42 protein-coding genes and 7 pseudogenes are annotated in these 49,405 nt (G+C 59.0%); 39 read left to right on the plus strand and 10 right to left on the minus strand.

Translation table 11 applies throughout. The annotated features are described in order from the left end of the window. Positions 1–80 precede the first annotated feature (80 nt). Positions 81–1,439 (minus strand): glutamine synthetase family protein, encoded by a 1,359-nt coding sequence (locus tag HT737_RS01510; RefSeq protein WP_041063837.1) that lies wholly within the window; start codon positions 1,437–1,439, stop codon positions 81–83. 161 nt (positions 1,440–1,600) lie between these two features. On the opposite strand from HT737_RS01510, the gene HT737_RS01515 reads away from it, so the two are divergent. From HT737_RS01515 to HT737_RS01525, 3 genes are all read left to right on the plus strand, one after another. Beyond that, positions 1,601–2,497: a helix-turn-helix domain-containing protein gene (locus HT737_RS01515; RefSeq protein ID WP_041063839.1), complete on the plus strand. Its 897-nt coding sequence runs from the start codon at positions 1,601–1,603 to the stop codon at positions 2,495–2,497. A 143-nt stretch (positions 2,498–2,640) separates the two neighbouring features. Further along, on the plus strand, positions 2,641–3,156 hold the full coding sequence (locus HT737_RS01520; RefSeq protein WP_182401114.1) for a cupin domain-containing protein: 516 nt from the start codon (positions 2,641–2,643) through the stop codon (positions 3,154–3,156). A gap of 292 nt (positions 3,157–3,448) precedes the next feature. Continuing rightward, entirely contained in the window at positions 3,449–4,108 is a 660-nt protein-coding gene (locus HT737_RS01525) for a carbonic anhydrase (RefSeq protein ID WP_041063919.1), read from the plus strand. 72 nt (positions 4,109–4,180) lie between these two features. On the opposite strand, the gene HT737_RS01530 is transcribed toward HT737_RS01525, so the two are convergent. Together HT737_RS01530 and HT737_RS01535 are read right to left on the minus strand one after the other, a co-directional pair. Further along, positions 4,181–4,894 carry an SDR family NAD(P)-dependent oxidoreductase gene (locus tag HT737_RS01530; protein ID WP_121185426.1) on the minus strand — a complete coding sequence of 238 codons (714 nt, stop codon included), beginning with the start codon at positions 4,892–4,894 and terminating at the stop codon, positions 4,181–4,183. 45 nt (positions 4,895–4,939) lie between these two features. Further along, a complete protein-coding gene (locus HT737_RS01535; protein ID WP_095669182.1) occupies positions 4,940–5,152 on the minus strand; it encodes a 4-oxalocrotonate tautomerase family protein in 213 nt (70 codons plus the stop codon). 201 nt (positions 5,153–5,353) lie between these two features. Between HT737_RS01535 and HT737_RS01540 the strand changes: the two genes are divergently transcribed. From HT737_RS01540 to HT737_RS01585, 11 genes and pseudogenes are all read left to right on the plus strand, one after another. Then, complete coding sequence (locus HT737_RS01540; protein WP_182401117.1) at positions 5,354–6,277, plus strand: LysR family transcriptional regulator; 924 nt, start codon at positions 5,354–5,356, stop codon at positions 6,275–6,277. Positions 6,278–6,362: 85 nt separating this feature from the next. Then, positions 6,363–7,472: an ArsO family NAD(P)H-dependent flavin-containing monooxygenase gene (locus tag HT737_RS01545; RefSeq protein ID WP_182401119.1), complete on the plus strand. Its 1,110-nt coding sequence runs from the start codon at positions 6,363–6,365 to the stop codon at positions 7,470–7,472. A 40-nt stretch (positions 7,473–7,512) separates the two neighbouring features. Next, complete coding sequence (locus HT737_RS01550) at positions 7,513–7,947, plus strand: YeeE/YedE family protein (protein WP_182401121.1); 435 nt, start codon at positions 7,513–7,515, stop codon at positions 7,945–7,947. 2 nt (positions 7,948–7,949) lie between these two features. Then, positions 7,950–8,369 (plus strand): DUF6691 family protein, encoded by a 420-nt coding sequence (locus HT737_RS01555; RefSeq protein ID WP_121185434.1) that lies wholly within the window; start codon positions 7,950–7,952, stop codon positions 8,367–8,369. A 115-nt stretch (positions 8,370–8,484) separates the two neighbouring features. Further along, entirely contained in the window at positions 8,485–9,675 is a 1,191-nt protein-coding gene (locus HT737_RS01560) for a sodium:proton antiporter (RefSeq protein WP_182401123.1), read from the plus strand. Between the two features lie 251 nt (positions 9,676–9,926). Then, entirely contained in the window at positions 9,927–10,796 is an 870-nt protein-coding gene (locus HT737_RS01565) for an efflux RND transporter periplasmic adaptor subunit (RefSeq protein ID WP_374011123.1), read from the plus strand. Then, complete coding sequence (locus HT737_RS31595; RefSeq protein ID WP_306287131.1) at positions 10,789–10,986, plus strand: hypothetical protein; 198 nt, start codon at positions 10,789–10,791, stop codon at positions 10,984–10,986. Before HT737_RS01565 ends, HT737_RS31595 begins: the two co-directional genes overlap by 8 nt. Beyond that, positions 10,983–14,194, plus strand: a pseudogene (locus tag HT737_RS01570) (efflux RND transporter permease subunit). The gene HT737_RS31595 and the pseudogene HT737_RS01570 overlap by 4 nt, the downstream one beginning before the upstream one ends. A gap of 142 nt (positions 14,195–14,336) precedes the next feature. Next, complete coding sequence (locus HT737_RS01575; RefSeq protein WP_306287132.1) at positions 14,337–15,623, plus strand: efflux transporter outer membrane subunit; 1,287 nt, start codon at positions 14,337–14,339, stop codon at positions 15,621–15,623. Positions 15,624–15,690: 67 nt separating this feature from the next. After that, a complete protein-coding gene (gene potE, locus HT737_RS01580) occupies positions 15,691–17,031 on the plus strand; it encodes a putrescine-ornithine antiporter (RefSeq protein WP_182401125.1) in 1,341 nt (446 codons plus the stop codon). A gap of 48 nt (positions 17,032–17,079) precedes the next feature. Beyond that, positions 17,080–17,985, plus strand: coding sequence for an amino acid ABC transporter substrate-binding protein (locus HT737_RS01585; protein WP_182401127.1), 906 nt, complete (start codon positions 17,080–17,082; stop codon positions 17,983–17,985). A gap of 44 nt (positions 17,986–18,029) precedes the next feature. On the opposite strand, the gene HT737_RS01590 is transcribed toward HT737_RS01585, so the two are convergent. Continuing rightward, positions 18,030–18,623 carry a TetR/AcrR family transcriptional regulator gene (locus HT737_RS01590; RefSeq protein WP_095669313.1) on the minus strand — a complete coding sequence of 198 codons (594 nt, stop codon included), beginning with the start codon at positions 18,621–18,623 and terminating at the stop codon, positions 18,030–18,032. A 196-nt stretch (positions 18,624–18,819) separates the two neighbouring features. Here HT737_RS01590 and HT737_RS01595 point away from each other — a divergent pair, with 196 nt between their 5' ends. The 9 genes and pseudogenes from HT737_RS01595 (at position 18,820) to HT737_RS01635 (ending at position 27,609) form a co-directional block, all read left to right on the plus strand. After that, positions 18,820–19,497 (plus strand): type 1 glutamine amidotransferase domain-containing protein, encoded by a 678-nt coding sequence (locus HT737_RS01595; protein WP_182401130.1) that lies wholly within the window; start codon positions 18,820–18,822, stop codon positions 19,495–19,497. 96 nt (positions 19,498–19,593) lie between these two features. Next, positions 19,594–20,719: pseudogene (locus HT737_RS01600) on the plus strand (alkene reductase). Positions 20,720–20,957: 238 nt separating this feature from the next. Continuing rightward, complete coding sequence (gene folE, locus HT737_RS01605; RefSeq protein WP_047294417.1) at positions 20,958–21,518, plus strand: GTP cyclohydrolase I FolE; 561 nt, start codon at positions 20,958–20,960, stop codon at positions 21,516–21,518. Between the two features lie 106 nt (positions 21,519–21,624). Beyond that, positions 21,625–22,168 (plus strand): annotated as a pseudogene (locus HT737_RS01610) (DUF3833 domain-containing protein). Next, a pseudogene (locus HT737_RS01615) lies at positions 22,165–22,876 on the plus strand (SDR family NAD(P)-dependent oxidoreductase). The pseudogenes HT737_RS01610 and HT737_RS01615 overlap by 4 nt, the downstream one beginning before the upstream one ends. Before the next feature lie 14 nt (positions 22,877–22,890). After that, complete coding sequence (locus HT737_RS01620) at positions 22,891–23,196, plus strand: DUF6482 family protein (RefSeq protein ID WP_047294422.1); 306 nt, start codon at positions 22,891–22,893, stop codon at positions 23,194–23,196. Positions 23,197–23,221: 25 nt separating this feature from the next. Beyond that, the gene (locus HT737_RS01625) at positions 23,222–24,760 is read left to right on the plus strand and encodes a cryptochrome/photolyase family protein (protein WP_182401132.1); all 1,539 of its coding nucleotides are present in this window, start codon (positions 23,222–23,224) and stop codon (positions 24,758–24,760) included. 159 nt (positions 24,761–24,919) lie between these two features. Next, a pseudogene (locus HT737_RS01630) lies at positions 24,920–27,109 on the plus strand (ATP-binding protein). Between the two features lie 56 nt (positions 27,110–27,165). After that, on the plus strand, positions 27,166–27,609 hold the full coding sequence (locus HT737_RS01635) for a TspO/MBR family protein (protein ID WP_182401159.1): 444 nt from the start codon (positions 27,166–27,168) through the stop codon (positions 27,607–27,609). A 51-nt stretch (positions 27,610–27,660) separates the two neighbouring features. Here the strand turns inward: HT737_RS01635 and HT737_RS01640 are convergent. Then, positions 27,661–28,429 (minus strand): annotated as a pseudogene (locus HT737_RS01640) (sulfite exporter TauE/SafE family protein). A gap of 182 nt (positions 28,430–28,611) precedes the next feature. On the opposite strand from HT737_RS01640, the gene HT737_RS01645 reads away from it, so the two are divergent. The 4 genes from HT737_RS01645 (at position 28,612) to HT737_RS01660 (ending at position 34,717) form a co-directional block, all read left to right on the plus strand. Beyond that, positions 28,612–29,481 (plus strand): LysR family transcriptional regulator, encoded by an 870-nt coding sequence (locus tag HT737_RS01645; RefSeq protein WP_182401134.1) that lies wholly within the window; start codon positions 28,612–28,614, stop codon positions 29,479–29,481. A gap of 368 nt (positions 29,482–29,849) precedes the next feature. Further along, a complete protein-coding gene (locus tag HT737_RS01650) occupies positions 29,850–32,255 on the plus strand; it encodes a glucose/quinate/shikimate family membrane-bound PQQ-dependent dehydrogenase (protein WP_182401136.1) in 2,406 nt (801 codons plus the stop codon). A 105-nt stretch (positions 32,256–32,360) separates the two neighbouring features. Further along, positions 32,361–33,650: a carbohydrate porin gene (locus HT737_RS01655; protein WP_182401138.1), complete on the plus strand. Its 1,290-nt coding sequence runs from the start codon at positions 32,361–32,363 to the stop codon at positions 33,648–33,650. A 164-nt stretch (positions 33,651–33,814) separates the two neighbouring features. Continuing rightward, entirely contained in the window at positions 33,815–34,717 is a 903-nt protein-coding gene (locus HT737_RS01660; protein ID WP_182401140.1) for a bestrophin family ion channel, read from the plus strand. A gap of 43 nt (positions 34,718–34,760) precedes the next feature. Here HT737_RS01660 and HT737_RS01665 read toward each other — a convergent pair whose 3' ends face one another. Further along, a complete protein-coding gene (locus HT737_RS01665) occupies positions 34,761–35,012 on the minus strand; it encodes a hypothetical protein (protein WP_182401142.1) in 252 nt (83 codons plus the stop codon). Positions 35,013–35,296: 284 nt separating this feature from the next. Between HT737_RS01665 and HT737_RS01670 the strand changes: the two genes are divergently transcribed. After that, positions 35,297–35,566: a hypothetical protein gene (locus HT737_RS01670; RefSeq protein ID WP_108182725.1), complete on the plus strand. Its 270-nt coding sequence runs from the start codon at positions 35,297–35,299 to the stop codon at positions 35,564–35,566. Positions 35,567–36,015: 449 nt separating this feature from the next. Here HT737_RS01670 and HT737_RS01675 read toward each other — a convergent pair whose 3' ends face one another. Then, positions 36,016–36,429 carry a nuclear transport factor 2 family protein gene (locus tag HT737_RS01675; protein WP_182401144.1) on the minus strand — a complete coding sequence of 138 codons (414 nt, stop codon included), beginning with the start codon at positions 36,427–36,429 and terminating at the stop codon, positions 36,016–36,018. A 138-nt stretch (positions 36,430–36,567) separates the two neighbouring features. Then, positions 36,568–37,485, minus strand: a complete 918-nt coding sequence (locus HT737_RS01680) for a LysR family transcriptional regulator (RefSeq protein WP_086791248.1) — start codon at positions 37,483–37,485, stop codon at positions 36,568–36,570. 109 nt (positions 37,486–37,594) lie between these two features. Between HT737_RS01680 and HT737_RS01685 the strand changes: the two genes are divergently transcribed. Continuing rightward, on the plus strand, positions 37,595–38,347 hold the full coding sequence (locus tag HT737_RS01685) for an SDR family NAD(P)-dependent oxidoreductase (RefSeq protein WP_182401146.1): 753 nt from the start codon (positions 37,595–37,597) through the stop codon (positions 38,345–38,347). Between the two features lie 130 nt (positions 38,348–38,477). On the opposite strand, the gene HT737_RS01690 is transcribed toward HT737_RS01685, so the two are convergent. Beyond that, positions 38,478–39,038, minus strand: a complete 561-nt coding sequence (locus tag HT737_RS01690) for a lipopolysaccharide kinase InaA family protein (RefSeq protein WP_374011124.1) — start codon at positions 39,036–39,038, stop codon at positions 38,478–38,480. Positions 39,039–39,477: 439 nt separating this feature from the next. On the opposite strand from HT737_RS01690, the gene HT737_RS01695 reads away from it, so the two are divergent. From HT737_RS01695 to HT737_RS01735, 9 genes and pseudogenes are all read left to right on the plus strand, one after another. Continuing rightward, on the plus strand, positions 39,478–40,467 hold the full coding sequence (locus HT737_RS01695; RefSeq protein ID WP_182401148.1) for an aldo/keto reductase: 990 nt from the start codon (positions 39,478–39,480) through the stop codon (positions 40,465–40,467). Next, positions 40,464–41,055, plus strand: a pseudogene (locus HT737_RS01700) (flavodoxin). The gene HT737_RS01695 and the pseudogene HT737_RS01700 overlap by 4 nt, the downstream one beginning before the upstream one ends. Positions 41,056–41,079: 24 nt before the next feature. Continuing rightward, on the plus strand, positions 41,080–42,072 hold the full coding sequence (locus tag HT737_RS01705) for an aldo/keto reductase (RefSeq protein WP_041063991.1): 993 nt from the start codon (positions 41,080–41,082) through the stop codon (positions 42,070–42,072). A gap of 60 nt (positions 42,073–42,132) precedes the next feature. After that, positions 42,133–42,600, plus strand: a complete 468-nt coding sequence (locus HT737_RS01710; RefSeq protein ID WP_047294465.1) for a cupin domain-containing protein — start codon at positions 42,133–42,135, stop codon at positions 42,598–42,600. 226 nt (positions 42,601–42,826) lie between these two features. Continuing rightward, complete coding sequence (locus tag HT737_RS01715) at positions 42,827–43,603, plus strand: carboxymuconolactone decarboxylase family protein (RefSeq protein ID WP_182401151.1); 777 nt, start codon at positions 42,827–42,829, stop codon at positions 43,601–43,603. A gap of 121 nt (positions 43,604–43,724) precedes the next feature. Beyond that, the gene (locus tag HT737_RS01720; RefSeq protein WP_174376813.1) at positions 43,725–44,669 is read left to right on the plus strand and encodes an alpha/beta fold hydrolase; all 945 of its coding nucleotides are present in this window, start codon (positions 43,725–43,727) and stop codon (positions 44,667–44,669) included. Positions 44,670–44,719: 50 nt separating this feature from the next. Continuing rightward, positions 44,720–45,772 carry an alpha/beta hydrolase gene (locus tag HT737_RS01725; RefSeq protein ID WP_182401153.1) on the plus strand — a complete coding sequence of 351 codons (1,053 nt, stop codon included), beginning with the start codon at positions 44,720–44,722 and terminating at the stop codon, positions 45,770–45,772. A 64-nt stretch (positions 45,773–45,836) separates the two neighbouring features. Beyond that, positions 45,837–46,748: a LysR family transcriptional regulator gene (locus tag HT737_RS01730; protein ID WP_182401154.1), complete on the plus strand. Its 912-nt coding sequence runs from the start codon at positions 45,837–45,839 to the stop codon at positions 46,746–46,748. 180 nt (positions 46,749–46,928) lie between these two features. Then, complete coding sequence (locus HT737_RS01735; RefSeq protein WP_041064001.1) at positions 46,929–47,978, plus strand: 3-oxoacyl-[acyl-carrier-protein] synthase III C-terminal domain-containing protein; 1,050 nt, start codon at positions 46,929–46,931, stop codon at positions 47,976–47,978. A 94-nt stretch (positions 47,979–48,072) separates the two neighbouring features. Here the strand turns inward: HT737_RS01735 and HT737_RS01740 are convergent, their stop codons facing one another. Continuing rightward, complete coding sequence (locus HT737_RS01740; RefSeq protein WP_182401156.1) at positions 48,073–48,537, minus strand: DUF3429 domain-containing protein; 465 nt, start codon at positions 48,535–48,537, stop codon at positions 48,073–48,075. A gap of 205 nt (positions 48,538–48,742) precedes the next feature. On the opposite strand from HT737_RS01740, the gene HT737_RS01745 reads away from it, so the two are divergent. Then, on the plus strand, positions 48,743–49,405 hold a 663-nt coding region (locus HT737_RS01745), incomplete at its 3' end, for a GNAT family N-acetyltransferase (RefSeq protein WP_182401158.1).

Consider the following 49,405-nt stretch of genomic DNA (forward strand, 5'->3'; position numbering starts at 1 on the left):
GTGGGTCAGGCAACATTGATGGTGACTGTGCTGACGCCTTCGCGAGCAGGCTCGCTCCCACAAGGGATATAGGACGTGGATCAGACGCTCAGCAGCAGGAACTCGCGCTCCCAGGAGCTGATCACGCGCTTGAAGTTTTCATGCTCGGCGCGTTTGACCGCGACGTAGCCGCGCACAAACTTGTTGCCAAGGTATCGGGCAACGGTGTCGCACTCTTCCATTTGCGTCAGCGCGTCTTCGATGGTGATCGGCAGGCGCAGGTTGCGGCGTTCGTAGGCGCGGCCTTCGACGGCGGCACTCGGCTCGATGCCTTCGACCATGCCGATGTAGCCACACAACAGGCTCGCGGCAATCGCCAGATACGGGTTGGCGTCGGCGCCCGGCAGGCGGTTTTCCACGCGCATGGCTTCCGGCCCGGAGGTCGGTACACGCAAACCGACGGTGCGGTTTTCTTCGCCCCACTCGACGTTGACCGGTGCCGAGGTGTCCGGCAGGAAGCGGCGGAACGAGTTGACGTTGGGCGCAAACATCGGCAGTACTTTAGGAATGTACTTTTGCAGGCCGCCGATGTGATGGCGGAACAAGTCGCTCATCTTGCCGTCGGCATCAGCGAAAATCGGCTTGCCCGTGGCGATTTCCACCACGCTCTGGTGCAGGTGCATGGCACTGCCAGGTTCGTCGCCAATCGGTTTGGCCATGAACGTCGCGGTGACGTTGTGCTTGAGCGCCGCTTCGCGCAGGGTCCGTTTGAACACGGTAATCTGATCGGCCAGATCCAGGGCGTCGCCGTGACGGAAGTTGATTTCCATCTGCGCCGGGCCGTCTTCATGGATCAGCGTGTCCAGATCCAGACCTTGCAGCTCGCACCAGTCGTAGACGTCTTCGAACAATGGATCGAACTCGTTGGCGGCGTCGATGGAGAATGACTGCCGACCGCTTTCGGCACGGCCCGAACGCCCCAGTGGTGCCTTGAGCGGCAGGTCCGGATCTTCGCAGCGCTGGGTCAGGTAGAACTCCATTTCCGGTGCAACGATTGGCTTCCAGCCCTTGTCGGTGTACAGCTGCAGGACTTTTTTCAGCACGTTGCGCGGCGACAGTTCGATCGGGTTGCCGAACTTGTCGAAGGTGTCGTGAATGACGATGGCGGTCGGCTCGATGGCCCATGGAATCACATACACGGCGTCGCTCACCGGTTTGCAGACCATGTCGATGTCGGCCGGGTCGAGCAGGTCGTAGTAGATGTCGTCGTCGACAAAATCCCCGGTTACCGTTTGCAGCAGCACACTTTCCGGCAGGCGCATGCCTCGCTCATGCAGGAACTTGTTGGTCGGTGCGATCTTGCCGCGGGCAATGCCGGTCAGGTCGCTGACCACACATTCAACTTCGGTAATCTTGTGATCTTTCAGCCATGTGAACAGCTGATCGAAAGGGGCATTCATAAAGACCTCGTTATTGGTTTTATAGACGCCGGGGAGGGCGGGTTTCATCTTCCGCCCCTTCCCCTGTGGCGCGTTGACGACTATCTTGGGCGTGCCTTGCCGTTCCATCTATCCACTTTAAGCAGCACCAAAGCGCACCAAAAGAGTGCGCAAGGTCTCCCATGACAACGTGTAATCCGCTTCAGGTTCAGGCGTTCAATACCGCTGATGTCACCGAACAAATCCGCGCCACACCGGGTTGGGTCCAGCATTACCAGCAGATGTCGCCCGGGCATTTCGCCGGGCAGATTCGCTATCTGGATCTGGAAGGTGTGCAGGTCTACGAAGAACAGATGAACACCCGCGTCGAGCAGGCATTCAGCGCGCCATCGGGTGCCTTGGCGTTCTGTTTTGATCGCAGCGATAACGCGCTGTATTTGCTTAACGAAGACAGCCGCAACATCTGGATCACCCCGGAGAACTACCAGGAAATCGCCGTGGTGTTCGGCCCGCAATTCGTCCGTGAACACGGTCTGGATGTGGCGAAACTCGAGGGATTGTTCATGGCGCCGCTTAACTGCGGGCAGAACGCCTTGTTCAGTCGCTGGTTAAGCTCAACGCTCACGAAGTTGTCGCAAGCTGTTGATCCGTTTGATAAAAACTCATTGACGCAGCAGCTGCTCGAAGACTGTCTGTTCATTCTCGACAACGCTCACACCCGCCTTGATCGAGGCGGTTTGCAGCGTCGTACTGAAGAGCGGACGATCATGAAGCGAGTAGGGGAATGGGCGGCAGATTCGCCGGAAGAGACTGTTAATCTGCTTGAGCTTTCGAAGGTGGCAGGGGTGCCGTTGCGTCAATTACAGCAGGCGTTCAAGGCCTACACCGGTATGACCCCGAGCCACTGGCTGCGCCTGCGCCGGCTTAACAGTGCACACCGCGAATTACTCAATCGCCGGCCCACGGAAACCACCGTGGCCGAAGTGGCGATGAACTGGTCGTTTTGGCATCTGGGGCGGTTTTCCAACAGTTATCGGGCGCTGTTCAAAGAGCTGCCGAGCGAGACGCTGAAGCGTTAGCGATTGTCCCTCACGTGGGTTTGCGTTAGATCGTTGAAGTGGAGGGAATTGTCTTCGATATTCGTCGAAATACAGTTAACTCCACTAAATAGCCGTTTAGTAGAGCTATCAGCCTATCTGCCTTTCAATCAATGGAGCAGGCCATGAATCGAGGGAAAACAAAGAGCGTGGACGTGATTGCTGCACTGGATCTGCAGCCTCATGTTGAAGGCGGCTATTTTCGCAGGACTTTTCAAGCAGATCATCGCGCCATGCTGCAAACCACCCGTGGCCCACGTTACCTGATGACTTCGATCTATTACTTGCTGACGGAAGATTCGCCGGTGGGCCAGTTTCATTTCAACCAATCGGACATCCTGCATTTCTACCATCTGGGCGATCCCATCGAGTACAGCATGATCGCAGGTGACGGTTCGCTTCAAACATTGGTGATGGGTAGCGATATTCTGGCGGGACAGCTTTTGCAAATGCACGTGCCTGGTGGCATCTGGAAAGCATCGCGACTGCTTGAGGGTGAACACGGATTTGGTTTGATCAGTGAAACCGTGTCGCCGGGATTTGATTTCGCGGACATGGAGATGGGTGACAGACGCAGACTGACTGCGCAATTTCCACAGCACCGGATACTGATAGAAAAGCTGACGCGGTCTGCTGATTGAGGCTCACAAATTTCAGGCCAGACCGAGGGTTTGGAAAATGCGGTTTCTGGTGACCCTCTGGATTGAATGTAGCGTGCAACCGGGCTGATTCGGAAACATCTTGTTACGTGTAATGTATATTATGTTAAACGATGTATTACGTTACGTCCCTCCTGCACCAATGCCCACAGGCTGCAGACATCAAGTCAAATACAGCTAACACGCGCAACGTTTGCGATAATACCGGCCACCGCGGCGCGACAGCATATCGAGTGCTGGCGCCCCCATCTGTTAATCGGGTTTGGAGAACTTCATGCGTGACATCATTGACGGCTTTCTGCGCTTTCAGCGCGAGGTTTATCCGCAGCGTGTCGAGCTGTTCAAGCAGCTCGCGACGGCACAAAATCCCAAGGCGCTGTTTGTCACCTGCTCGGACAGTCGTGTTGTGCCGGAACTCCTTACGCAGCGTGAACCGGGCGAACTGTTCGTGATTCGTAATGCCGGCAATATTGTGCCGTCTTATGGCCCTGAGCCCGGCGGCGTTTCGGCCACCGTCGAATATGCGGTCGCTGTGCTCGGCGTCCAGGACATCGTGATCTGCGGCCATTCGGACTGCGGCGCGATGGGCGCGATTTCGCGCTGCACTTGTCTGGATCATCTGCCAGCGGTTGCTAACTGGCTCCGTCACGCGGACGCCGCGAAAGCGATTAACGCGGCGCATGAGTTCGACACGCCCGGCGCCAAGCTCGATGGCCTTGTGCGTGAAAACGTGATCGCGCAACTGGCGAACCTGCGTACGCATCCCTCAGTGGCCCTCGCGCTCGAGCAAGGACGGCTGAATCTGCACGGCTGGGTTTATGACATCGAAGCCGGATGCATCGATGCACTTGATGGCGCGACACGGCAATTCGTCCCACTTGCGGATTCGCCGACCACCGTCGCGATCGCTGCGCGCAACGCCCCCCAAATGTGATGGGAGAAGCCGCCGATGGCGGCTTCTTGCTTCAGATTGCCGGTCGCCTGGTTGGCCAGACCGCCGTTTCCATCAGTGACCGGCGCTTTGGCCGCCATCGACGTGCAGGATTTCGCCTGTGACGAATGGGGCGCTGTCCAGATACAACACCGCTGCAACAATGTCTTGCACGTCGCCCATGTGGCCGACCGGATGCAGGCGACCCAGTGCAGCGTGGCTTTCCTCGCCATGCATCGGGGTCTTGATGATTCCCGGCGAGACCGCGTTAACGCGGATGCCGCGCTTGGCGTACTCGATCGCCAAGGATTTGGTCGCGGCGTTCATTCCACCTTTGGTCAGCGATGCAAGCACCGATGGCACGCCCTCGATGGCGTGATCGACCAGCGACGTGGTGATGCTGACCACATGACCGCCCTCGCCTTGCTTCTCCATCTGGGCAATCGCCTGCTGCGACATATAGAAGAAGCTGCCCATGTTGGTGGCCACGGTATTTACATACTCTTCGCGGGTATAGGCCGTGAACGGCTTGGCGAGGAAAATCCCGGCATTGTTCACCAACGTGTCGATGCGGCCAAAACGCGCTACACCTTCGCGGATGATTTTCTCTGACGTCGCCGGATCGGCGATATCTCCGGCGACGGTCAGGATGTCCGGATCCGATGACGGCTGGATGGAGCGCGAAGTCGCCACCACTTGATAACCGAGTTTACGAAAACCCTCGACGATGCCCGCGCCCAGCCCCTGGGATGCGCCAGTGACCACAACGACTTTTTTTGAATGGCTCATGATAATGCTCGATAGTTGAAAAAAGCGGTTTCAAGTGCCTCAGCATTACCTGGGCTCCACCAGCGACTGGCGGTACTCGGTCGTGGTTATTCCTGCGTAGCCCCAGTTATCGGTATCGACTTCCTCGATCACGATGTGCGTCAGGTGCGGGTCCTTGTTGAGCACCGTCTGCATGGTTTGTGTGATCTCGGCGATCACCTGTGCTTTTTGTTCGCTGGTAACGCCGTCGCGGGTGATCCGAACGTTGATGAAAGGCACGGGAAAGTCTCCAGTTCGCGTCTCATCGGCATGATGAGACGGCAAGTGGAATGAACTCTATAAGCTGGCCTTGAATGAATAAATGCGGGCCCGGTTACTTCATTTATGACGCCGTGTAATGAATAAAAGCCGCGGTCCTCGCCACTGTGTCATCGACATCGGTATGCTTTGGGCACTTCGCGAATACTCGGTGTGATGAATATGAAGCGTCATTTTGATGACCTGCAGCTAGGAAGCATCGAGCTATTTTGCCTGGCCTCGGAAACGGGCAGTTTTACGGCAGCCGCGCAGGTAGCCGGTGTGACGCCTGCAGCAGTAAGCCGCTCGATTTTGCGTCTTGAAGAGCGTCTGGGGTCACGTCTTTTCGTCAGAACCACACGCAGCATCCGGATGACTGAACCGGGCCGGGTGTTCTATGAACAATGCCGACAGGCCCTGACGCAACTGGTGGAAGCACAGCAAGAAGTCATGGGCGCTCAATCGACGCCGTCAGGACGGCTGCGCATCAGTCTTCCGACCACGTATGGGCATCACCGGATCCTGCCGCTTCTGCCGAAGTTTCGGGCGCTTTATCCAGACGTCAGCGTGGATGTTCATTTGGGTAACCGAAATATCGACTTTGTGGCGGAGGGCTACGATCTGGCGATTCGGGTCCGGGCTCAACCGGACTCGACCCTGATCGCCCGCTTGCTGGAGGACGCACAACTGGTCGTGGTCGCGACACCTGAATACCTGACCAGGGCCGGCACGCCAACGACACTGGATGACCTTGTCGCTCACGAGTGCATTCAATTTGAACTGCCCAGCAGCGGCCGTCGCATTTCATGGCTGTTCGAGGTCGACGGCAAACATCGCGAGATCTTCACGGAGGGCCGCTATTGCTGCTCGGACGATGTGCTGGGCGGCGTCACCCTGGCCAAACACAGCGCTGGGCTGTTCCAGACTTACCGATTCATTGTCGAGAACGAATTGGCCGATGGGCGCCTCGTCGAGGTACTCCAGCCCTACAATGGGCGCTCCCGGCCCTACACCCTGCTCTACCCTCATGGCCGCTACGTTCCTCAGCGGGTCCGGGCATTTGTCGATTTTCTGCTGCAGCATCGAACCGATTGGGCGGCGATCTAGATACCGCCATTTGAGGATCATCAACAAACGCCCGATTCGGATGCGCTAATCTGGCCTGACGTGCGCTGCCTCAAGGACTCTCCCAATGCCTGCCAACTGTACCGAAGTGGATGTCGCGATTATTGGCGGCGGTCAGTCCGCACTCGCCGTGGCTTACTTCCTGCGTCGCACCGGGCGCTCGTTTGTGATCATTGATGCCGAAGCCGCACCGGGTGGTGCGTGGCGGTATGGCTGGGACTCCCTGCGATTGTTTTCACCTTCGACCTGGAGCTCCATCGCCGGCTGGATGATGCCGCCGGTCACCGACGGCTATCCCAGTCGTGACAACGTGATCGATTACCTGCGCCAGTATGAGCAACGCTATCAGTTTCCTGTCGAACGGCCTTATTGGGTCGATGCTGTTGAGCGCCAGGGCGATCGACTTCAGGTCAAAGCCCAGGGCCGTTGCTGGCTGGCCCGCGCAGTGGTCAGTGCGACCGGCACCTGGCGTCATCCTTACCTGCCACATTACCCCGGCAGTGAAACCTTTACCGGCCAGCATTTGCATTCGGCCCATTACGTCAATGCGAAGCCTTTTGCGGGGAAAAAAGTCCTGGTGGTGGGCGGTGGCAACTCCGGTGCACAGATCCTCGCTGAAGTCTCAAAAGTGGCCGACGCCACCTGGGTTACTCCGCAGCCGCCAGAATTTCTCGCCGATGACGTCGATGGCCGCGTGCTGTTCGAGCGCGCCACCGAGCGCTGGAAAGCCCAGCTCGCCGGGACCGTCATTGAACAACCGGTCGGAGGCCTGGGCGATATCGTGATGGTCCCGCCAGTCGTCGAAGCTCGAGAGCGCGGCGTGCTGCATGCGGTTCGGCCGTTCCTGCGTTTCACCGAAACCGGGGTGACGTGGGCCGATGGCTCGCAAACGCCGGTCGACGTAGTGATCTGGTGCACCGGCTTCCGCCCTGCCCTCGGTTATCTGGCATCACTGGGGGTGTGTACCGCCGATGGACGTGTGGTCGTTGAAGGTACGCGTTCGATCAAGGAGCCGCGCTTATGGCTGGTGGGGTATGGCGACTGGACAGGTGCCGCTTCCGCGACTCTGATCGGCGTCACCCGAACGGCGCGAAGTACGGTTGAGGAGATCGAGCGGTTTTTAATGACGCAAAATACACCGGCTAGCGAATCAGCAGCTCCACGGCACGCGCGGTGATGTATGGCTTTCATCAGCACTTCTTTGCAGGAGCTACCAAATGAGCATTGATTGGCTGAACTTTACGCCTTGGACTGCCCTGGGCGGAGGGGCCTTGATAGGCCTGGCGGTCGGGGTATTCGTGCTTGCCAATGGTCGCATCGCCGGCATCAGTGGCTTGATTGGCAGCGTGATGCAATTTGGCAGTGAAGGCTGGAGCGAGAAGGCACTGTTTCTTCTTGGCTTGATGCTTGCGCCATTGTTGTGGGGCGCGTTTGCCCTACTGCCGCAGATCGAGATCAAGGCAGAATGGCCGGCGCTGATCATTGCGGGATTGTTCGTCGGCGTGGGCACCCGTTACGGCTCCGGCTGCACAAGTGGTCATGGGGTTTGCGGGATCTCTCGACTGTCCGCCCGATCCGTCACGGCAACGATGTGTTTTATGCTCGCCGGTTTTGCAACGGTGTACGTCATTCGTCATGTCGTGGGGGCCTGAAAATGATCAAGCTCAGCGCTTTTTTCGCAGGACTGATCTTCGGCCTGGGGCTGCTCCTGGCAGGCATGGCGAACCCCGCCAAGGTACTGGCTTTCCTGGATGTGGCCGGGGCCTGGGATCCGTCACTTGCTCTGGTGATGGGAGGCGCCATCGCCGTGGCGGTTATCCCGTTGAACTGGGCGCGGAACAACAAGCAATCCTTGCTGGGAGCCCCCATGCAGTTACCGATGAAACGGGAGCTGGATGCCCGCCTGATTGGCGGCAGCCTGCTGTTCGGCATCGGTTGGGGGATGGCGGGAATCTGCCCTGGGCCAGCCGTCGCTATTGTGCTTACCGGGCACGGGCAGATCATCGTATTCGTGTTGGCCATGCTGGCCGGCATGTACCTGTTCTCTCTATTGGAGCGTCGACGCAGGAGCTGATCAGGTACTTGCTGGGGGAATCCTCACATCCATTGATTTTTATCAGAAGACGCTACGAGCAATGAATTAAACCTGCCTTATCCCTTCTCTCTGAACCCGGACAGGCAGGTGATCGATGTATCAGAACCTGGCACTGCTTGCCGCTTTCCTGCTGGTCTATAGCCTGTTTGCCGGACGTTTCGAGTCGCGCCTGCTCAATGGGCCTCTGATGTTCATGCTCGCCGGGCTGATTCTTGGCCCGGCATTCCTGGGCCTGCTGCTGCCCCGGATCGACAAGGACGGCCTCCGGATCCTGGCCGAACTGACCTTGGCAATTGTGCTCTTCAGCGATGCCGCCAACGCTGATCTCAAGGTGCTGAAAGCCCACGAAGGATTACCGCTACGCTTGTTGTTGATCGGGCTGCCGCTGACCATGCTCGGTGGCTGGCTGGTCGGCATCTGGCTGTTTCCGCAGATTCCCCCGATCGAACTGGCCATCTTGGCGACTCTTCTGGCGCCCACTGATGCGGCACTGGGCAAGGCTGTCGTGAGCAATCCGAAGGTGGCGGCATCCGTGCGTGAAGGATTGAACGTGGAGAGCGGGCTCAATGACGGCATCTGCGTGCCGGTGCTGTTGATGTTCCTGGCCCTGTTGATCGAAGAACAGACGCGGTCGCCCGTCTCGCTGGCGGTGGAGCTGGTGGCCGAGGAGCTTGGCATTGGCGCGCTCGTCGGCGTCGCCCTGACGTTGATCGCCTGGTTGTTGCAGCGCTACGCCGGGAAACGCCATTGGCAAACCCCCATGTGGTCACAGCTGACGCTACCCGGACTGGCGCTGGTTTGCTTTGCCACCGCGCAAGCATCAGGCGGTAGCGGGTTTATCGCGGCGTTCGTTGGCGGCCTGCTCGCCAGTTATCTGTTTGCTCAACAAAAGCATGATCTGCTCAAGGCCAGTGAAGAGTTCGCCAGCCTGCTTTCCGTCATTACCTGGGTGGTGTTTGGCGCGCAGGTAATCCCTTGGGCCTGGAGCAGTTTCACGCTGAATATCTGGTTGTATGCAGTGCTCAGCCTGACCGTGGTTCGCGTACTGCCTGTGCTCATCAGTCTGGCAGGGACCGACTTCGATTTCGAAACCCGGCTGTTCATCGGCTGGTTCGGTCCGCGCGGCCTGGCAAGTATTGTCTTCGCCGTGATGATTCTGGACTACCCTCTGCAAGTCGGTGGTACGTTGGTGGCTGTAGCAGCCTGTACCGTTTTACTGAGTGTGCTGCTCCATGGTTTGAGTGCCAACCCATGGGTCTCGCGGCTGGCAAATCGTGTTCTTTGATAATTGTCAGAAATGCCACTGAATGCCGGTGCTAGCGTTGTGATCAACAAATGGCTAAGCGTCTGTCCGAGAACCCTTCACGGAGCAGAATATGGGCAGGAACATGAGTGTTGGCAGGCAACTGGGCTTGCCCGTCGCCATTATCGTCGGCAGCCTGAGCCTGCTCGCCGGCTGCGACAAAGAACCCCCCGACCCTCGCCCGCCAAGCGCCTGATGTCACGATCATGACAGTCACCGCACGCACGACACCGGTGACCTTCGAATTCGTTGCGCAAACCCAAAGCTCCCGCGAAGTGGAGATCCGCGCCCGGGTTGCCGGGTTCCTGGAAAAGCGGCTGTACACCGAAGGGGACCTGGTAAAAACCGGGCAGACGCTGTTTCAGATGGACCGCAAGCCCTTTGAAGCTTCATTGCTCTCGGCCCAGGGGCAACTGGCTCAACAGCAGGCACGCTGGGAGGTGGCCAAAGCCACCCTCGCCCGTGTCCGGCCGCTGGCGGCGCAGAATGCTGTCAGCAAAATGGACCTGGACAATGCCGTCGGCGATGAGCGTCAGACCAGAGCCGCCGTGCTGGCCGCCGAAGGGTCGGTGCGAACCGAACAGCTGAACCTCAGCTACACCACCATCGCCTCCCCGCTTACCGGTCTTTCAAGCTTTGCCAAAAAGCAGGAAGGCAGTTACGTCACACCCGGTGAGTCCGGACTGCTGACCACCGTCTCGCAGATGGACCCGATTTACGTCAACTTCAGTCTTTCGGAAAACGAGACGCTCAAGTTCCGCGAAGAGATTGCTTCCGGGCACCTCATATTCCCGCTGCGCAGTGAATTTGTCGTGGAAGTGGTATTGGCCGACGGCTCGGTGTTGCCCGAACAGGGGCGACTGAATTTTGCCGCGCCCTCCTACAGCCAGGACACCGGCACCTTTCTCGTCCGCGCCGTGGTCGCCAATCCCAATGGCCAGTTGCGCCCCCGGCCAGTTCGTACGGGCGCGGGCCATCGGCGCTACCAGGCCGAACGCCATCGTCGTGCCGCAAAAGGCCGTTCTGGAGGGGGCCAAGAGCCACTTTGTCTGGGTGATCAATGCTGCGGGCAAGCCCGAACAACGGGTGGTCGAAGTGGGTGATTGGCACGGCGATGACTGGTTCATTACCCAAGGGTTGCAGGCCGGTGAACGGATCGTGGTCGACGGTGCGATCAGAGTCACGCCCGGAGGGCCGCTGAACATCATTGCCCCTCCTGCCCCGCCAGCTAACCAGACGCCGACAAAACCGATGGCTGCCAGCACGCAGCAAGACACCGGGCGCAGCCCATGAGTATTTCCCACTACTGCATTGATCGCCCCATTTTCGCTTCGGTGATCTCAATCATCATCACCCTGGCCGGCGCGGTGGCCATGGCCAAATTGCCGGTGGCCCAGTACCCGGATATTACCCCGCCGCAAATTACCGTTTCGGCAACCTACCCCGGCGCCGATGCCCAGGTGGTGGCCAATAACGTGGCAGCGCCGATCGAGCAACAGGTCAACGGCGCCGACAACATGATCTACATGAACTCGTCGAGCTCGGCGACGGGGAACATGACCCTCAACGTGTTCTTCGAGATTGGCACCGACCCGTCCCTTGCCCAGGTCGATGTGCAAAACCGCGTCAATCTGGCCTTGCCGCAACTGCCCTCCGCCGTCCAGAGCCAAGGCATTCAGGTACAGAAAAAATCTTCCGCGTTCATGATGGTGCTTGCCGTGTATTCGGCCGGCGAGCGCTATGACAGCACCTATGTCGCCAACTACGCGAACCTCTACATTCTGGATGCAATCAAGCGCATTCCGGGGGCCAACCAGGCGAGTATTTTCGGCACGCCGGACTACGCCATGCGGATCTGGCTCAAACCCGATCGCATGGCGCAACTGGGCATTACCGCCGCTGACGTACAGACAGCGGTCGCCAACCAGAACCAGCAATTCGCCGTCGGCCGTGTCGGGCAATCGCCGACCGGCCAGGCCGTGGAGCAATCGTTCGCGGTGACCACCAAGGGCCGCCTGACGGAGCCTGCGGAATTCGAGAACATCATCTTGCGCGCCAGCAACGACGGCGCGGCCATCGTCCGCCTGAAGGATGTAGGGCGCGCCGAACTCGGGCAGAAGGACTATTCGCTGCGCAGCACTTATCAAGGACGTCCCGCGACGCTGATCGCGGTGTATCAGCAGCCGGGGGCAAACGCCCTCGATGTCTCGGCAGCGGTGACGTCGACCCTGGCACAAATGAAAACGACATTTCCCGAAGGGATCGAATACAAGATCGTGATGGACACGACCGCGTTCACCCGCGCGTCGATTTCCGAGGTGATTCACACCTTTTTCGAAGCGTTGGTGCTGGTGGTCGTGGTGGTGTTCATTTTTCTGCAGAGTCTGCGCGCCACGCTGATCCCGGTACTCGCCGTACCGGTGTCGATTGTCGGCACCTTTATCGGCATGTCCGCCCTGGGGTTTTCGGTGAACATGCTGACGCTGTTCGGCATGGTGCTGGCGATCGGCATCGTGGTCGACGACGCGATCGTGGTGATTGAAAAACGTCGAACGCAATATGCACGTACACAAGATGAACCCCAAGGACGCCGCCAAACGCGCCATGGATGAAGTGGCCGGCCCGGTGGTCGCGATCGTGCTGGTGTTGTGTGCTGTGTTCGTCCCGGTGGCTTTCATGGGGGGCATCACCGGGCAGCTCTACAAACAGTTTGCGATCACCATCGCCATCTCCGTGGTGATCTCCGGCCTGGTGGCGTTGACGCTTTCACCAGCCCTGGCCGCCCTGCTGCTCAAACCTCACCAAGGCGAAAAAAAACGCTTTTTTCCGCTGGTTCGAACGTAGCTTCGAACGCATGACCGAGGGCTATTCGCGTGCCGTGGCGTTCATGATCAAACGCTTTGTGCTGGCGTTGCTGCTGTTCGCCGGCATGATCGTTTTGATTGCGCTGATGGCGCAGCGCATTCCCAGTGCCTTTCTGCCCCCGGAGGATCAGGGGTATCTGCTGGGCGCGCTGATCATGCCCGATGCCGCCAGCCTGGATCGCACCGCTGAAGTGGGCAAGGTCGCCAGTGATTTCTTCATGCATGACGAGGCCGTCGAGGGTGTCGCTATCGTTAACGGCTACAGCCTGCTCGATGGCCAGAACAAGAACAATGCTGGTGCCTTTTTCGTCGGGTTCAAGGATTTCGAAGAGCGCTACAAAGACTCGCAAACCATCAAGGAGCAGAGTGCTCCAGCGCTCATCCAGAAAGCGGCCCGGGCCTTTTCCACGGTACAGGGCGGGATCATTTTGCCGGTCAACCCGCCATCCATACCGGGTCTGGGCACCACGGGTGGCATGGAGGTGTGGGTTCAAAGCAAGGGCGACGCCAGCGTCGGGCAGCTGGCCGAGACGGTCGGCATGCTTGTCGCAAAGGCCAGGCAGCGTCCGGAACTCGGCGCCATTACCTCGACCTTCAATGTGTTTTCCCGGCAATTGCTGGTCGATGTCGACCGCGAAAAGGCCGAGACACTGGGAGTGCCGGTGGAAGACGTGTACAGCACCATGCAAACCATGTTCGGCTCTCTGTATGTGTCTCAATTCAACAAGTTCAGCCGTCTGTGGCAGGTGATTCTGCAGGCTGAACCGAGCTACCGACTCAAGGCTGAAGACTTGCAGCAGATTTATGTGCGCAGCAAGAACCTGGGGATGGTGCCGCTCAAAGCCCTGCTGACCACCCGCTACGTCACCGGCCCCGACCTGCTGACGCGCTTCAACAACTTCCCGGCAGTCAAGCTCACCGCCAACGCCGCGCCCGGTTACAGCTCCGGTCAGGCACTCAAGGCGCTGGAAGAGATCAGCGCTGAAATCATGACCAATGACTATGCCTTGGCCCTGAGTGGCGAGGCCTTCGAGGAGAAAAAAAGCGGGGGCGCTTCCTCTCAGGTGTTCATCTTCGGCCTGGTCATGGTGTTCCTGATCCTGGCCGCGCAGTACGAAAAATGGTCCCTGCCCGTCGGCGTATTGCTGGCAGTGCCCTTTGCGTTGTTCGGTGCCCTGCTCGCGGTACTGATACGCGGGTTGAGCAACGATGTTTACTTCCAGATCGGCTTGACCATGCTGGTCGCTCTGGCCGCGAAGAATGCCATCCTGATTTTCGAATTTGCGGTACTGAACCGGGAAAGCGGCATGTCTGCCTACGATGCGGCAATGACCGCCGCCAGGGAGCGGCTGCGGCCTATCGTGATGACGTCCCTGGCGTTCATTCTGGGGTGTGTCCCATTGGCCATTGCCGTCGGTGCATCGGAAAACAGCCGACACTCGATCGGCACAGGTGTCATCGGCGGGATGTTGGCGGCAACAGTCATCGCCATTTTCTTCATCCCGCTGTTCTACTACCTGGTTGAACGCTTGACCGAGAAAAAAGGCGCGCCGCAACAGACCACCCCGCCGCCTTCACTCACATCGCCCGGAGAGATCCCCGGTGGCGCTCCCCTGCACAGACATGAGGGGGAATGAATGCGCACATGCCATTTGTCGTGGTTGATTTGTCTGGGGCTCAGCGGCTGCATGCTCGGCCCGGATTACCAGCGCCCGGCCACCGACACCCCGGCGGCCCTATCGCTACGCAGAGCAAGAGGCCAACGACCTGTCCAACGCGTTGTGGTGGGAACAGTTCAACGATCCGGTGCTCAATGACTTGATCCGCAGCGCGCTGGCGCAAAACCAAGACATCAAGATCGCCGCCGCCCGGGTCGAGGAGTTTCAGGGCCGTTACGGTGTGGCGCGTTCGCAGCTGTTTCCGCAAATCGGCGCCGCTGCGCAAGGCAGTCGTTCCCGCGCGCCACGCGACAATGGCCCGGTACCGCTGGACTCCGGCGTCGACCCGATTTACCAGAATTATCAGGCCACCCTGAGTGTGAGCTGGGAGCTTGACGTCTGGGGGCGCTTGCGGCGACTCAATGAGTCGGCACGGGCTGACTTGCTGGCCTCGGAAGAAGGTCGGCGGACGGTGATACTCAGCCTGGTCTCGTCGGTGGCATCGAGTTACATCGCGCTGCGCGATCTTGACCGCCAACTGGAAATCGCCCGCACCACGGCCAAGGCCCGTGGCGACTCCTACGAAATCTTCAAACTGCGTTTCGGTGCCGGCACCATTTCTGAAATGGAATTGGCGCAAAACCTTTCGGAATTCCAGCGCACCCAGGCGTCCGTTGCGCAATTCGAGTCACTGGTGGCGCAACAGGAAAATGATCTGGCTGTGCTGCTTGGGCGCAATCCGGGCCCGATCATCAGAGGCCGTGAGCTGACACAACTGTCGCTGCCATCGGTACCCGCCGGGTTGCCCTCGGACTTGCTTGAGCGCCGCCCCGATCTGCGGCAAGCCGAGTTGAATCTGGTTTCCGCCAACGCCCGAATCGGTGCGGCCAAGGCGCTGTATTTCCCGACGATATCGCTGACCGGATTGTTGGGCTCGGTCAGTAACCAACTGTCCAACCTGTTCACCGGGCCGGCTGCCACCTGGTCTTACGGAGTCGCCGCCAGCATGCCGCTCTTCACCGCTGGCGGGATCGCCGGCCAGGTGCAACAGGCCGAGGCCGTTCAAAAACAAACCTTGCTGGCTTACCAACAGTCGATCCAGTCAGCCTTCAGGGATGTTGAAAACGCCCTGGTTGCCGCGAGCAAATCCCGCGAGCAAATGACTTCTCAAGGCAATCAGGTCGAAGCCTTGCGCACCTACACCCGGTTTGCCCGGCTGCGCTACGACAACGGCTATACCAGCTACATAGAAGTGCTGGATGCCGAGCGCAGTCTGTTCGACGCCGAGCTGACCTACACCCGGACCCGGGGTTCGGTGTTCACCGCCATGATCGATGTTTACAAGGCCACAGGCGGAGGCTGGATAAGCAAGGCAGACACGTTGACCTCAACCGTCGGCGAACATTGACCATGACCACGCTGCAGTGCGTTCAAGGGCTGGGCGCGGATGCACTTCGCCGATCGAGGGGTTTTCGATGACCGACACCAACAAGAAAATGAGCCTGACGGGACTCACCACTTTGGTGACCGTCAACATGATGGGCTCGGGCATCATCATGTTGCCGACCAGCATGGCGCAACTCGGGGCGGTCTCGTTGTTGTCATGGATCGTCACCGCTGTCGGTTCCATGGCCATTGCATATTGTTTTTCCCAGTGCGGCATCTTCTGTCTACGCTCGGGCGGGTTATCCGCCTATACCGAAGAGGCGCACGCAAAGTCGGGATTTTTCCTCTGCTCGTATCTGTATTTCCTGTCACTGGCCATCGCCAACGTGGCGGTGGCGATCTCCGCAGTGGGATACATGACGTCGTTCATGCCTTGGCTGGGAAGCGGCGCCATTCCTTTGTTCATCGGAACGGTCGGCTTGCTCTGGATAACCACCGTGGCAAATTTTGGCGGCCCCGGCGTTACCGGCAAGATCGGTGCGATTACGGTCTGGGGCGTGATCATCCCGGTCGCCGGCTTGAGCCTTATCGGATGGTTCTGGTTCAAACCCGATCTGCTGATCGCCGCCTGGAACCCTTACCACCTGCCCATTTCCGAAGCGATCAGCAAAGCAATTCCGCTGACACTCTGGGCCTTTCTCGGCATGGAATCGGCCGCGCAGGCCTCTGACGCGGTGGAAAATCCCACGCGTACGGTGCCGCTGGCCTGCCTGTTCGGCACCCTGGGAGCGGCGGTTGTCTACGTGCTCTCGACGACCGTCATTCAGGGGATCATTCCGAATGCCGAGCTGGCTAACTCGTCCGCGCCGTTCGCGCTGGTTTATGCGCACATGTTCAACCCGACGGTCGGCCACATCATCATGGCGTTGGCAGTGATGGCATGCGTGGGCTCGCTGTTGGGCTGGCAGTTCACCCTGGCACAAACCGCCAAGATGACGGCTGACCAGGGCATGTTTCCCAAACTGTTCTGCAAGGTCAGCGCCCGCAATGCCCCCATCGTCGGGATGCTGGTCTGCGGCGTGCTGCAGACCTTGATGGCGCTGTCGACCATTTCGCCAAACGCCAGTGCGCAGTTCGGCAAACTGGTCAGCCTCGCCGCCGTGACCAACCTGATTCCCTATGTAACGGCGGCCACCGGGCTGCTGGTCATGATGTACAAAGCCAAGGTCAGTGCCAGCGTGTACACCCGCAATACCTTGCTGTTGGTGGTGGCCGTGGCGTACTCCCTCTACGCGTTGTATGCCTGCGGCAAAGATGCGGTGTTCGGCGGCATTCTGGTTCTGGTGTTCGGCTACCTGCTCTACGGCTTCCTCGCCAAACGTTTTGTCGACGTGCCTGTGCCGGTTCCCCCCCGGGCCGACAATCCTTGACCGCCGTCTTCGTGACGGCTCAGACATCTGAATTCGAGGAACCCGCACATGAACGTAAAACTGATCAAATCCCACCCGCTGCTACTCGTCTGCCTACTGACGCTATTGCCGGTCATGGCCCACGGCAGCACGCTTGAGCGCATCCGCACGAGCCACACGTTCACCCTCGGTTACTTGCCGGACTTCGCGCCGTTCAGCGAGCAGGTCGCCGATAAAGCCAGCGGATATGCCATCGACCTCTGTTTGAAAATAGCCGAAAAGGTCAAGAGCGAACTGGCGTTGCCCGCGCTGAAGATCGCCTACCAGCCTGTGTCCCTCAACGACGAAATCAATGCCGTCAATTCGGGGAAGATCGACATTCTCTGTACGCCGACCCCTCCGACACTGGCGCGGCGCTCGCAGGTCAGCTACTCGGTGCCGGTCTACACCGCCGGTCTCTCGGCCGTGGTGCGCGAGGACGCCTCCCAGCCTTTGCTTAATGTGCTCAATGGCAAGGTGGCCCATACCGGGCCAACGTGGCGTGCCACTGCGAACCTTGGGCTGTCCAATCAAACGTTTGCTGCCATCGGCGGTAGTGTGACCGAGGCGTGGATACATCAGCAGATGCGTTTGCTCGGCGTGGTGGCCACGCTGGTCACGGTGGAGAATGCCGATGCAGGCCTCAAACAGGTTGCCGATGGCAAAGCCAGTGCGTTCTTTGCTGAGCGCATGGTGCTCAAGCATCTGCTGAGCAAGAATGACCCCGCAGGTCACCTGGTGCTGCTGGAGCGGATTTTCGAGTACGCGCCAACGGCCATGGCGCTGGATCGAAACGACGAAGATTTCCGTCTGCTGGTCGACACTGCGCTGAGTGAGATGTACCGCGCCGGCGACATCGAGCAGGCGTACGACAACTACCTGGATGGCGCCGGCGACGCGGCGAAGAAGCTGTTCAAGATCTACGCACTACCTTGAGGGCCCGACCAAAAGAACCGGGCGCGTTCAACAGGCCTGGCGCTTCAGTTTGAGGGCCGCTGCAAAAGCCGCTTCGTCATCACCATCGAGGTCTGCAATGACTGCCCGGTGCGCTGCAGCTTGTTCAGCAGACTGGCGCCCAACCAGAGCTGGTAAAGGGTTTCTGCCAACTGGCGAGCATCAGCATCCGGCACACTTTTATCCAGCTGCCCTTCTTCCAGGCACGTCGTGATCCGCGCAACGATGCGCTCGGCGCCGTCACGCAAGGTGAGGCGCATCGACTCGGACAGGTCGGCGACTTCCGCGCTCAACTTGACCACCAGGCATTCATCGCCGTGACCTTCCAGGGTGCAGCGGTTCTGCCAGCCCTGCCAGTAATCCATCAGCCGCTCATAGGCACTGAGCCCCGGCAGTGTCAGGCGTCGCTCCATATCTGCGAGGTAGCCGACGAAGTAATCCTCCAGCAACGCCTGGCCGTAGAGTTCCTTGGATTTGAAGTAGTGATAGAACGAGCCCTTGGGCACACCGGCGGTCTGCAGGATCTCGCTCAGGCCAACGCTGGTGAAGCCCTTTTCGGCCATCATGCGGTGGCCGGTGTCGAGCAGGTGTTGGCGGGTATCGTCGTAGGTCGGTTTCATGGGACGCAAAATACCAAACATTAGACCAGTCGTATATTTCTGATGAGCCGGAGTTTGCCACAGTGATCGCGCGGAAACACCGCCGTAAAAATTTACTAGACGACCGGTCTAATATGAATCTATGCTGTGTCCGTCATTTCTTCCAAGGTGTCGCAGACGAACCCGTCGAGGACACCCGACCACCACAGGGCGCTCTATGAAAATCTTGATGGTTCTGACTTCCCACGATCAGCTTGGCAACACCGGCAAGAAAACCGGCTTCTGGCTCGAAGAGTTCGCGGCCCCCTACTACGCCTTCAAGGATGCCGGTGCACAGATCACTCTGGTATCGCCGGCTGGCGGCCAGCCGCCGCTTGATCCGAAAAGCGATGAGCCCGATGCGCAAACCGCTGAAACCGAGCGCTTTCGCAAGGACCCTGCTGCCCAACAGGCACTGGCCAACACCGGGCGTCTGGCGGATGTCAGCGCTGAGGATTTCGATGCTGTGTTTTATCCCGGCGGCCATGGCCCGCTGTGGGATCTGGCCGAGGACAAACACTCGATCGCACTGATCGAAGCCTTCGACCGCAGCAACAAACCCCACGGTTTCGTCTGCCATGCGCCGGGCGTGCTGCGCCACGTCACGGCTGCCGATGGCGAACCGTTGATTCAAGGCCGGGACGTCACCGGTTTCACCAACGCTGAAGAAGCCGCTGTGGGCCTCACGGATGTTGTGCCGTTCCTGATTGAGGACGAATTCCAGCGTCTTGGCGGGCGCTACGCCAAAGCGGCTGACTGGCAGGTTCACGTAGTGACCGATGGCCAACTGGTGACCGGTCAAAACCCTGCCAGCTCGGCAGCCGTTGCTGAAAAGCTGTTGAAGCTGTTGGCCTGAGCCACCGAGCCTCCCAGACACCGTGCGCTTCACGCACGGTGTTTTTTTTGCCGCATTAATAGTCGACTGGTCTAATAAGGTCAAAACAGGAATTCCATGAAAAACAGCCCTTTCTTCACGCCTTTCACCCTGGGCCAGCACACCCTGAAAAACCGCATCGTCCTGCCGCCCCTCACCCGCCAGCGCAGCACGCAACCGGGCAATGTCGCCAACGCATTGATGGCCGAGTATTACCAGCAGCGCGCCGGCGCCGGTCTGCTGGTCACCGAAGGCACGCAGATCGAGCCTCGCGGTCAGGGCTACGCCTGGACCCCCCGGCATTCATACGCCGGAACAAATTGCCGGATGGCGCATAGTCACCGAAGCGGTTCATGCCCGGAACGGCGTGATATTCGCCCAGCTGTGGCACGTCGGACGTGTGTCCCACACCGCCTTGCAACCCGACGGCGCGGCCCCGGTATCCGCTTCTGCCATCGCGACTGAACGGGTCAGCGTGTTCATTGAAACCACGCCGGGCGCTGGAGAGCTGGTCAAGCCATCCGCACCGCGAGCGCTGAGCACCGATGAAGTGCAGGCACTGGTTCAGCTCTATATACAGGCGGCGCGCAATGCGATGGATGCCGGTTTTGACGGGATCGAACTGCACTGCGCCAACGGCTATCTGGTGAACCAGTTCATTTCTGCGCACAGCAATGTGCGCACCGATCAATACGGCGGCTCGCTGCACAATCGCCTGCGTTTTCTGCGCGAAGTGGTGTCGGGTGTCGCCGAGTGCATCGGCAAGGAAAAAGTCGGCGTGCGGTTCGCGCCGCTGTTCACCACCACCGATGAAGCGCGCACTTATCTGGGCATGGTCGAGGAAGACCCGCACACCACTTACATCGAAGCGATCAAGGTGCTTGAGGACGTGGGGATTGCCTACCTGTCCATCGCCGAGGCGGACTGGGACGACGCGCCCGAGATGCCGCAAACATTCCGCCGCGCAGTGCGCGACACCTTCAGCGGCGCCATCATTTACGCCGGACGCTACAACGCTGAATCCGGCGCGCAATTGCTCGAATCGGGACTGGCGGACCTGGTGGCGTTCGGTCGGCCGTTCATGGCCAACCCGGACCTGCCGGCGCGCATCGCCAATGACTGGCCGCTCAATCCGCTGAACCCCGCCACGGTCTACGGCGGCAATGCCGAAGGCTATGTGGATTACCCGACCTACAGCGAATAATTCCGCGAATTCGCCTAGCGCTCCCACTGCCCGGGAGCGCTTTCCCCTCTGCGCCAAACGCGCAACCTCGCACGCTGCGATGTGAGGTGTTCGCATCTGCATAAAAAAGATTGCCGATTCATTGTCAGGCGGATTTTTTCAGCCTATCTTGAGTAAAACCTATACAAAGAACTTAATTTCGTACAACTCTTGCGCTACGGATTGGCCCTCACGCACAGCACTGCTGCGAGTCCCCTGAATGAACCCACTACTAGCCAGTCATTACCGTGAAATTCTCGTCGGCGTCGGGGAAAACCCCGAGCGTGAAGGTCTGCTCGACACGCCCAAACGTGCGGCCAAAGCGATGCAGTATCTGTGCAACGGCTACACCATGAGCCTGGAAGACGTCACCAACGGCGCCCTGTTCGAATCGCAAAGCGATGAGATGGTCATCGTCAGTGACATCGAGCTCTATTCCTTGTGTGAGCACCACATGCTGCCTTTCATCGGCAAGGCGCACGTGGCGTACATCCCCACCGGCAGGGTGCTCGGGCTGTCGAAAGTGGCGCGCGTGGTGGACATGTTCGCCCGGCGCCTGCAGATCCAGGAAAACCTCACCCGGCAAATTGCCGAGGCCATCCAGCAGATCACCGATGCCGCCGGCGTGGCCGTGGTCATCGAGGCCAGGCACATGTGCATGATGATGCGCGGCGTTGAAAAGCAGAATTCGATCATGACTTCCTCGGTGATGCTCGGCGCGTTTCGTGACAGCACCACCACGCGTCAAGAGTTCCTGCAACTGATCGGGCGGCGAAGTTGATGTTCGACCCTCGATGGGTGCGATAAACCTGTACAGCGAAAGTAGGCTGTACAAGCATGATCTTTCCAATTTCACCCTCCTGCCTGTGCATTCAGGGAGAACGTCAATGACCCGAATTGTGCTCTTGCTGGCTCTGATACTCGGCGTTGCGAGCTGCGGCAGCGTCGATGTCAGTCGCTACGCCGATCAGCAACCGGCGTTGGATCTGCAGCGTTTTTTTCAGCCAACCGGTGAAAGCCTGGGGGATGTTTCAGAAGCGTTCCGGGGAAGTGGTCAAGCGCTTCGAGGTCAACATCGTCAGCCATCGTGAAGGTGACAACCTGATTCTTGATGAGCACTTCCTGTACAGCGACGGTACGCGCCAGCGCCGCGTCTGGACCCTGACGCCCGAAGGCCAGGGACGCTGGAGCGGGCGCGCGGGTGATGTAGTGGGCGTCGCCACAGGTCAGGTGGCCGGCAATGCGCTGCACTGGCGGTATCGCCTGAACCTGCCGGTTGATGGCTCGACCTATGAAATGAGCATGGACGACTGGATGTACCAGATGGACGACGACACGCTGATCAATCGCACCCGCATGTCCAAGCTCGGGGTTGAAGTCGGCCAGGTGACCTTGTTTTTCCGCCGTCAGGGTGCCGGAGTCAGCCAATGAACAGCGCTTTCAGCATGGCCTCCCTGGGCGATGATTATCGTGCCCTGGTGATCGGCGCCAGTGGCGCCATCGGCCGCGCGTTTTGCCAGCAGCTCAGTCAGGACCCGCGCTGTGCCGGCGTTCGTGAACTGGGGCGCCATACCGTTCCAGCGCTGGATCTGGAGCAGCCGCAATCGATCGCCAGCGCCGCCGCCGAACTGGCCGCGCAAGCGCCCCTATCAGTTGATCGTGCACGCTGCCGGCCTGCTGCATCGTGAGCGGATCAAACCGGAAAAGAGCTACAGCGCGATCGAGGCAGATGCGCTGCAAGCCGTGTTTCAAGTGAACGCGCTGGGGCCGGCGATGGTGTTGCGGCATTTTCTGCCGTTGCTTGATCCCCAAGGGGCGATGGCGCTGCTCTCGGCCAAGGTCGGAAGCATCGGCGACAACCGATTGGGCGGCTGGTATGCCTATCGCGCCTCCAAGGCGGCGCTGAACATGCTGATCAAGACCGCAGCGATCGAACTGGCCCGCACCCGCCCGCAAAGCCGCTTGCTGAGTCTGCACCCGGGCACGGTCGTGTCGGGGTTGTCGCAACCTTTTCGCGGGGCATCCAGCGCCCGCCCTGCGGACGTTGCCGCTGAACAGCTACTGAACCTGATTGACCAGTTGACGCCGGCCGACAGCGGCCAGTTCTTTGCCTACGATGGACAACGCCTGCCCTGGTAGGCAAGGAGTGAAGCATGAATCTGCAAACCCTGACCGAACGCGCGGCCAACAGCGAAATTCGTGAGCTGGAGTTGCTGTCGCTTGAAGGTGGTTTTTATCTGGCCCGGGTTCGCCTGGATCACGGTCAGTTCACCTTGCTCGACGACGCGGCCAAACCGATGCACCTGCGTTCAATCACCCATCTGCGTGACTTGCTGCAGACCGTGCCGGCATTCCCGTGTGTGCTGGTGCAGCAATGCGTGCACGACGAAATGTGTGGCCGTGATACCGGGCCGGTCGAAGAGCTGCGCATTCCGTTTTCGCTGGCCACGCCGTTATGAAACGAATCCTGCCGGACTGCACTGAATGAACCCGAATCGTCGGTTGTGCCTGGTGCTGGGCGACCAGTTGTCGTTCGATCTGGCCTCCTTGCAGACGCTCGACAGCGAGCGCGACACCGTGCTGCTGGTCGAGGTCATGGAAGAAGCCAGCCATGTACCGCACCATCCGCAAAAGATTGCCCTGATCTTCAGCGCCATGCGCCACTTCGCCCAGTCGTTGCGAGATCAGGGCATCCGTGTCGAATACGTGACGCTGGATGATCCGCACAACAGCGGTTCGGTGCCGGGAGAATTACGCCGTTGGCAACAGCGCTTGCAGGTCGAGCAAGTGCACGTCACCGAGTGCGGTGACTGGCGCCTGGAACAATCGATCAAGGATTGTGGCCTGTCCGTTTGTTGGCACGCCGATTCGCGTTTTTTGTGCAGTCGCGCCGAGTTCGCCGCCTGGGCTGCGGGGAAAAAGCAGTTGCGCATGGAGTTCTTTTATCGCGAGATGCGTCGCAAGAGTCGCTTGCTGCTCAATGGCGATGGCACGCCGGTGGGCGGCGCGTGGAATTTCGATGCCGAGAATCGCAAGTCCCTGCCCAAAGGCGTGAAAGCCCCCTACCCGATCCGTTTCAGTAACGACGCCATCACCCGCGAAGTGCTGGATCTGGTGAAGGCGCGCTTCAGCCAGCACTACGGCGCACTCGATGATTTCAATTACCCGGTCACCCATGCCGACGCGCAGGCGCTGTGGGACTATTTTCTGGATTATGGCCTGGCGGGTTTCGGTGACTATCAGGACGCCATGGCCAGTGACGAGCCCTTCCTGTTTCATGCACGCATCAGCGCCGCGCTCAATATCGGCCTGCTGGATTTGCGGCGATTGTGCAGCGACGTCGAGTCGGCCTATTGGGCCGGCAGGATTGCCCTGAATGCTGCCGAAGGCTTCATTCGGCAACTGATCGGCTGGCGGGAATACGTGCGCGGCGTGTACTGGCTGAAAATGCCGGACTACGCTCTGGGCAATGCCTTCGGCAACAGCCGTGCACTGCCGGAGTTCTACTGGACCGGTGCCACGCAGATGAACTGCATGCGCCAGGCCATCGGCCAGAGTCTGCAGCATGCCTACGCGCACCACATTCAGCGGCTGATGGTCACCGGCAATTTCGCCCTGCTCGCCGGCATTGCGCCGAGCCAGATCTGTGAGTGGTACCTGGCGATCTATATGGACGCCTTCGACTGGGTCGAACTGCCCAACACGCTGGGCATGGTCATGCATGCCGACGGCGGTTACCTCGGCTCCAAACCCTATTGCGCCAGTGGCCAATACATCAATCGCATGTCTGACTACTGCCGCGGCTGCGCCTACAAGGTCAGCGAAAGTACGGCGGACAATGCCTGCCCGTTCAATGCGTTGTACTGGCATTTTCTGATGCGCCATGGTGAGCAGCTGCGCGGCAATCAGCGCATGGCGATGATGTACAAGAACCTCGACCGCATGTCGTCAGCCAAGCAGGAGGCGCTGTGGCAACGCGGGCAGAACCTGTTGGCGCGTCTGGATAACGGCGAATCGATCTGAAATCAGCGCTCGCTTGCGCCGGTGGTGAAACTTAAGCACAACGCGCCCGGTCAACGGATGATCGGCGCTCGAGTCCTCTGCGAGCGCAATGTCCACTGCTCGTGTTGTGCTTACGCGCTCTATGCAGCCAGCCCCTGAACATTCAACAAAGCAGGTCACATGGATACCCTTGAACACCTTAGTCGCGAAGCACTCGAGTCAGAAGTCAGGCGATTGCGCGCGGCGCTTCAAAGCACTCAGGTCGACACACAGGACGTAGACCTCGAGCGCGACATGGCGGCGCAACTGCAAGCCAGTCGGGACGCCCTCGCCCGCAGCGAAGCTCGCTTCATCACCATTCTGGAAACCATCGAATCGGCGTTTGCCATCGTCAAGGTCAAATTCGACGCTGACGACAAGCCGGTCGATTACTACTTCGTCGAAGCCAATCCGGCGTTCGAACACCAGTGCGGCGTCAACCTGCGCGGCAAATGGGTGACCGAGTTCGCGCCCAATCTGGAAAGCTTCTGGTTTGAAACCTACGGCCATGTAGCCAAGACCGGGGAACCGGCGAACTTCGAAAATTATGCCAACACCTTCGAGCGCTGGTTCGACGTACGCGCCGTGCGTGTCGGCGATCCGGCCGACCGGCAGATCGCCATTCTGTTCAACGACGTCACCCAGCGGCGCGACGCCGAGGAGCGTTTGCGAGCCAGCGAGGCCATCGCGCGGGAGAACGTCGAGCGTGTGCAACTGGCGCTCGCCGCCGGGGCCATTATCGGCACCTGGCACTGGGACCTGCTCACCGACCGCTTTTGCCGTGGACGAGGCGTTTGCCCGAGTGTTTGACCTCGACCCTGCACTGGGCCGCGAAGGCTCAGCCTCGAACAAGTGATGGTGACCGTGCATCCCGAAGACCGCGATGGACTGACCAGCGCGATCAACGAAGCCATCGGCCGCGGTGGCGCCTACTCCCATCAGTACCGCGTGCGTCGCACGGACGGCAAGTACCAGTGGATCGAGGCCAACGGCCGGGTTGAGTGTGCAGACGATGGAACGCCGCTGCGCTTTCCCGGCGTGCTGATCGATGTCGAGGAACGGCGCAATGTCGAAGCGGAGCGCGACCGCGCCATCGCCGCGTTGCGCGCGCTCAACGATACGCTGGAGCAGCGCGTATCATCGCGCACTTCAGAGCTGATGCAAGCCGAAGAGAAACTGCGTCAGTCGCAGAAAATGGAGGCCGTCGGCCAGTTGACCGGAGGCTTGGCGCATGACTTCAATAATCTGTTGGCCGGCATTTCCGGTGCACTGGAGTTGATGGGCGCACGCATCAGCCAGGGACGACTGAACGAAGTCGACAAGTACATGATGACCGCCCAGGGCGCGGTCAAGCGTGCAGCCGCCCTGACCCACCGGCTGCTGGCGTTCTCCCGACGCCAGACCCTCGATCCGCGTCCCACCGACGTCAACACGCTGATGACCGGCATGACCGAACTGATCCAGCGTACGGTAGGCCCCAGCATCGTCTTGGAAACCCGCGCCGCGCCGGGGCTTTGGCCAACGCTGGTGGATGCCAGCCAGTTGGAGAATGCTCTGCTCAATCTGTGCATCAACGCGCGCGATGCGATGCCGGACGGTGGGCGCATCACCATCGAAACCGCCAACCGCACGCTGGACGGCGAGACTGCGCGCACCCTGGACATGCCAGAGGGCGAATACCTGTGCCTGTGCGTGACCGATACCGGCACCGGCATGACCGCCGATGTCATCGCCAAGGCCTTCGACCCCTTCTTCACCACCAAACCGTTGGGCCAGGGCACGGGGCTAGGACTGTCGATGATCTATGGTTTCGCCAAGCAATCCGGCGGCCAGGTGCGCGTGCATTCGCAGGTCGGCCGGGGCACAGAAATGTGCATTTATCTGCCTCGCTACCATGGCGAACCGGTGCCGAATCAGGATCACAAGGGCAACGCGCCGGCCGCCTTGCCCAAGGCAGGCGAGACCATTCTGGTGGTAGACGACGAGCCTACGGTGCGTGCGTTGCTGACTGACGTGCTCGGCGATCTCGGCTACACCTTGATAGAGGCCGCTGACAGCGTGGTCGGGCTGAAGATGTTGCGCTCCGACATTCACATCGACTTGCTGATCACCGACGTCGGCTTGCCGGGTGGCATGAACGGTCGGCAACTGGCCGATGCCGGCCGGGAAATCCGCCAGAACCTGAAGACCCTGTTCATTACCGGGTACGCAGAAAACGCGGTGATTGGTGCCGGTCAATTGGGCCCGGACATGCAGGTGCTGACCAAGCCGTTTGCCGTCGACACGCTGGTGGCGCGGGTCAGTGACCTGCTGGCAACGAAGTCCGAATAATCCGCTGCGGCGGTATGAATCCAGAGAGAGTGGCTGCGGCCAAGGAGTGAAAAATGGTGACGTTTCTGATTTTTCTGATCGCGTGCGGCGCTGCGGCAAGTACCGGGGTGATTTTCAAACCCGGGCCATGGTACGAAGGGCTGAATAACCCCGGATTTACCCCACCCAATTGGGCGTTTCCGGTGGCCTGGACGATTATCTATCTATTGCTGGCCTGGGCCGGTTATCGCTTGAGTCTGATTCCCGGCAGTCAGACCGTGTTGGCGCTGTGGGCCGCGCAGATCGCCTTGAACACACTGTGGACGCCGGTGTTCTTCGGCGCGCATCAGGTGTTGGCCGCCATGGTGATTCTGTTGGTGTTGTGGCTGGTAGTCGCGGCAATGGTATTTCTGGCGATGCGCCTGGATGTGATCACCGGGCTGATCCTGTTTCCTTATCTGGCCTGGTTGTGTGTGGCAGCGGCGTTGAATTTCTCGATTTTGCGCAATAACCGTGGGTGATCAAGCGCAACAGCCAATGTTCATTGGAGCGCTGAAGGGGCTGGATTTCATCTATGAAAATAGAGACAGCCCCATTCTGCCAATCAGGAAAACCAGCAGAATCAGGAAAAAGATCCGAATAAAGCCACTGCCATACCGCAGTGCGAGAAAAACTCCAGTCAGGGAGCCGGCAATATTGCACAGTGCTACGACGCCACCTACCGCCCACAGAACATTTCCCGTTGGTACAAAAAACATGAGTGCCGCGCAGAACGTGCCCAGATTGACCAGCTTTGCGGAGGCGGAGGCATTTAAAAAATCAAAGCCAAAATATTTGACGAAAATGAATAGCAGAAGGCTGCCGCTACCCGGACCGAAGACGCCGTCATAAAAACCAATCAAGCCACCAAAAAAAATGCCCCACGCAATTTCCTTTGTTCCGCAATGAAATTCAGTGCTGATCAGGCCTAATCTTTTTTCCGCGAACGTATAGATCGCCATCGCTATCAAAACAAAAAAAAACAACGAACTCCATGATTTTTTTGGGAACGATTGACACTGAAAACGCGCCAATGAACGCAAAAACGAATGCCGACAGCATGGTGGGCAACATCAGTTTCCAGACAATGTTTATTCTTTTGGTATAGCTGTATATCGAAGAAAGATTGCCCGCAAGAACCGCCAGCTTATTGGTTCCAAATACGGTTGCCAAATTATATTGAGGAAGCGCATGCAAAAGTGCTGGCAGCTGTACAAGCCCGCCACCACCTACCGCTGCATCTATCAAACCACCACAGAATGCAAAAAAGCCTAAAGCGAACAACGCTTGTTCAAAATCCATTCAGGAGATCCTTTCGGAACTGAAATTCTTCGCAAAGCAACATGAAAATCTCCGGATTAGTTCCCGCTAACCCGCTGATTTAAATTTCCACAATCAGATCAGACTTTGAAAAATAGGTGACTTGATGGGTTTCGACAAGTGACTTATAGTGATCAAATCATTCATCATAAGTGAGCAATGGCATGGAGCTTTCTCAACTTACTATGTTCAAGGCTGTAGCGGATCACGGAAGTATCATTCGCGCCTCTGAATTACTGCACTGTGTTCCGTCCAACATTACCAACAGAATCAAACTTCTGGAAAAAGAACTTGGGGTATCTTTGTTTATCAGGAAAGGTCGGGGGCTTGTTATCAGCCCTTCCGGTAGATTATTTCTTGGGTATGCAAACAAAATCCTGTCTTTATGCCAGGAATCACAAAGAGCGCTCGATCCCGCGGCGGCGCCGTCAGGACTCTTGAAGATCGGGGCAATAGAGTCATCGGCAACCGGCAGACTGCCCAAGTTGCTCTCAAAGTTTCATCAACTCTATCCATCTGTGCAAATGCAGTTCAGCACAGGTGACTGGTCGCAGTTATTGAATGATGTGGTTGATCATAAACTCGACGGTGCCATCATTGCTGTCAATCAGGATCATCCTGATATTGAAAGTATCGAAATCTACATGGAAGAACTGGTATTGATTGCCTCTTCAGCTGCGGGGCACGTGCATAATCCGCAGGACTTGAGTGGCACGGATATATTCATGTGGCCTGAAGGCTGTCCTTATAGAAAGGCGCTGGAAAACTGGCTGCAAGCGCATGGTGTTGTTAGTCCTGTAACAAGCATCGCCAGTTACGGCACCATTCTTGGGTGTGTCAGCTCTGGAGCGGGTGTTTCGTTAGTGCCCAGAGGCGTTTTTGAACAGTTTCGCAGGATCGGTGACATAAGCGGCCATGTATTTGACGACCTGCACCCAATACAGAATTATTTTATATGGAATAAAAACAGCGGACCTCATCGCGCAAAAGAAAAATTTGCGGAGCTGCTCGTAGAGGAATTCAAGGACGTCTGACGTCATTTTTACAGTTTTGCGCGCCCACTGATCTCAGTGCCTGCCAGGCGTGTTGTCCTTTCTGAGCATTCGTTCTCGTGAGTCGAAACGGCAGCAGCCGTACGTCGGTTGATGACTGGCATGTCGAATCGGCGTTTATCGACTCACTCTCCCCCCCTGATGATTGACACCTGTCAGAAATCCCATTTAACCAGACGTAATTTCGACTTTGCCTCACGCTCGATCAGCCCTTGCCGGTCCCGTGAGCGCTCAGGACTGCCCGCAAACCCGCGTAGCCGCGTTGATCTATGCTTCATTCTGAATTAGTGATTTAACTAGGTAGTTACCTAACTATATAATGCACGCCTCATTTCAACGGGACATTCAACGTGAAGCAGAGTCAACGCCTCTCGGGCATATCAAAATTCATTCTGGTCGGGCTGGGGGTGATCATCGCCCTGCTCGGCCTCGCACTTGCGGCTGGCGGAGTGAAGCTGGTCAGCCTGGGAGGGTCGTGGTACTTCCTCGTGGGCGGTCTGGTGATGGCCGTTTCCGGTTTGCTGATCGCTCGCTTCAAGACGGCCGGCGCCTGGCTGTTCGCGGCATTTCTGGTGGGCACCGCAATCTGGGCGGTGAGCGATGCCGGGCTGGTATTCTGGCCGGTGTTCTCACGCCTGTTCATGTTCAGCGCCGTAGGCCTGGTGGTGGCGCTGGTCTACCCGCTGCTCAAGCGCGCCAACGGTGGCGTGCCGGGGCGTGGCGCTTACGGCGTTGCCGCTGTCCTGGCCGTGGGGCTGGCGGTGGCTGCCGGCAACATGTTCGTCGCGCATCCGACTGTCGCTGCCACCGGCACGGGCCCGGGCCTGACGCCGGTTGAGCCTGACAAGGCGCAAAAAGACTGGGCGCATTACGGTAATACCGAAGGCGGCAGCCGCTTTGCTGCGCTGGACCAGATCAACCGCAACAACGTCGACAAACTGAAAGTGGCGTGGACCTACCACACCGGTGACGTCGCCGAGAGCGATGGCAACGGTGCCGAAGACCAGCTCACCCCGCTGCAGATCGGCAACAAGGTGTTCATCTGCACCCCGCACAACAACCTGATCGCGCTGGACGCCGACACCGGCAAAGAGCTGTGGAAGAATGCGATCAACGCCAAATCGAAAGTCTGGCAACGTTGCCGTGGCATGGCCTATTTCGATGCGACCAAAAGCATCGCTCAGCCAAGCAATTCGAGCATCATCGAAGCCAAACCGGCGCCTGCCGCCAATTGCCAGCGCCGTCTGCTGACCAACACCATCGACGCTCGCCTGATCGCGGTCGATGCCGACACCGGCGAGTTCTGCCAGGGTTTCGGCAACAATGGCCAGGTTGATCTCAAGGCCGGTCTGGGCGATGTGCCGGACAGCTACTATCAGCTCTCCTCCGCTCCGTTGATGGCCGGTACCACTGTGGTGGTCGGCGGTCGTGTGGCCGACAACGTGCAAACCGACATGCCGGGCGGCGTAATCCGTGGTTTCGACGTGATCACCGGCGCCATGCGCTGGGCGTTCGACCCGGGCAATCCGCAGGATAAAAAGGCCCCGGCCGATGGCAGCACGTATGTGCGCAGCACGCCGAACAGCTGGGCGCCGATGTCCTACGACCCGGCGACCAACACCGTGTTCCTGCCGATGGGCAGCTCGTCCACCGACATCTATGGTGTCGAGCGCAGCAAACTCGATCACACCTACGGCGCCTCGGTGCTCGCGCTGGACGCCACCACCGGTGATGAACGCTGGGTGTTCCAGACCGTGCACAACGATCTCTGGGACTTCGACCTGCCGATGCAGCCAAGCCTGATCGACTTCACCAAGGACGGCAAAACCGTTCCGGCGCTGGTCATCGGCACCAAGGCCGGGCAGATCTACGTGCTCGACCGCGCCACCGGCAAGCCATTGACCGACGTTAAAGAAGTCCCGGTCAAAGCCGCGAACATCCCGAATGAACCGTACTCGCCAACCCAGCCGAAATCGGTGGGCATGCCGCAGATCGGTGCCCAGCACCTGACTGAGTCGGACATGTGGGGCGCCACCCCGTACGACCAGTTGCTGTGCCGGATCGATTTCAAATCGATGCGTTACGACGGCCTGTACACCGCGCCGGGTACCGACAAATCGCTGAGTTTCCCGGGTTCGCTGGGCGGCATGAACTGGGGCAGCCTCTCCACTGACCCGGTCCACGGTTTCATCTTCGTCAACGACATGCGCCTGGGTCTGTGGATCCAGATGATTCCGTCGCAGAACAAGGCTCAAGCCTCGTCCGGTGGCGAAGCGTTGAACACCGGCATGGGCGCGGTACCGCTCAAAGGCACGCCGTATGCGGTGAACAAAAACCGCTTCCTGTCGGTGGCCGGCATTCCTTGCCAGGCGCCGCCGTTCGGCACCCTGACTGCGATCGACATGAAGACCCAGAAAGTCGCCTGGCAGGTTCCGGTTGGCACCGTTGAAGACACCGGTCCCCTGGGTATCCGCATGCACCTGCCGATCAAGATCGGCTTGCCAACCCTCGGCGGCACCCTGTCGACCCAAGGTGGCCTGATCTTCATCGCCGGTACTCAGGACTTCTACCTGCGCGCCTTCAACAGCGGCAACGGCGAGGAAATCTGGAAAGCGCGTCTGCCGGTCGGCAGCCAGGGCGGCCCGATGACCTACGTTTCGCCGAAAACCGGCAAGCAGTACATCGTTGTCACTGCTGGCGGCGCGCGTCAGTCGACCGACCGCGGCGACTACGTGATGGCTTACGCCTTGCCGTAAACCGCAGTGCCCGTGTTGAGCACGGGCGCTTTCTTTTTGCGCGCGGCACCTGAGGGTGCCGCGCCGCTTTCCGATATTGCTACCGCTTTGAGCAGGAAGATCTCCATGTTTGGTTTTACTCGTAACGGCTGGGTCAACGGCGTGCTGTTGGGCCTGACCTGCAGCGCCACCCTGCCCGCCCTCGCCGATACCGATGCAAACCTGTTGACCCGCAATACCCTGACCGGTGACTGGGGTGGCTTGCGTCACCAGATGGACGAAGACGGCATCAAATTCACCGGCGATTACACCGGTGAAATGGCTTACAACGCCGATGGCGGCCTGCACCGCTCCGGCCGTTACTCGCAGAACATCAAGCTCGGCGCCCAGTTTGACCTGAGCAAGTTGTATGGCGTGGAGAACGCCGGCAAGGTCCAGTTGACCATCAACGACCGCCGCGGCAACAGCGCCTCCGAAGACCTGGTTGGCAACCGTCTGCCGATCCAGGAAAACTACGGCGGCCTCTACACCCGCCTGACCGAACTGAGTTATGAGCGCAGCCTGTTCACCCCGGCGCTCAACGTGAAGCTGGGTTACATGGCCATGGGTAACGACCTCGGCGGCCTCGACAGCGGCATCCTGTGCAACTTCATGAACGCCGGTTTCTGCGGCCATCCGCTGAACATGTCCGGCGGCAGCGGCTGGACCAACTACCCCAACGCTCACCTGGGCGTGCGGGTGAAGTACGACTTGTCGCCATCGTGGCAACTGCGCGTGGCCGCGTTCAACGTCGATCCGGAAAGCAACGGCAATTCCAGCCGTGCCTGGCATCTGGGCCCGAAACACACCACTGGCACCGTGGTGCCGATCGAACTGGTGTACAAGCACGCGGGCCAATTGCCCGGCGAATACAAGCTGGGTTACTACTACGACAGCTCCGATGTGAAACGCATCGGCAGCGACAAAGAAGTCTCCGGGCGTGGCGGGCATTACCTGCTGATCGATCAAGCCGTATGGAGTTCGCCAACGTCCGAGGGCCGCAGCCTGCATGCGTTCGGCCAATACTCGGCAGCCAGCGAAGCAGCTTCGCCATTCAGCAAGTGGTATGGCACCGGTCTGGTGCTGTACAAACCGTTCGAAGGTCGCCCGCGTGACACCGTCGCTCTGGGCTACGGTCGCGCCGTGCCTAACCCGCGCAGCCGCGACGTGCAGCAGGACGCCGCCATGGCCAACGGCACGCAGTTTCCGAATCTGGACAGTGGCGAGCAGTTGATCGAACTCGGCTACGGCTACCAGGCCACGCCTTGGCTGACACTACGCCCGAACATGCAATACATCATCGAACCTGGGGCGTTTTCCGGGCAGGACATCGACAATGCGTTGGTGTTTGGTTTACAGGTGAAAGCTTCGCTCTGACTTCTTGCAGAACTGCAGGCAATAAAAAACCCGGCGTAATGACCGGGTTTTTTATTGCCTGACAATTGTCGTAACCAAGATGCTCAGTCAACACCGAACCTTTACCCCCAAACCTGCGTCGGAGCTAAGGCGTTAACGCTTACCGCTCGCCACGAGGTTTCCGCTTGAAAGCCACCATCGTCAAAAAATACCGCTTGATCATCAAGACCATGGGCTACGTGGGCTGGTCGCTGTTCTGGCTGTTGCTCTGGGACATCGCCGTCACCGTCGACTTCATGTTGTTCCTCAACGCCAAGATCAATCTGCCACTGATGCCCCTGACGCTGCTGGGTTCGGCGCTGGTGGTGCTGATCAGTTTTCGCAACAGCAGCGCGTACAACCGTTGGTGGGAAGCGCGCACCCTTTGGGGCATGATGATCAACAGCTCGCGCAGCTTCGCCCGGCAGGTGCTGACGCTGCTGGATGATCCGCAGAACGAAATCAACCCGGTGAAGGCGACGCTGTTGCGCCGCCATGTGGCGTACGTCAATTGCCTCGCCGCGCACCTGCAAGGTCAGCCTTGCCCGGAGGAAGTCCGCGCGTTCATCCCGGCAGATGAGTTCGCCCGTAGCGGCACCACCAACAACTTCGCCAACGACATCCTCACCGGCTCCGCATCGTTGCTGGCCCGGGAATACAAGGCCGGGCGTCTGGACAGCATTCGCCTGGCGCGGCTGGAATCGACCATGGTCGAGCTGTCCAACAGCCAGGGCGGGATGGAGCGGATCGCCAATACCCCGCTGCCCTACCCTTACGTGTATTTCCCGCGCCTGTTTATTTCGCTGTTCTGCCTGATTGTGCCGGTTGGACTGGTGGAGTCGCTGGGCTGGTTCACCCCGCTCGCCTCGACCGTGGTGGGCTTCATGTTGCTGGCCATCGAACGCATCGGCACCGACCTGCAAAGCCCGTTTCGCCACAGCGAGCACCAGATTCAGATGGAGGCCCTGTGCGAAACCATCGAGAAAAACCTGCAGTCGATGCAGCGTGATTCATTGGGGGGTGCGCGCAGGGTTGAAGCGACTGTTTAAACACATGCACGCCAGGGCATGACGCCCTGGCGAGTCGCAGGTATTACTTTTTCTTTTTCGCCGGCTTGTCAGCCTTCTTTGCGTCCTTGGCCTTTTCCGGCTTGCTATCGGCTTTCTTGGCAGATTTTTTCGGTTCGGCGTCTTTCGTCTTGTCTTTCTTGTCGGAAGACTTGGAAAGCGTCGAGGCTGCCGCCGATTTCTTTTCCGGCGAGGACTTTTTGTCTTTCAAGTCCTTGCTGGCTTTCGAAGCATCGTCTTTTTTGCTTTTCTTCTCGTCTTTAGCCACGTTGACCACCTCTCGAAATGTGCCGGTATTGGCACCGGGCCTGTGCGAATAAACACAAGCTGATCGTTAGGCGTGGGCGTTCGGGCGGGGTTCAGATTATTTGACTCGATCCAGCGCCCTTGACGAAGACTGGCCGTTCAACAAGTTGTCAATAGCACAGTTGTGCGACTGTTCTGGAGATAGCGCAGTGATAGGCTTTTCTGGCGTCACATTACGCGAATGCCCGATCTGTTCAGAAGGCAGGTCGGGGCCGCTGTATAAGCCCGCTGTCAGTTAACTGAAAGGATTCGAACATGAAAAAGCCCATGACAACTCTGGCCATCTGCGCGACGCTTGCTTTCGCCGCAACCGTCACAAACGCTGCCGTGCATCCAACGACCATCACTGCTCCACAGACGGTCAAGCAGGCGACCGCCTCGATTGACACGCCTTTCTCAACCCAGCGAAAAGCCGGAGAAATCCAGACGGCCAGCCTGGCCAGAAGTTGCTCCGATGAGCGCTATTCCTGGTGGGAATTCAGTGGCTGGGAAATAATCGCCTGTCTCGGAAGCGGTCAGTGGTAATTATTCAAACGAGTCTGGTGCGTGACTTATGTGCTGAGCACGCACCAGCGCCTGTTTTAGCCAACTTGTCACTCTCGCAACCATCAGCATTCCAATAGACGTTGCGCCTGTTGATTGCCCCGGGCACTCATGCCTGACCCATGGCCGCAACCACGCCTCTGCCCTGCCCCAGAAACCCTCGTTCTGATGCGCCCCGTTTCATTGGCTTCCCTTGCAAATGAATACGCAAAAATAATGGTACAGAGACAACCCTTCATTCACATTTGAGATGGGTGTCTGAGTTCGACGATGAAGCCAAACTGGGCCCCACAGGTCAGGCTCCCTGAACTGGCTTTACAGGATGGTAACTAGAGTTTTTAAAAACTCTGGGCCGAAAGCGTACATCCGTGAGCGGCCAATGGCGGCCAGAAGCGCACAATCCCTGCCCGCCACACCGGCATAATCGCGACTTATTGGCCTCGCTCCGAATCATCCGGCGCGAACGCTTTGGCAGCGGCCACGGTATCCAGGGATTCGCGCAGCAGCTGAATTTTGCCGTCTTTGGCCACCAGGCGGCCGGCGTACATTTGCCGGTAGAGGCGCCCAGTGGCAGGCACCAAGGCCTCTACGCTGTATTCGGCAAACGCCTGATCGGGTGTGTCGATCAAAAAGCGCACATTGCGAAATTTGAAATCCGGCACTTTACCGAGCAACGAGCCGATGAATCCCTCGATGGCGGCAGGGCCTTGAACGCGATGGGGTATGCCCAGCGACGCCAGGTACGGCAACTCGAGCACGCCATCCTCCGCGAAAAGTGCTGCCGCCAGGTACGGCGTCTGAATGGCATCCAGGTAATTTTGCAATAACTCCACGGCATTTTTCATGACGACTTTCTCCGAAACGCATAAGGGACGAGCACACTGCAGGTGCTGACCTGACTACGTTAAGGGACCCCTTCGATTTCAAAAACAGACGTTAATGAAAATCATCGTTTCATAATTGAAAGCCATGTGCGCAACGTCTCATGACGGCCATCGCCATTCGGGCTGGCTTAAATGTTCGGCAAAAAAGTCCGACAGCGCTTTGATTTTTACCGGCCGTGTACGCGCCGAGGGGGTGACGAAATACAGGCCGCCACGGGCCATGCTCCATTGCGGTAGCACCACCACCAAGCGCCCGTCTTTCAAGTACTCGCTGGCGATAAATTCCGGCAGTTCGGCGATAGCCAAGCCCTCAAGCAACACCGGCAATAACGCATCCGAGTTGGTCACTCTTAACGGGCCGCTGGGCACCACGTCTTCTTCGCTTCCGTCTTTATGGGTGAACCGCCACACTTGGCTGCGGGCCCGGTAGGCATAACTCAGGCACGTGCGGGACGCGAGTTCGCGGGGGTGGCCAGGATGGCCATGAGCATCCAGATAAGCCGGTGAGGCGACCAGGTATTGAGTGACGGCACACAGGCGCCGTGCAACCAGCGAGGAATCCGGCAATACGGCGATGCGCAAGGCGGCATCGAAGCCCTCGGCGATCAGGTCTACCGAGGCATCTGAAAGGTGCAGGTCAATCGACAGCTCGGGATACTGGCGCAGCAACTGCGGCATCAGCGGTGCCACCCAACGCAAGCCAAACGACATGGGGATCGCCAAGCGTACTTGGCCGCGGGGCTGGACCGACAAATCCTGAGCCTCGCTTTCCACCTCTTCAGCCTGCCGATAAATCTCACCCGCCTTGGCCGCCATGCTCGCGCCGAATTCAGTAAGTGCCAGTTGCCGCGACGTACGGTTGAACAAGCGCCCACCCAGGCGCGCCTCCAACCGCGCGACCGCCCGCGATACCGTTGGCACCGACACGCTCATGACGCGCGCCGCGCCGGCGAACGAGCCCTCTTCGGCCACCTTGGCAAACATTGCCAACCCTTCGAAATCCGGAAGTCTGCTCATTTCATTTCTGCAACGATAGGTTTCAGACAATTCTATTTTGAAAGCTTTTCTTCGTCGATAAGCTTCTCCCACACCGCAACTCACTCAATCGAAATACGGGAGAAACACCATGACTAACAAACTCGAAGGCAAAATTGCATTGGTCACCGGCGGCACTACGGGCATCGGTCTGGCCACTGCCAAACGCTTCGCTCAAGAAGGCGCTCATGTCTATATCACCGGCCGTCGCCAAGCCGAACTGGACGCCGCTGTTACCGCGGTCGGCAACGCCACCGGCGTGCAGGTGGATTCCACCAACCTTGATCAGCTGGACGCGTTGTATCGCCAGATTGGCACGACCCACGGTCGGATCGATGTGCTGTTCGCCAATGCCGGCGGTGGATCCATGCTGCCACTGGGTGACATCACGGAGCAGCAGTACGACGACACCTTCAATCGCAACGTAAAAGGCGTGCTGTTCACTGTGCAAAAGGCACTGCCGCTGCTGGCCCCAAAAGCCTCGGTGATTCTCACCGGCTCTACGGCGGGCAGCTCGGGCACCGCCGCCTTCAGTGTGTACGCCGCGTCCAAGGCCGCCGTGCGCTCATTTGCCCGCAACTGGATTCTGGATTTGAAAGACCGCCAGGTGCGCATCAACACCATCAGCCCCGGCGCCACCCGCACGCCTGGCCTGGTTGATTTGGCCGGCCCTGATGCCGCTCAACAGCAGGGCTTGCTCGACTACCTGGCGTCGCTGATCCCCATGGGGCGCGTCGGTGAGGCTGATGAAATTGCCAGCGCCGCGTTGTTCCTGGCCTCGGATGACGCCAGTTTCGTCAACGGTATCGAGCTGTTTGTTGACGGCGGCCAGGCGCAAATCTGAGCAGTCAGCGGGCGACTGTTGCGGTCGCCCGCCAACCCACGCCTGAGTGTGAGCATTACCAACCCGGACGGCGTTCGCTGGTGCTATTGTCAGGCGCAGATTGAGCGGGTGTCACTGCCGCACTACCTTCTTACAGGGTTCTGCCAAGGGCTTGCTCGTAGCAGGAAAGGAAATGCCGCCACTGCGACTCATCCCAGAAAGAATGCCGTCTGAGTTGAGGAATGTCGTGACGCGCCGCGCCCATTGCCGTAGCGCGACCGCGAGACTTCTCCAGGTCAAGCAGCGCCAGTTCGAAATCGAAGTCAGCGTCGGTAATCGACGCCTTGATAAAGATGTGTTTGGAACGCATGCAACCGTGCTGCCATTTGCCCGAGTGCAGCCGCGCCAGCATTTGCGCCAAACGTTCAAGCAGTCGCAGATGTTGCGTTGTGGTCAATAGGCTTGCAGCGCCCTGGCCATACCAGGTATCCAGATCGATGAAGCCGCCCAGGTCTTCGGTAACCAGAACACCCTGCCATAGACCGTCAACTTTTCTCGCGCCATAAAATACCGGTCTTGGCGCATTCACGCCCAGCTCTTCGAGTCTTGAAAGGGCAACGCCTTCACGCAATGCGGTGGGTCGGCCAGTGGGGTAACGCAGACTGCGGAACAAATGGCCGGTCTGACGCTTTACAAAAAAACGTCTTGTCACCTTGAACAATCAGCTGGACACCGCTGGTGCCGCTGCGGCGCACATTCGGCGGTTCCACCCACGCCCCGGACGTACCCCACCAAAAATCAAACTCATCGCGTGCCCTGCCCATTGTGTGCTCCATTTTTTGTAGAAATTGTTTCGTGCGACGTCGCAACAGCAGCTCAGTCTATTTGTGGACGTTAATAGTTCCCTATTTATCGCGGATGTTAGGGCCATCTTGAGGCTTTTACGCAACGATGTGACAGAAATTGGCATGGAAGGTATTTATCCCTTCTGGGAGACCGTTGCTCGCAACGTCACATTCAGATGCCGGCAGAGCGCGGTCGACACATCGAGTGACTGATGAGTGAGCCTCATAAACCCTTGCCGATTTACCCCTCTAGTGCCCTTAAATCAGCTCGCTTACTGTGCTCCCAACGTCTGACGGGAGATCGACATGCACAAGCGCACACTCGGAAACAGTTCACTGCAAGTGTCAGCTTTGGGCTTTGGCTGCATGGGCTTGAGCCATGGCTACGGTCCAGCGACAGAAACGCCGCAAGCGATCTCGCTGATTCGCACGGCCGTTGATCTAGGCGTCACGTTCTTCGATACCGCCGAGTTCTACGGCCCTTATCTCAATGAGCAAGTCGTCGGCGAGGCGCTGTCCCCGGTTCGTGACCAGGTCGTGATCGCCACCAAATTCGGCTTCGCCGTCGGTGCCGACAACACAAAGCAGACTCTGGACAGCCGGCCCGAACGTATTCGAGTCGCCGTCGAAGGTTCGCTGCGCCGACTGAAAACCGACTACATCGATTTGCTTTACCAACACCGCGTCGATCCGGACGTGCCGATCGAAGACGTCGCCGGGACGGTGAAAGACCTGATTAGCGAAGGCAAGGTCAAGCATTTCGGCCTGTCGGAGGCCGGTGCACAGACCATTCGCCGTGCGCACGCGGTGCAGCCGCTCACGGCGCTGCAAAGCGAATACTCGCTGTGGTGGCGCGAGCCCGAACAGGAAATCCTGCCGACGCTTTGGGAGTTGGGCATCGGCTTCGTGCCATTCAGCCCTTTGGGCAAGGGCTTTCTCACCGGCACGGTGTCGGCGGAGGCCACTTACGGCAGCGACGATTTTCGCAGCATCGTGCCGCGCTTCAGCCAAGCGGCGCTGCAAGCCAATCAGGGGCTGGTGGTATTGATTCGCCAGATCGCCGCGCAGAAACACGCCACGCCGGCGCAGATCGCTTTGGCCTGGCTGCTGGCGCAGGCACCGTGGATCGTACCGATTCCGGGCACGACCAAACTGCATCGCCTGGAAGAAAACCTCGGCGGCGCGGACATCACGCTCGATGCCGCCGAGCTGAAGGCGATTGATGTTGCGCTGGCGCAGATCCGCATCGAAGGCGAGCGCTATCCCGAGGCCCTTAAAGCGCGTGTCGGTCGATGAGCAACGATCACGATCCGCTGCGGCGCACGGTGATCGCCGCACTGGCCAGCGCTCCACTGCTGTCGCTCGCCGACACACAAGGCGCCAATGAAACACTGCGCTCAGGCTCGCGGATTCTGGTCGCGTACTTTTCGCGCTCGGGCAATACCCGCGTGGTTGCCGGGCTGATCCAGCGTGGGCTGGGTGCCGATCTTTTCGAGATTCGCCCGGCCCACGCTTACCCCGAGGACTATCTGCAAACCGTGGAACAGGCGCGTCAGGAGCGTGACAGCGGCTTCGAACCCAAAACTGCAAAACAAGGTTCACGCCCTCAGCGACTACGACACGATTTATCTCGGTTTTCCGATCTGGGGTGAAACCGCACCGCCGATCGTGCGCACCTTCCTCAGCGCCCATGACCTGACCGGCAAGACCCTCATCCCCTTCAACACCCACGGCGGTTATGGCTTGGGCAACAGTCGCAGCGTGCTCGTCAAGCACGCGCCGAAGACTAAGGTTCTGGAAGGTTTTGTGATGGAGGGTGAGCAAGAGCGCAAGACCATGGAGCGCGTGAATGGCTGGCTGAGCGATCACCCCCTCACGCGTTAATCGAATTCTGTACGGAGTGACATCATGAAAATCCGCACGTTGGGCAATGGCCTGAAAGTGTCCGCACTGGGCCTTGGTTGCATGAGCATGACGTCGGCCTACGGGCCGGCTGCCGACAAAACCAGCATGATCAAGCTGATTCGTTCGGCCCACGAGCAAGGCGTCACCTTGTTCGACACCGCTGAGGCGTATGGCCCGTTCGCCAATGAAGAACTGCTGGGCGAGGCCTTGCAGCCGATCCGCGAGCAAGTCGTCATTGCTACCAAATTCGGCTTCGATATCGACCTGATCACCGGCGCACGCGGCGGCGGCACCAACAGCCGTCCAGCGCATATCCGCGCCGTGGCCGAGGCCTCGTTGAAGCGTCTGCGCACCGATTGCATCGACCTGTTTTATCAGCACCGCGTTGATCCGCAGGTGCCCATCGAAGACGTCGCCGGCACGGTCAAGGAGCTGATCGCCGAGGGCAAGGTCAAGCATTTTGGCCTGTCTGAGGCGGGTGTGGAGACCATACGCCGGGCTCACGCGGTGCAACCGGTCACGGCGGTGCAGAGCGAATATTCGCTGTTCTGGCGCGGCCCGGAGCTGGAACTGCTGTCGGTGCTGGAAGAACTGGGGATCGGCTTCGTTCCATTCAGCCCGCTGGGCGCCGGTTTCCTCACCGGTCAGATCGACGAGCACACGCAGTTCGACGCGAGCGATTTCCGCAATGTCGTCCCGCGCTTTTCCCCTGAAGCGCGCAGGGCCAATCTGGCGCTGGTCGATGTGGTGAAAGCCGTCGCGCAACGCAAACACGCCACGCCGGCACAAGTGGCCCTGGCCTGGTTGCTCGCACAGAAACCGTGGATTGTGCCGATCCCGGGTACGACGAAACCGCATCGCCTGGAAGAAAACCTGGGCGCGGTCGAGTTGCCATTGAGCGCAGATGATCTGCGCGTGATCAACGAGCAGATGGCGCAAATTCAGGTGCACGGTGAACGCCTGCCGGAGTCGGCACTGAAAATGACCGGACTTTGAGTCTGCCCAACGCGGCGCTGCGTGCGGCGCCGCTTCCATTGCCTGACCGGAGTTGATCCGATGAACCGATTGATCGCGCCACTCGTGGCTTTCTCACTCATGACCGCAGAAGCCCAGGCTGCCAGTGAAATCCGCATTACCCCGAACGGTTCCCAGCCCTCGATCAAGGGCGCGGCGCAAAACTTTACCGGCGCGGTGCGCGTTGATGGCCTGTTCAAAGGTGACGCACCTGCGCGCATCGCCGGCGGCACGGTGACCTTCGAACCTGGCGCACGCACGGCGTGGCACACCCATCCGCTGGGGCAAACACTGATCGTCACCGCTGGCGTTGGCTATGTGCAGCAAGAGGGTGGCCCGCGTCAGGAAATCCGTCCGGGCGACACTGTCTGGATTCCGCCGAACACCCGGCACTGGCACGGCGCCACGGCCAACAGTGGCATGACCCACATCGCCATCGCTGAAGCCGAAGACGGCCAGACCGTCACCTGGGCGGAACAGGTCTCGGAGGCGCAATACGCCGGCCAATGAAGTTACAGAATGTGTCGAAGTTGTTCACTCGGTACTCTTCCAGCCAACCATCATCTGACCTCCGGGCCCCGTAACAGCGGGGCCGAGTCAGGACTCCAGCGGTGATGGCAACGTTGACTCATGAGTTTTGCTCAGGAGTCCATGCGCCTTTTCGGGGTTAATCGCCACCACCATCCTCCGTACGATCCAGCAACACCGCAGTGACCTGCAATGGATGGAGCCTTTCATGATGACCACTGACGCACGCAAGTGCACCGCCCTCCCCGCACTCATGGCGCTTTGTCTGGGGGTTGCGGCGATCTTCAGCGTTACCACTCAAGCAGCCGAGGCAGCGCAAACCATGACCAAGACACCCGCCAGCGCAACGACATTGTCGAGCCAACAACAAGCGATTCCACTGATCGCGGCTTTCATGGCGACCAGCGACATGCCTCACCTCAACGCGGCGCTCAACCAGGGACTCGATGCCGGCTTGACCATCAGCGAAACCCGCGAAGTTCTGGTGCAGCTCTACGCGTATGTGGGCTTCCCGCGCAGCCTCAACGCCTTGAACGAACTGATGACGGTGGTGCAGGCGCGCAAACAGCGCGGCATCGATGATGCGCCGGGACGCGAGCCGGGACGCGCTATCCCGACCGGTGACGAACTGCTGGCCGCCGGCACCGCGAATCAAACCAGAATCTCCGGCGGCCCGGTCAAAGGCCCGGTGTTCGAGTTCGCTCCGGTGATCAACCGGTTCCTGCAAACGCACTTGTTCGGCGACATCTTCGAGCGCGACAACCTCGACTGGCAAAGCCGCGAACTGGCGACTGTCGGGGCGCTGGCAGCCACGCCTGGGGTGGAATCGCAGCTGCGCTCGCACATGGCGGCGAGCCTGCGCGTCGGTCTCAGCGCGGCACAGTTGCGCCAGGTTACCGAGCTGCTGAAAAAACACGGCGATGCGCAGACGGCTGAACGTGCCGACACCGCGCTGACCCAAGCCCTCGCAGCTTCGGGGGCATGACATGAAAGCTGCAAAACATTTGCTGTGCCTCTCACTGTTGAGCCTGTTGGCGGCCTGCGCAAACCATTCCGAAGGCCCGCTGCTGATCCAGAAGCAAGGCAGCTTCGCCGCTGGCGGAACGATGATCACGGCACCGGGCACTTTCAACCCGCGCCAACCGATGGCGCCCAACGGCCAGACTTACCACGGTGACCACGCCTACGCGTTCTATCAGATCCCGGTCGATGCGCGAAAACTGCCCATCGTCATGTGGCACGGCGCGGGACAATTTTCCAAGACCTGGGAAACCACTGCCGATGGCCGCGAGGGGTTTCAGAACATCTTTCTGCGCCGGCACTACGGCGTCTATCTGATCGATCAGCCTCGGCGTGGCGATGCCGGACGCAGCATGGTCGAGACCACACTCAAGCCTGTGCCTGACGAACAACTGTGGTTCAACCAGTTCCGCATCGGCCTGTGGCCCAACTACTTCAATGGCGTGCAAGTGGCACAGGACGCACAAACCCGCGAGCAGTTTTTCCGGGCGATGACGCCAAACACCGGGCCGTTCGACATGGGCGTGGTCTCCGATGGCGTGTCGGCGCTGTTCGACAAAATCGGCCCGGGGATTTTGTTCACCCATTCGCAAGGTGGCGGGCCGGGCTGGTTGACGGCGATCAAGAACGACAAGGTCAAAGCCATCGTGGCATTCGAACCGGGCAGCAGTTTCGTGTTTGCTGACGGTGAAGTGCCGGCGCCGATTCCCAGCGCGTTCGACACGGTGCAAGGCGCAGCGGTGCCGATGGAGCAATTCATGGCGCTGACGCGCATTCCGATTCTGATCCTCTACGGCGATAACATCCCGGAACAGGCCGTCGACCTGCCTGCTCAGGACAGTTGGCGCGCACGCTTGAAAATGGCCCGGCTTTGGCGTGACGCGGTCAATCGACATGGCGGTGATGTGCGACTGATCCACCTGCCGGAGATTGGCATTCACGGCAACACCCACTTCCCCATGTCGGATCTGAACAACGTGCAGATCGCTGACCTGGTCGCGCAATTCCTCAAAGAAAAACAGCTGGACTGACCCCAACACTTTTGCAACTGCCGCCCTAATTGATTGCTCAGGAGCTTCACGTGAAGAACACTCTCAAAGCCACGCTCATGTCGGCATTGGTCGGCCTCTCGGCGGGCGAGGCCTTGGCCGCCGACTACAAAAAGAACCCTTTCACCCTCGCCTACGACGGCGCAATCAGCAAGAACGAACCGGGCAAGGTCAATATCCACCCGGTCAAGTACACGCTCAATGGTCTGGACATCGCCGCCAACGTGTACACCCCGGCCAACTACGACGCGAAAAAGACTTACCCGACCGTGGTCGTTGCACACCCCAATGGCGGCATCAAAGAACAGGTTGCCGGTCTGTATGCCCAGCGCCTGGCGGAACAGGGCTACATCACCATCACGGCCGATGCGGCCTATCAGGGCGCCAGCGGTGGTCAGCCGCGCAGCATCGATAAACCGGCGTATCGCATCGAGGACATCCACGGCATGGCCGACTTCATCAGCCAGTTTGCCGGTGTCGATGACAAGCGTCTGGGCCTGCTTGGCATCTGCGGCGGTGGCGGCTATTCGTTGGCGGCGGCGCAAACCGATAAACGCTTCAAATCGCTGGCGACCGTAAGCATGTTCAACTCGGGCCGGGTACGCCGCAACGGCTACAACGACTCGCAAATCGACAGCATCCAGCAACGTTTGCAACAGGCATCAGCAGCCCGCGCGCAGGAAGCGGCCGGCGGTGCAGTGCTGTATTCGGGCGATGCCAACCTCACCGATGAGCAGATAGCCAAACTGCCCTTCGAACTTTATCGCCAGGGCTACGAGTACTATTGGAAAACCCACGCACACCCCAACTCGACTTTCAAATACACCACCAGCAGCTTGCTGGATTTGATGCGTTTCGACGCCACCGACCACATTGAACTGATCAATCAACCCTTGCTGATGATCGCCGGCAGCAAGGCCGACAGCCTGTACATGACTCAGGATGCCTTCCCCAAAGCCACCGGCACCACGGACAAGGAAGTGTTCATTCTCGATGGCGCGACGCACATCGAAACCTACTGGGTGCCGCAATATGTTGATGCGGCGATTGGCAAGCTGAGCGAATTTTACGCACGCACCCTGTGATGAGCGCCTTGAGGGTCGCGCATCCATGCGCAACCTGCTTTCATGGAATAATCCCGCGTCCCTCATGAGAGGCCCTCATCAATGTCCCGCCGCCAACCTCAACGACCTGCAAGCCTTCGTGGTGATCGCCCGCGAAGGCAGTTTTACCCGCGCAGCCGCACAGCTGGGCGTCTCGCAGTCGGCGCTGAGCCACACCATGCGCGCCCTTGAAACTCGGCTGGGCGTGCGCCTGCTGACGCGAACCACACGCAGCGTTTCGCCGACCGAGGCCGGCCAGCGCTTGTATCAGTCGATGGCGCCGCGCTTCGATGAGATCGAACTGGAACTGGCTGCGGTCAGTGAATTTCGCGACACCCCGGCCGGTAATGTGCGGATCTCGGCGTCCGAACATGCCGCCAACAATATCCTCTGGCCGAAGCTGTTGAAGGTGCTGCCCGCTTACCCGGACATCAAGGTCGAAATCACCGTCGACTACGCCCTTTCCGACATCGTTGCACAGCGCTATGACGCCGGCGTGCGTCTGGGCGATCAGGTGGCGAAGGACATGATTGCCGTGCCGATCGGCCCGTCATTGCGCATCGCGGTAGTGGGTTCTCCCGAGTATTTCAAGCACCGACCGATCCCACAGGCACCGAGCGATCTGGCTGCGCACAACTGCATCAATCTGCGCCTGCCCACCCACGGCAGCCTGATGCAATGGGATTTTGAAAAAGACGGTCACGAACTCAAGGCGCGCGTCGAGGGGCAATGGACGTTCAACAGCAGCATGCCGATCCTGCGTGCGGCGGAGGCAGGCTGCGGGCTGGCGTTTCTGCCGGAAGACATGGTCATCAGCCAGTTGGCCAACAGCACACTGGTGCGCGTACTTGAGGATTGGTGCCAACCGTTTGCCGGTTACCACCTTTACTACCCGAATCGTCGTGAACATTCGTCCGCGTTCGGGGTTGTGGTGGATGCGCTCGTTTATAAGGAATGACGCGTTAAATTGACTCAGATCATGATTCAATTCGATTAAGGAAAATAACCAACAACTTTCTTGATCCGCATTTTCTTTGTGCTAAAAGTATTGCCGCCAGTGGCTCCTTACAGGGATGAGTAAGGGTTTGCTCATCCGCAGTCATTGCCCACGGATGCATACTTTAAACAAGGAAGTCATATGAAAATAGTTGGGCTGTCCGGGATTCTCCCGTCACGCATTATCAGCAATCAAGACGTTATAAACCTGGTCGAGGAACACTCTAAGGATACGTTCCAGGAAGACTTGCCAAAAACCTTGAAGACCATCAGCAAGTTGCTTGAAAAAAGCGGCAGCGGCACGCGGCACTGGCTGGGCGCCGACGAGACGCCGATGGAACTGATGGAGACAGCATTCAACTCCGCGCTCGCCCAGGCCAATATCGACAAGGCCGACCTGGATCTGTTGATCTATCCGAACGTTACGCGAGGCTTCATCGAGCCGGCCAACAGTACGTTCATCGCCAAGGCGCTGGGGCTGAGCTGCAGAAACTTCGATGTGGTGGACGCCTGCAACGGCTGGGTGACCGCCATGGATGTCATCAACAGTAAAATGCAGGCCGGGGAGATTCGCTACGCGGCGATCGTCAATATGGAATTTGGCATGTCTGCTGGCGGGCCGGTGATGCCCAAGAACTTCTCTTTACAGTCGTCGGCGGAACTGGCTTACAAGTTTCCGAGTTTTACCATTGGCGAAGCCGTCACGGTGACCATTCTCAGTCATGAAGCCCCCGGCAACTTCAAGTTCTCGTACATCAACCGGCCGGACTTGAGTGACTTGTCGACCATCTCCCTGCCGGACTGGAAACTGTTCTGCAATGAGGAAGATATTCCGCGTATTTCACCGACCGGCGGCCAGTATCAATTCAATTCCTACGCAGCAGCCTTGCATGAAGATGGTCGCAACGAAGCGATAAAAGTCTTCAACTTGCAAAACGTCTCTGCGGCGGATGTTCATAAAGTATTTATTCATACCGGTTCACCCAAGATGTGGGAGCACATTGGGCAACTGATCGGTATTGATCACAAGCTGCACCATGTCGGGCATAAAACCGGCAACATCATTACCGCGTCCATCCCCTACGGCATCTTCGATGCGATGAGTCGCGGCGAAGCCGAGACCGGGCAGTTTTGCATGGGCTGGGCGGGCAGCGGCGGGATGGTTTTCTCTGCGCTGTCGTTTACCTTGTAGGGCCTGATGCAACTTGCCGTCGTGAGGCGGCAAGTTGCTCATCCATGATCTTGTTAAGACACTCTCACTGCAGACGATTCGGGCAGGCGCGGTTTCACGAATGAATGACTACAGCAACTGCGCCAGTCAGCAGGCAGACACACGCCACGGCCGTCAGGCGCAATCGCATTGGCAGGTACCAGGCTTGCAGGCTCACAACCCGAACCAACTGCCGGTCTTGCCAGAAGTGCACGACAAATCCGATGATCAACAGCAAGCAACCCACTGGCACCGGCAGTAACGTGCTGAGCCAAGCGACAAGCGCCGGCATGACACTCCACATAAGCCGGTCGCGGCGCAGTTCGTCACTCATGTTTTGCACTGACATGGCGAACCCCCAGTGCAAGGCGCCGATGAAGCTGAGGATGACAGCGCCATAGTTGACCAGCGCTACCGCCCAAAACATTCGATATTCCAAAGATGCGAGGATGAGTAGTACAAGCCCAATAAACGGTAGTAAACCGCCATAGCCCAGCAGGCAGACATACCTTGGCGGCGAGAGCGAAGACGACAGGTTCATTTCAATTGCTTCCAGTGCCCGATACACAAGACTGTAGACCCAAAAGCTCCGACCTGATGCGCCCGCCGTCGCGCATAAACGCCCTTCCTCTCCAGCAATTCGATATGAGTGTCAGTCTGTTACGCCCAGCCCTTCCCGGACTGTATCTGTGCGCCTGGCCACTTTGCTGCGAGTATTCCTGCACTCACCTGGCGCAGTGAATTTGATGGACCTTATTGTTGATTTCCCCGAGTTTTTCCTGCCACGCTGCACGCTGCGGCGAATTCATCGTCGTGATGTCGATGCGATTTTCGCCGGGCTGTCTCACCCGCAGGTGATTGCCCACTATGGCGTGTCTTACAACAGCCTCGAAGCGACGGACGAAAAGATGCGCTGGTACGACGCGTTGCTGGAAGAACGCCGGGGTATCTGGTGGGGCATCGCACTGCCGGGGCGCGATGAATGGGTGGGCGCCTGTGGCTTCAATGATTGGTCTCATGCCGATCGCTGCCTGGATATCGGCTACTGGCTGATGCCGGACTACTGGGGGCGAGGTCTGATGCAGGCTTGCCTGCCCACCCTTCTGCGCTTCGCCTTGAGCAACCTCGGCGTGCACCGCATTCACGCTGACGTCGAGCCGGAAAACCCCGCCAGCGCCCGCCTGTTGGAGCGGCTCGGTTTCGTGTTTGAGGGAACCCTGCGGGAGTTGGAGTACAAGGACGAGCGCTTCCTCAGCCTGCACCAGTACAGCCTGCTGGCCACTGACCCGGCGGCGCAAGCGTTATTGGCGGACGAGACGCCGATCCTGCGGCCATGCCATGGCGCGGATGCACCGGCGCTGAGTGCCCTGGCCCGGCGCAGCAAGGCCCACTGGGGTTATCCCGAAGCG

This window comes from Pseudomonas sp. MD195_PC81_125, from assembly GCF_014060985.1.
GTDB classification, from domain to species: Bacteria; Pseudomonadota; Gammaproteobacteria; order Pseudomonadales; family Pseudomonadaceae; genus Aquipseudomonas; species Aquipseudomonas parakoreensis.

Coding starts and splice junctions, on each gene's coding strand:
- HT737_RS01510 (WP_041063837.1), bottom strand. CDS start 1,439: ATGAATGCCCCTTTCGATCAGCTGTTCACATGGCTGAAAGATCACAAG.
- HT737_RS01515 (WP_041063839.1), top strand. CDS start 1,601: ATGACAACGTGTAATCCGCTTCAGGTTCAGGCGTTCAATACCGCTGAT.
- HT737_RS01520 (WP_182401114.1), top strand. CDS start 2,641: ATGAATCGAGGGAAAACAAAGAGCGTGGACGTGATTGCTGCACTGGAT.
- HT737_RS01525 (WP_041063919.1), top strand. CDS start 3,449: ATGCGTGACATCATTGACGGCTTTCTGCGCTTTCAGCGCGAGGTTTAT.
- HT737_RS01530 (WP_121185426.1), bottom strand. CDS start 4,894: ATGAGCCATTCAAAAAAAGTCGTTGTGGTCACTGGCGCATCCCAGGGG.
- HT737_RS01540 (WP_182401117.1), top strand. CDS start 5,354: ATGAAGCGTCATTTTGATGACCTGCAGCTAGGAAGCATCGAGCTATTT.
- HT737_RS01545 (WP_182401119.1), top strand. CDS start 6,363: ATGCCTGCCAACTGTACCGAAGTGGATGTCGCGATTATTGGCGGCGGT.
- HT737_RS01550 (WP_182401121.1), top strand. CDS start 7,513: ATGAGCATTGATTGGCTGAACTTTACGCCTTGGACTGCCCTGGGCGGA.
- HT737_RS01555 (WP_121185434.1), top strand. CDS start 7,950: ATGATCAAGCTCAGCGCTTTTTTCGCAGGACTGATCTTCGGCCTGGGG.
- HT737_RS01560 (WP_182401123.1), top strand. CDS start 8,485: ATGTATCAGAACCTGGCACTGCTTGCCGCTTTCCTGCTGGTCTATAGC.
- potE (WP_182401125.1), top strand. CDS start 15,691: ATGACCGACACCAACAAGAAAATGAGCCTGACGGGACTCACCACTTTG.
- HT737_RS01585 (WP_182401127.1), top strand. CDS start 17,080: ATGAACGTAAAACTGATCAAATCCCACCCGCTGCTACTCGTCTGCCTA.
- HT737_RS01590 (WP_095669313.1), bottom strand. CDS start 18,623: ATGAAACCGACCTACGACGATACCCGCCAACACCTGCTCGACACCGGC.
- HT737_RS01595 (WP_182401130.1), top strand. CDS start 18,820: ATGAAAATCTTGATGGTTCTGACTTCCCACGATCAGCTTGGCAACACC.
- folE (WP_047294417.1), top strand. CDS start 20,958: ATGAACCCACTACTAGCCAGTCATTACCGTGAAATTCTCGTCGGCGTC.
- HT737_RS01620 (WP_047294422.1), top strand. CDS start 22,891: ATGAATCTGCAAACCCTGACCGAACGCGCGGCCAACAGCGAAATTCGT.
- HT737_RS01625 (WP_182401132.1), top strand. CDS start 23,222: ATGAACCCGAATCGTCGGTTGTGCCTGGTGCTGGGCGACCAGTTGTCG.
- HT737_RS01645 (WP_182401134.1), top strand. CDS start 28,612: ATGGAGCTTTCTCAACTTACTATGTTCAAGGCTGTAGCGGATCACGGA.
- HT737_RS01655 (WP_182401138.1), top strand. CDS start 32,361: ATGTTTGGTTTTACTCGTAACGGCTGGGTCAACGGCGTGCTGTTGGGC.
- HT737_RS01670 (WP_108182725.1), top strand. CDS start 35,297: ATGAAAAAGCCCATGACAACTCTGGCCATCTGCGCGACGCTTGCTTTC.
- HT737_RS01675 (WP_182401144.1), bottom strand. CDS start 36,429: ATGAAAAATGCCGTGGAGTTATTGCAAAATTACCTGGATGCCATTCAG.
- HT737_RS01680 (WP_086791248.1), bottom strand. CDS start 37,485: ATGAGCAGACTTCCGGATTTCGAAGGGTTGGCAATGTTTGCCAAGGTG.
- HT737_RS01685 (WP_182401146.1), top strand. CDS start 37,595: ATGACTAACAAACTCGAAGGCAAAATTGCATTGGTCACCGGCGGCACT.
- HT737_RS01695 (WP_182401148.1), top strand. CDS start 39,478: ATGCACAAGCGCACACTCGGAAACAGTTCACTGCAAGTGTCAGCTTTG.
- HT737_RS01705 (WP_041063991.1), top strand. CDS start 41,080: ATGAAAATCCGCACGTTGGGCAATGGCCTGAAAGTGTCCGCACTGGGC.
- HT737_RS01710 (WP_047294465.1), top strand. CDS start 42,133: ATGAACCGATTGATCGCGCCACTCGTGGCTTTCTCACTCATGACCGCA.
- HT737_RS01715 (WP_182401151.1), top strand. CDS start 42,827: ATGATGACCACTGACGCACGCAAGTGCACCGCCCTCCCCGCACTCATG.
- HT737_RS01720 (WP_174376813.1), top strand. CDS start 43,725: ATGATCACGGCACCGGGCACTTTCAACCCGCGCCAACCGATGGCGCCC.
- HT737_RS01730 (WP_182401154.1), top strand. CDS start 45,837: ATGAGAGGCCCTCATCAATGTCCCGCCGCCAACCTCAACGACCTGCAA.
- HT737_RS01735 (WP_041064001.1), top strand. CDS start 46,929: ATGAAAATAGTTGGGCTGTCCGGGATTCTCCCGTCACGCATTATCAGC.
- HT737_RS01740 (WP_182401156.1), bottom strand. CDS start 48,537: ATGAACCTGTCGTCTTCGCTCTCGCCGCCAAGGTATGTCTGCCTGCTG.